Source organism: Arthrobacter sp. MMS24-S77 (assembly GCF_054888235.1).
In genome coordinates, this window is sequence record NZ_JBTZRN010000001.1 from 3,092,748 (window position 1) to 3,150,418 (window position 57,671).

The 57,671-nt window shown below is 62.2% G+C and carries 51 protein-coding genes, 1 other RNA gene, 2 pseudogenes and 1 riboswitch (2 of these 55 cut by a window edge); of the genes and pseudogenes, 29 read left to right on the forward strand and 25 right to left on the reverse strand.

The features are described 5' to 3' along the window. From ACX5I4_RS14145 to ACX5I4_RS14165, 5 genes are all read left to right on the forward strand, one after another. Positions 1-2,326: the 3' portion of a multifunctional oxoglutarate decarboxylase/oxoglutarate dehydrogenase thiamine pyrophosphate-binding subunit/dihydrolipoyllysine-residue succinyltransferase subunit gene (locus ACX5I4_RS14145; RefSeq protein ID WP_461837205.1), read on the forward strand. The gene continues 1,490 nt to the left of window position 1, outside the view; 2,326 of the gene's 3,816 nt are visible here — the last part of the coding sequence; its start codon lies off the left edge, out of view; it ends in the stop codon at positions 2,324-2,326. 134 nt (positions 2,327-2,460) lie between these two features. Further along, positions 2,461-3,060 (forward strand): GDSL-type esterase/lipase family protein, encoded by a 600-nt coding sequence (locus ACX5I4_RS14150; protein ID WP_461837206.1) that lies wholly within the window; start codon positions 2,461-2,463, stop codon positions 3,058-3,060. 110 nt (positions 3,061-3,170) lie between these two features. Next, a complete protein-coding gene (locus tag ACX5I4_RS14155; RefSeq protein WP_461837207.1) occupies positions 3,171-4,022 on the forward strand; it encodes a DUF4097 family beta strand repeat-containing protein in 852 nt (283 codons plus the stop codon). Further along, on the forward strand, positions 4,022-4,636 hold the full coding sequence (locus ACX5I4_RS14160) for a PadR family transcriptional regulator (protein WP_461837208.1): 615 nt from the start codon (positions 4,022-4,024) through the stop codon (positions 4,634-4,636). The genes ACX5I4_RS14155 and ACX5I4_RS14160 overlap by 1 nt, the downstream gene beginning before the upstream one ends. Before the next feature lie 86 nt (positions 4,637-4,722). Beyond that, on the forward strand, positions 4,723-4,797 hold the full coding sequence (locus ACX5I4_RS14165) for a 50S ribosomal protein bL37 (protein WP_369299106.1): 75 nt from the start codon (positions 4,723-4,725) through the stop codon (positions 4,795-4,797). 79 nt (positions 4,798-4,876) lie between these two features. On the opposite strand, the gene rsrA is transcribed toward ACX5I4_RS14165, so the two are convergent. Together rsrA and ACX5I4_RS14175 are read right to left on the reverse strand one after the other, a co-directional pair. Then, entirely contained in the window at positions 4,877-5,134 is a 258-nt protein-coding gene (gene rsrA / locus ACX5I4_RS14170) for a mycothiol system anti-sigma-R factor (protein WP_265977188.1), read from the reverse strand. Next, entirely contained in the window at positions 5,131-5,970 is an 840-nt protein-coding gene (locus ACX5I4_RS14175; RefSeq protein ID WP_461837209.1) for a sigma-70 family RNA polymerase sigma factor, read from the reverse strand. Before ACX5I4_RS14175 ends, rsrA begins: the two co-directional genes overlap by 4 nt. Positions 5,971-6,188: 218 nt before the next feature. On the opposite strand from ACX5I4_RS14175, the gene ACX5I4_RS14180 reads away from it, so the two are divergent. The 7 genes from ACX5I4_RS14180 (at position 6,189) to ACX5I4_RS14210 (ending at position 13,451) form a co-directional block, all read left to right on the forward strand. Further along, on the forward strand, positions 6,189-6,704 hold the full coding sequence (locus ACX5I4_RS14180) for a DoxX family protein (protein WP_461837210.1): 516 nt from the start codon (positions 6,189-6,191) through the stop codon (positions 6,702-6,704). Positions 6,705-6,710: 6 nt separating this feature from the next. Beyond that, positions 6,711-8,108, forward strand: coding sequence for a 3-phosphoshikimate 1-carboxyvinyltransferase (aroA, locus tag ACX5I4_RS14185; RefSeq protein ID WP_461837211.1), 1,398 nt, complete (start codon positions 6,711-6,713; stop codon positions 8,106-8,108). Positions 8,109-8,110: 2 nt separating this feature from the next. Beyond that, positions 8,111-9,226 carry a ribosome small subunit-dependent GTPase A gene (rsgA, locus tag ACX5I4_RS14190; protein WP_461837212.1) on the forward strand — a complete coding sequence of 372 codons (1,116 nt, stop codon included), beginning with the start codon at positions 8,111-8,113 and terminating at the stop codon, positions 9,224-9,226. Between the two features lie 93 nt (positions 9,227-9,319). Continuing rightward, positions 9,320-10,132, forward strand: coding sequence for a histidinol-phosphatase (gene hisN, locus ACX5I4_RS14195; RefSeq protein WP_461837213.1), 813 nt, complete (start codon positions 9,320-9,322; stop codon positions 10,130-10,132). 158 nt (positions 10,133-10,290) lie between these two features. Beyond that, a riboswitch (SAM riboswitch) is annotated at positions 10,291-10,403 on the forward strand. A 35-nt stretch (positions 10,404-10,438) separates the two neighbouring features. After that, complete coding sequence (locus ACX5I4_RS14200) at positions 10,439-11,881, forward strand: aminotransferase class V-fold PLP-dependent enzyme (protein ID WP_461837214.1); 1,443 nt, start codon at positions 10,439-10,441, stop codon at positions 11,879-11,881. A gap of 50 nt (positions 11,882-11,931) precedes the next feature. After that, positions 11,932-12,708, forward strand: a complete 777-nt coding sequence (locus ACX5I4_RS14205) for a class I SAM-dependent methyltransferase (RefSeq protein ID WP_461837215.1) — start codon at positions 11,932-11,934, stop codon at positions 12,706-12,708. A 29-nt stretch (positions 12,709-12,737) separates the two neighbouring features. Beyond that, on the forward strand, positions 12,738-13,451 hold the full coding sequence (locus ACX5I4_RS14210; protein WP_461837216.1) for a metal-dependent transcriptional regulator: 714 nt from the start codon (positions 12,738-12,740) through the stop codon (positions 13,449-13,451). A 43-nt stretch (positions 13,452-13,494) separates the two neighbouring features. Here the strand turns inward: ACX5I4_RS14210 and ACX5I4_RS14215 are convergent, their stop codons facing one another. Continuing rightward, positions 13,495-14,946: an MFS transporter gene (locus ACX5I4_RS14215; RefSeq protein WP_461837217.1), complete on the reverse strand. Its 1,452-nt coding sequence runs from the start codon at positions 14,944-14,946 to the stop codon at positions 13,495-13,497. A 63-nt stretch (positions 14,947-15,009) separates the two neighbouring features. On the opposite strand from ACX5I4_RS14215, the gene ACX5I4_RS14220 reads away from it, so the two are divergent. Beyond that, a complete protein-coding gene (locus ACX5I4_RS14220) occupies positions 15,010-15,384 on the forward strand; it encodes a hypothetical protein (RefSeq protein WP_461837218.1) in 375 nt (124 codons plus the stop codon). Positions 15,385-15,506: 122 nt separating this feature from the next. Next, positions 15,507-15,647 carry a hypothetical protein gene (locus ACX5I4_RS14225; RefSeq protein WP_172465476.1) on the forward strand — a complete coding sequence of 47 codons (141 nt, stop codon included), beginning with the start codon at positions 15,507-15,509 and terminating at the stop codon, positions 15,645-15,647. Between the two features lie 80 nt (positions 15,648-15,727). On the opposite strand, the gene ACX5I4_RS14230 is transcribed toward ACX5I4_RS14225, so the two are convergent. After that, a complete protein-coding gene (locus ACX5I4_RS14230) occupies positions 15,728-16,726 on the reverse strand; it encodes a S1C family serine protease (protein ID WP_461837219.1) in 999 nt (332 codons plus the stop codon). Between the two features lie 125 nt (positions 16,727-16,851). After that, a complete protein-coding gene (locus tag ACX5I4_RS14235; protein WP_461837220.1) occupies positions 16,852-17,322 on the reverse strand; it encodes a MarR family winged helix-turn-helix transcriptional regulator in 471 nt (156 codons plus the stop codon). 123 nt (positions 17,323-17,445) lie between these two features. Between ACX5I4_RS14235 and ACX5I4_RS14240 the strand changes: the two genes are divergently transcribed. Genes ACX5I4_RS14240 through menE form a run of 6 tightly spaced genes read left to right on the forward strand, consistent with a single transcriptional unit; the run spans position 17,446 to position 24,018 of the window. Next, positions 17,446-18,390: an SDR family NAD(P)-dependent oxidoreductase gene (locus ACX5I4_RS14240; RefSeq protein ID WP_461837221.1), complete on the forward strand. Its 945-nt coding sequence runs from the start codon at positions 17,446-17,448 to the stop codon at positions 18,388-18,390. 1 nt (position 18,391) lies between these two features. After that, entirely contained in the window at positions 18,392-19,297 is a 906-nt protein-coding gene (locus ACX5I4_RS14245) for an amidohydrolase family protein (RefSeq protein WP_461837222.1), read from the forward strand. Between the two features lies 1 nt (position 19,298). Beyond that, positions 19,299-20,522 (forward strand): acyl-CoA dehydrogenase family protein, encoded by a 1,224-nt coding sequence (locus ACX5I4_RS14250; RefSeq protein ID WP_461837223.1) that lies wholly within the window; start codon positions 19,299-19,301, stop codon positions 20,520-20,522. 42 nt (positions 20,523-20,564) lie between these two features. Further along, positions 20,565-21,020: a MaoC family dehydratase gene (locus ACX5I4_RS14255; RefSeq protein ID WP_461837224.1), complete on the forward strand. Its 456-nt coding sequence runs from the start codon at positions 20,565-20,567 to the stop codon at positions 21,018-21,020. A gap of 42 nt (positions 21,021-21,062) precedes the next feature. After that, positions 21,063-22,409, forward strand: coding sequence for an MFS transporter (locus tag ACX5I4_RS14260; RefSeq protein ID WP_461838737.1), 1,347 nt, complete (start codon positions 21,063-21,065; stop codon positions 22,407-22,409). A gap of 40 nt (positions 22,410-22,449) precedes the next feature. Continuing rightward, complete coding sequence (gene menE, locus ACX5I4_RS14265) at positions 22,450-24,018, forward strand: o-succinylbenzoate--CoA ligase (protein ID WP_461837225.1); 1,569 nt, start codon at positions 22,450-22,452, stop codon at positions 24,016-24,018. 417 nt (positions 24,019-24,435) lie between these two features. On the opposite strand, the gene ACX5I4_RS14270 is transcribed toward menE, so the two are convergent. The 14 genes and pseudogenes from ACX5I4_RS14270 to ACX5I4_RS14335 form a co-directional block, all read right to left on the reverse strand. Next, the gene (locus tag ACX5I4_RS14270) at positions 24,436-24,672 is read right to left on the reverse strand and encodes a hypothetical protein (protein ID WP_461838795.1); all 237 of its coding nucleotides are present in this window, start codon (positions 24,670-24,672) and stop codon (positions 24,436-24,438) included. 141 nt (positions 24,673-24,813) lie between these two features. Beyond that, positions 24,814-25,182, reverse strand: a transfer-messenger RNA (tmRNA) gene (ssrA, locus tag ACX5I4_RS14275). A gap of 149 nt (positions 25,183-25,331) precedes the next feature. Continuing rightward, complete coding sequence (smpB, locus tag ACX5I4_RS14280) at positions 25,332-25,802, reverse strand: SsrA-binding protein SmpB (RefSeq protein WP_028264808.1); 471 nt, start codon at positions 25,800-25,802, stop codon at positions 25,332-25,334. Between the two features lie 64 nt (positions 25,803-25,866). Further along, positions 25,867-27,254: pseudogene (locus ACX5I4_RS14285) on the reverse strand (peptidoglycan DD-metalloendopeptidase family protein). Between the two features lie 38 nt (positions 27,255-27,292). After that, on the reverse strand, positions 27,293-28,207 hold the full coding sequence (gene ftsX / locus ACX5I4_RS14290; RefSeq protein WP_461837226.1) for a permease-like cell division protein FtsX: 915 nt from the start codon (positions 28,205-28,207) through the stop codon (positions 27,293-27,295). Continuing rightward, positions 28,204-28,968 carry a cell division ATP-binding protein FtsE gene (ftsE, locus tag ACX5I4_RS14295; RefSeq protein ID WP_461837227.1) on the reverse strand — a complete coding sequence of 255 codons (765 nt, stop codon included), beginning with the start codon at positions 28,966-28,968 and terminating at the stop codon, positions 28,204-28,206. The genes ftsX and ftsE overlap by 4 nt, the downstream gene beginning before the upstream one ends. Positions 28,969-29,131: 163 nt before the next feature. After that, on the reverse strand, positions 29,132-30,247 hold the full coding sequence (gene prfB, locus ACX5I4_RS14300) for a peptide chain release factor 2 (protein ID WP_461837228.1): 1,116 nt from the start codon (positions 30,245-30,247) through the stop codon (positions 29,132-29,134). Positions 30,248-30,313: 66 nt separating this feature from the next. Then, positions 30,314-30,727, reverse strand: coding sequence for a pilus assembly protein TadG-related protein (locus tag ACX5I4_RS14305; protein ID WP_461837229.1), 414 nt, complete (start codon positions 30,725-30,727; stop codon positions 30,314-30,316). Between the two features lie 62 nt (positions 30,728-30,789). Next, complete coding sequence (locus ACX5I4_RS14310; RefSeq protein WP_461837230.1) at positions 30,790-31,182, reverse strand: hypothetical protein; 393 nt, start codon at positions 31,180-31,182, stop codon at positions 30,790-30,792. Between the two features lie 166 nt (positions 31,183-31,348). After that, complete coding sequence (locus ACX5I4_RS14315; RefSeq protein WP_461837231.1) at positions 31,349-31,774, reverse strand: TadE family protein; 426 nt, start codon at positions 31,772-31,774, stop codon at positions 31,349-31,351. 3 nt (positions 31,775-31,777) lie between these two features. Continuing rightward, on the reverse strand, positions 31,778-32,041 hold the full coding sequence (locus ACX5I4_RS14320) for a hypothetical protein (protein ID WP_461837232.1): 264 nt from the start codon (positions 32,039-32,041) through the stop codon (positions 31,778-31,780). A 114-nt stretch (positions 32,042-32,155) separates the two neighbouring features. Beyond that, on the reverse strand, positions 32,156-33,094 hold the full coding sequence (locus ACX5I4_RS14325; protein ID WP_461837233.1) for a type II secretion system F family protein: 939 nt from the start codon (positions 33,092-33,094) through the stop codon (positions 32,156-32,158). Continuing rightward, positions 33,091-33,945, reverse strand: coding sequence for a type II secretion system F family protein (locus tag ACX5I4_RS14330; protein ID WP_461837234.1), 855 nt, complete (start codon positions 33,943-33,945; stop codon positions 33,091-33,093). The genes ACX5I4_RS14325 and ACX5I4_RS14330 overlap by 4 nt, the downstream gene beginning before the upstream one ends. Then, positions 33,945-35,168: a CpaF family protein gene (locus ACX5I4_RS14335; protein WP_461837235.1), complete on the reverse strand. Its 1,224-nt coding sequence runs from the start codon at positions 35,166-35,168 to the stop codon at positions 33,945-33,947. The genes ACX5I4_RS14330 and ACX5I4_RS14335 overlap by 1 nt, the downstream gene beginning before the upstream one ends. A gap of 344 nt (positions 35,169-35,512) precedes the next feature. Here ACX5I4_RS14335 and ACX5I4_RS14340 point away from each other — a divergent pair, with 344 nt between their 5' ends. Then, complete coding sequence (locus ACX5I4_RS14340) at positions 35,513-37,417, forward strand: S-layer homology domain-containing protein (RefSeq protein ID WP_461837236.1); 1,905 nt, start codon at positions 35,513-35,515, stop codon at positions 37,415-37,417. Positions 37,418-37,450: 33 nt separating this feature from the next. Here ACX5I4_RS14340 and galE read toward each other — a convergent pair whose 3' ends face one another. After that, entirely contained in the window at positions 37,451-38,494 is a 1,044-nt protein-coding gene (gene galE / locus ACX5I4_RS14345) for a UDP-glucose 4-epimerase GalE (RefSeq protein WP_461837237.1), read from the reverse strand. Positions 38,495-38,671: 177 nt separating this feature from the next. On the opposite strand from galE, the gene ACX5I4_RS14350 reads away from it, so the two are divergent. Next, entirely contained in the window at positions 38,672-40,753 is a 2,082-nt protein-coding gene (locus ACX5I4_RS14350; RefSeq protein ID WP_461837238.1) for an acyltransferase family protein, read from the forward strand. Positions 40,754-40,965: 212 nt separating this feature from the next. After that, entirely contained in the window at positions 40,966-43,266 is a 2,301-nt protein-coding gene (locus ACX5I4_RS14355) for a GH25 family lysozyme (RefSeq protein WP_461837239.1), read from the forward strand. Between the two features lie 135 nt (positions 43,267-43,401). On the opposite strand, the gene ACX5I4_RS14360 is transcribed toward ACX5I4_RS14355, so the two are convergent. Beyond that, positions 43,402-43,776, reverse strand: a complete 375-nt coding sequence (locus tag ACX5I4_RS14360; RefSeq protein WP_461837240.1) for a DUF2304 family protein — start codon at positions 43,774-43,776, stop codon at positions 43,402-43,404. Positions 43,777-43,792: 16 nt separating this feature from the next. Then, entirely contained in the window at positions 43,793-44,476 is a 684-nt protein-coding gene (locus tag ACX5I4_RS14365) for a glycosyltransferase family 2 protein (protein WP_461837241.1), read from the reverse strand. 128 nt (positions 44,477-44,604) lie between these two features. On the opposite strand from ACX5I4_RS14365, the gene ACX5I4_RS14370 reads away from it, so the two are divergent. The 6 genes and pseudogenes from ACX5I4_RS14370 (at position 44,605) to ACX5I4_RS14395 (ending at position 54,329) form a co-directional block, all read left to right on the forward strand. Continuing rightward, entirely contained in the window at positions 44,605-45,759 is a 1,155-nt protein-coding gene (locus ACX5I4_RS14370; protein WP_461837242.1) for a glycosyltransferase family 4 protein, read from the forward strand. Between the two features lie 2 nt (positions 45,760-45,761). Then, positions 45,762-46,946: a hypothetical protein gene (locus ACX5I4_RS14375; protein ID WP_461837243.1), complete on the forward strand. Its 1,185-nt coding sequence runs from the start codon at positions 45,762-45,764 to the stop codon at positions 46,944-46,946. Between the two features lie 56 nt (positions 46,947-47,002). Further along, positions 47,003-48,184 (forward strand): non-hydrolyzing UDP-N-acetylglucosamine 2-epimerase, encoded by a 1,182-nt coding sequence (gene wecB / locus ACX5I4_RS14380; RefSeq protein WP_461837244.1) that lies wholly within the window; start codon positions 47,003-47,005, stop codon positions 48,182-48,184. Beyond that, positions 48,181-49,296: a glycosyltransferase gene (locus ACX5I4_RS14385; RefSeq protein WP_461837245.1), complete on the forward strand. Its 1,116-nt coding sequence runs from the start codon at positions 48,181-48,183 to the stop codon at positions 49,294-49,296. The genes wecB and ACX5I4_RS14385 overlap by 4 nt, the downstream gene beginning before the upstream one ends. Positions 49,297-49,343: 47 nt before the next feature. After that, positions 49,344-51,349: pseudogene (locus tag ACX5I4_RS14390) on the forward strand (DUF6541 family protein). Positions 51,350-51,809: 460 nt separating this feature from the next. Next, a complete protein-coding gene (locus tag ACX5I4_RS14395; RefSeq protein WP_461837246.1) occupies positions 51,810-54,329 on the forward strand; it encodes a S8 family serine peptidase in 2,520 nt (839 codons plus the stop codon). Positions 54,330-54,395: 66 nt separating this feature from the next. On the opposite strand, the gene ACX5I4_RS14400 is transcribed toward ACX5I4_RS14395, so the two are convergent. The 3 genes in view from ACX5I4_RS14400 to ACX5I4_RS14410 are tightly spaced (at most 4 nt apart) and all read right to left on the reverse strand, a layout consistent with a single transcriptional unit that may run on beyond the window. Continuing rightward, positions 54,396-56,579, reverse strand: coding sequence for an acyltransferase family protein (locus ACX5I4_RS14400; protein WP_461837247.1), 2,184 nt, complete (start codon positions 56,577-56,579; stop codon positions 54,396-54,398). Positions 56,580-56,583: 4 nt separating this feature from the next. Continuing rightward, positions 56,584-57,321: an ABC transporter ATP-binding protein gene (locus tag ACX5I4_RS14405; RefSeq protein ID WP_461837248.1), complete on the reverse strand. Its 738-nt coding sequence runs from the start codon at positions 57,319-57,321 to the stop codon at positions 56,584-56,586. A gap of 2 nt (positions 57,322-57,323) precedes the next feature. Beyond that, a protein-coding gene (locus ACX5I4_RS14410; protein WP_461837249.1) for an ABC transporter permease crosses the window boundary here: on the reverse strand, positions 57,324-57,671 show its end. It continues 546 nt past the right edge of the window; only the last 348 of its 894 coding nucleotides appear in the window; its start codon lies beyond the right edge, outside the window; its stop codon occupies positions 57,324-57,326.

A 57,671-nucleotide genomic window follows, 5' to 3' on the forward strand; every position in this document is an offset into this window, starting at 1 on the left:
CATCGAATACATGCACATCCAGGAGCCTGCGGAACGCAAGTGGTTCCAGGACCAGCTGGAGCACCCGTACTCGAAGCCGAGCCGCGAAGAGCAGCTGCGCATCGTCTCCAAGCTCAATGCGGCCGAGGCCTTCGAAACCTTCCTGCAGACCAAGTTCGTCGGCCAGAAGCGCTTCTCCCTTGAAGGTGGCGAATCCTTGATTCCGCTGCTGGACACGATCATTTCCGACGCTGCCGACGACGGCCTCGACGAGGTTGCGATCGGCATGGCCCACCGTGGCCGCCTCAACGTGCTTACCAACATCGCAGGCAAGACCTACGCGCAGGTGTTCCGGGAATTCGAAGGCACCCAGGACCCCCGTTCGGTGCAGGGCTCAGGCGACGTCAAGTACCACCTTGGCACCGAGGGCACGTTCACCTCGGACAACGGCAATGAGACCAAGGTCTACCTCGCCGCCAACCCATCCCACCTTGAAGCGGTCGACTCCGTGCTTGAAGGCATCGTCCGTGCCAAGCAGGACCGGCTGGACCAGGGCGAGGCATTCCCCGTGCTGCCCATCATGGTTCACGGCGATGCCGCGTTCGCCGGCCAGGGCGTTGTGGCGGAAACACTCAACCTGTCCCAGTTGCGCGGCTACCGTACCGGTGGAACCATCCACATCATCGTGAACAACCAGGTCGGCTTCACCACCGCACCGTCGTCATCGCGTTCCTCGACGTACTCCACCGACGTGGCCAAGATGATCCAGGCCCCGGTTTTCCATGTGAACGGTGACGACCCCGAGGCCGTGGTGCGCATCGCGCAGTTGGCCTACGAGTTCCGGCAGCGTTTCCACAAGGACGTCATTGTGGACATGGTGTGCTACCGCCGCCGTGGACACAACGAGGGCGACGACCCCTCGATGACGCAGCCGCTCATGTACAACCTGATCGAAGCCAAGCGTTCCGTCCGCAAGCTCTACACCGAGTCCCTCATTGGCCGCGGCGACATCACCGAGGACGAAGCCGAGCAGTTGCTGCGCGACTACCAGGAACGCCTGGAACGCGTCTTCGCTGAGACCCACGCTGCACAGACTTCGCCGATCCCGATCATTACGGCTGATTCCGCCGCGGTCTCCGACATCGAGCGTCCGATCGCCCAGCAGGCGGACTTCGGAACCAACGCTCCGGCTACCACCGCCATTTCGGCCGAGATGCTCCAGCGGATCGGCCAGGCGCACTTGGACGTTCCGGAAGACTTCACGGTCCACTCCAAGCTCAAACAGCTCCTGGAGAAGCGCGAGCAGATGTCCCGCGAAGGCGGCATCGACTGGGGCTTCGGTGAGATCGCAGCATTTGGTTCGCTCGTCATGGAGGGCGTCCCCGTCCGCCTGGCCGGCCAGGACTCCCGCCGCGGCACGTTCGTGCAGCGCCACGCCGTCTTCCACGACCGTGCCAACGGCAGCGAATGGATGCCGCTGGGCAACCTCAGCGACAAGCAGGCCAAGCTGTGGATCTACGACTCCCTGCTGTCCGAATACGCAGCCATGGGCTTCGAATACGGCTACTCCGTGGAACGCCCGGATGCCTTGGTCTTGTGGGAAGCCCAGTTCGGTGACTTCGTCAACGGTGCACAGACCATCATCGACGAATTCATCTCCTCAGCCGAGCAGAAGTGGGGCCAGCGTTCCTCGCTCGTGCTCATGCTGCCGCACGGCTACGAAGGCCAGGGACCGGACCACTCGTCCGCCCGCATCGAGCGATTCCTGCAGCTGTGCGCCGAGGACAACATGATCGTGGCCAACCCCACCACGGCTGCCTCGCACTTCCACTTGCTGCGGCGCCAGGCCTACAGCCGGCCACGAAAGCCGCTCATCATCTTCACGCCTAAGCAGCTGTTGCGCCTCAAGGCTGCCGCCTCTGCGGTGGAGGACTTCACTACGGGCGGCTTCAAGCCGGTCATCGGCGAGCACGAGCCCCTCCAAGCACAGAACGTGGACCGCGTGATCCTCGTTTCCGGCCGCCTCTACTACGATCTTCTGTCGAACCGCCAGAAAATCGGCGACACCTCGACCGCGATCATCCGCTTGGAGCAGCTCTACCCGTTGCCCCAGGCCCAGATCGAGGCCGAACTGGCCAAGTACCCGAACGCCGACATCGTCTGGGCGCAGGACGAACCCGCCAACCAGGGCCCGTGGCCGTTTATCGGCTTGAACCTGCCGCAGGCACTGGATCGCAAGGTCCGCCTCGTTTCGCGTCCGGCGTCCGCCTCCACGGCTGCCGGTTCCATGAAGCGCCACAGCGCCGAGCAGGCCACCTTGCTCAAGCAGGCATTCGAACGCAAGTAAGATGGCGACTGCCCGGCTGGAGGTTCAATACCCGCTTCCAGCCGGGCAGTTCTGTTAATGGAACAAGTGCCCGGCAATCCTGCCGCCCGGCCGGGCACAGTGCAAGGACCGCAACGTTTGGTGAAGAGGTAACTGTGGAAGACAGGAAGCTGCGTATCGCAGCTGTTGGTGATGAACTGCTTGCCGGGCTCGGTGACCCCAGGGCTTTGGGTTGGCTTGGAAGGGTCCTTGCACGCACTCCCCAGGACGCCGTATTGGTGGAGAGTTACTCCCTCCCCTGCCCTATGGAGGGCACGGAAGGCCTTGCGGGGCGCTGGCTGGACGAGGCCGGGCGACGTTTCAGCAATGTCCACGAAAACCGCCTCGTCATCGGCTTGTCCGGACGCGACATCGAGTTCGGTCTCTCTACTGCCCGGAGCCGCCTCAATCTGGCCAATATTCTGGATGGCGCCTCCCAAAGCAACATCGAGGTATTCGTCGTCGGTCCGCCTCCCACGCTGGACCCTGCCAAGAATCGCCGGATCGCGGAGCTCAACGCCGCTTTTGCCGACGTCACCACCCGCCGCAACCACCAGTATGTAGACACTTTCTCGCCGTTGCTCAACCACGAACAGTGGCGCACCGACCTCGCCGCGAATGGCGGCACACCGGGTCAGGCGGGCTACGGGCTCATGGCGTGGCTCGTGTTGCACCGCGGCTGGTTCCAGTGGCTCAGGATTGCCCAGCCGGAATAGAAGGGCGCCTCCTCCATCTCAGGGCCCATTGCCAAGCCGCGAGTCGCGATATATCGTAAGTTTATAGACACGATATATCGCAACAAGCGCATCGTAACAATGGAGGGGTCATGACAGAGGAAAACTGGACCGTTACCGGCCCGCAGACCATAGACGTCGACGGCGTCCGCTCACTCAAGCTGGGGATCGTCAAGGGCCGCTTCGACGTCGTCACCCACGATGAGCCGATCGCGAGGATCGAAGTCTCTGAAATCGACGGCGATCCCCTGAGCGTCGCGCTCATTGATGGCCGGCTCGAGGTCCGCCACCAGTTGCACGGCCCGCAGGGCTGGTTCCGCAACCTCATGGGGACTGTCAACAACACCAGTACCAACACCGTCGTCATCGGCATCGCTTTGCCTGCCGGCGTCGACGTCGAGGCAGGAACCGTGAGTGGTGACGGCATGGTGTCGGGCGTCAACGGCCATATCCGCCTTAACACCGTGTCCGGTTCCGTCCTTGCGGACGGAACGCACGGGGATCTGCACGTCAATACCGTCAGCGGCGAGGTCATCGCCCGGAACCACGACGGCGTCATGACCGCCAAGAGCGTGTCCGGCGAGGTCACGGCTTCGGGCCGCTTCAAGAACATCCGTGCCAACACGGTCAGCGGCGACCTCAGCTTCGACCTCCACGGCTACACCCAGGATTTCGGAGCCAATTCCGTTTCAGGCGACCTCACTATCCGCCTGCCCCACGACGTTGGGGTGGACATTGTTGCCAAATCGGCCAGCGGCACCGTGATGATCGATGACCACCACTACTCCCAGCCGGGCAGCAAAGTCGTCCAGACTATTGTGGGCCCGGACCAGCAACTCATGGTGGTGCGCACCAATTCGATCTCGGGCAAGACCTTCATCATCCATGGCAGCGCGCCAACTCCCGGAGCAGCGCACTCGGTCCCAGGGGAAGAGGGATACTGATGCCGCCTGTCTTTGCCCATGGAGCCCTGAGGCTCTATCTACTTGCACTCCTGGAAGCTGGCCCCAAGCACGGCTACGAGCTCATCAAGGCCCTCGGCGAACGCTTCGGCGGGACCTACTCCCCCAGTGCCGGAACCATCTATCCGCGCCTTGGCAAACTTGAGGAGGAAGGACTCGTAGCCACGAGCAGCGATGGGCGTCGTACCAATTACTCCATTACCGCCGCCGGACTGGCGGAACTCAACAGTCGCCGCCAGGAACTGGCCGACGTCGAGGACAATATCTCCGCCTCCGTACGACGACTGGCCGATAGCCTCCGCGAGGACATCCGCAGCAACATGCGCGGCCTGCGGGCCGATCTGGCGGCGACCGCAGAGGCTGCACGCGCGAACGCCAAGAGCGCGGAATTCCAGTCGTGGGCCGGAAACTACTCTCCGGAGGGTCACCGCATCCTCAAGGAAGCCGAACTCCTGGTCCAGTCTTTCCGTGACGACATCCGCATTGAGTTGCGCCAGCATGCCGGCTCCAAGGCCCTGAATCCGATCGCCCTTGAAACTGTGCGCACCGTCCTGGACCAGGCAAGGATCTCCATCCGGAATTCCCTGCAAGGCTGAAGCCCGCGCGGTTCGCGGGGCGGCCCCCGGATGTGGGAGACTGGAGGGCAGCTTTATTGAGTATCAAGAATCTAAGGAGGCCAGCTATGAGCAAGCGTGCACGTAAGCGTCGTGACCGTAAGCGCGGCGGCGCAAACCACGGCAAGCGTCCCAACACCTAAGCCAGCGGCTTAGCGTAAGACTTAATGCGGAGGGCCCCGGAAACCATCAGGTTTCCGGGGCCCTTGCCGTTCCAGCCTCTTAGACGTCCACCGACTTCATCGAGTGGATCCTGTCCAGGATCGAGTTCTTGAGGTTCTCAGGGGCCGCCTCCGTGCAGGAGCGCTTGACCACGGTGCGGATGACGCACTCAAGGTCGTATTGCTCGGTGCACTCAGGGCAGTCCTCCAGATGCACTTTGATCTCTGCGATGTCTTCGCGGGTCAACGCACCGTCGAGGTACTCGTAGATCCGTTGCATCCGAGCATCGTCGCAGTCGCCCAATCCTTGGCAGCTCATTTCCTTTTCTCCTGTTTTTTGCTTGCGGCCGCGCCCACGGCCAGGGCCTTTTCTTCTGCGCCGGCGCTGATTCCCCGTTCTGCGGCGTAGTCCGCCAGCAGATCGCGCAACATTTTCCTGCCGCGATGAAGCCGGGACATGACTGTCCCGATCGGGGTATTCATGATGTCTGATATTTCCTTGTATGCGAAGCCTTCGACGTCAGCGAAGTACACCGCGAGCCGGAATTCCTCCGGAATGGACTGCAAGGCGCTCTTCACGTCCGAGTCCGGCAAATGATCCAACGCCTCCGCTTCCGCGGAGCGCAGCCCGGTGGACGTATGGGATTCCGCCCGCGCCAGCTGCCAGTCTTCGATCGTGTCCGAATTCGACTGCAGCGGTTCGCGCTGCCTCTTCCGGTAAAGGTTGATGTACGTGTTGGTCAGGATGCGGTACAGCCAGGCCTTGAGGTTGGTACCCGGCTTGTACTGGTGGAAGGCCGAGAAGGCCTTGGTATAGGCCTCCTGGACCAGGTCCTCGGCGTCGGACGGATTTCTGGCCATGCGCATGGCAGCTGAATAGAGCTGGTCGACATACTGCATGGCGTCGCGTTCGAAGCGCGCCCTCCGTTGTTCAGGAGTCTCGGACGCAAAGTCCACTGCGATCTCGACGTCGGCCTCGACAGCCGCGTCGTCGTCGGACGTTGCGTCCGCGACTTCCGTGGCTGCTTTGTACATGGCCGCTGCGGCCGGATCCATGGTGCTCATCGCATCCAAGTCTACTGTCACCCTCCGGGAGTCCACTGGCAGCTCCCGCCCGAGCGCCAAGTGCTCCTCGCGGTCCTTCACCAAGGCCAAAAAACCATCTCCGCTCAACGACGTGACACAGGCGCGGCACAACACACGCGCCAAAACCCAAGGTCCAGCCCATACCGCACCTTCTTTTCACAACGGCAGGCTCCGGGCAAATATTCCGCAAAGATGCAAGACTAGATCCGACTGCACCCCGTGAACACCGCACCACTCGAACGCAGCACCACCTGACAATTGTGGCAAGCCATCCAGGAGGCAAAAACATGTCCCTCGTCCGTTTTCTCGCCAGGCCAATGTTGGCTTCCAGCTTTGTTGTCGCAGGGCTGGACAAGCTCAAGAACGCGGATGACACTGCCAAGCAGCTTTCCCCGCTGCTCCGCCGCGCTTCGGAGTCGCTGCCCTTCCCCGCGGACGAGAAAATGCTGGCGCGCGTCATCGGCGGCACGCAGGTGGGCGCGGGCGCCTTGCTCGCCCTCGGCAAGTGTTCCCGGTTCTCGGCTACGCTGCTTGCGGGTATTTCGGTGCTGAACACTTTTGTTGAGTGGCGTTCCGCCGACATCAGTACGAAGGAAGGCCGGCTCGCCCGCCGCGCCCAGTTGCTCAAGAACATTTCCCTGACCGGCGGCGTGCTGCTCGCTGCCGTGGACACGGCCGGCCGGCCAAGCCTCGCATGGCGCGCAGAACACCTCGCCATGGACGCCAAGAAGGCCACGGGCAAGCAGCTCAAGAAGACAGACCGAGCCGTTCGCAAGGCCGTAGACAACGCAGTTGGAGCATAAGGAAGCATGACAGGAACCCCCGCCACGCAGACAGACGAATCAGGCAGCACTACCGCCCCTGCACTCCCCTTGTGGCCGGCGCCTTTCGCCAGCCATCCCGTGGATGCCACGGTCACGGTTCCCGGTTCCAAGTCGCTGACCAACCGCTATCTTGTCCTGGCGGCATTGGCTGACGGCCCGTCCCGGTTGCGGGCTCCCCTGCACTCGCGGGACTCCGCCTTGATGGTCGAAGCCCTGCGCCAGCTTGGTGCCACCGTTACGGAAGTTCCCGGCGACGGACAGTACGGCCCGGACCTTGAAGTCACCCCGATGGACGCCGCTGCAGCTGCTCCTGAATCCGCCATCGACTGCGGCCTTGCCGGCACGGTCATGCGCTTTGTGCCGCCCCTTGCTGCCCTCCGCAACGGCACTTCGGTGTTCGACGGCGATCCGCACGCGCGCCAACGGCCTATGGGCACCATCATCGAAGCCCTCCGGACACTCGGAGTAGACGTCAGCGCCGTGGACGGGCAAGCCGCCGCTTCCTTGCCTTTCAAAGTTTCCGGCACCGGTTCAGTACGCGGTGGCCACCTCGTCATTGATGCGAGCGCCTCTTCGCAGTTCGTCTCCGCCTTGCTGCTGGTCGGTGCGCGCTTCGAAGAAGGCCTGCACCTGGAACATGTGGGCAAGCCCGTCCCGAGCCTCGACCACATCAATATGACAGTTTCGGTCCTGCGCGGCGTGGGAGTCCAGGTGGACGACTCCGTGCCGAACCACTGGCGTGTGGCCCCCGGCACCATCCAGGCCTTCGACGAGCGGATCGAGCAGGATCTCTCCAACGCCGGACCGTTCCTTGCTGCGGCGCTGGCCACCAAGGGAACCGTCCGGATCCCCAACTGGCCTGCAAACACCACGCAGGTCGGGGACCTCTGGCGGGACATTCTTGCCACCATGGGTGCCGCGGTCACGCTGGACAACGGCACACTGACGGTCACGGGCGGCTCCGAAATCCTGGGGGCTGACTTCGACGAGACCAGCGAACTCGCCCCCACCGTGGCGGCATTGTGCGCCTTGGCCTCGGGGCCTTCCCGGTTGAGCGGTATCGCGCATTTGCGCGGTCACGAAACGGACAGGCTTGCCGCGTTGGTCGCCGAAATCAACCGGCTTGGCGGCGACGCCGAGGAAACCAGCGACGGCCTGGTGATCCGCCCCGCAACGCTGCATGCCGGCGTCGTGCATAGCTACGCCGATCACCGCATGGCTACCGCGGGCGCCATCCTTGGGCTCGCCGTCGAGGGCATCCAGGTTGAAGACATCGCCACCACGTCCAAGACCATGCCCGAATTTCCGCAAATCTGGGCCTCAATGCTGCTCAGCGGCGGCCCGGCGGCCGCGGACGCCGGCTCAACGGAGACAAGCAACTGACGATGGCCCGCGACGCAAGCTCCTGGGATGAGTCCGATGTCCGCATCCGCCCCAACAAGAAGGGCACACGCCCCCGCACGAAGGACCGCCCCAGCCACGACGACGCCGTGATCGGGCGCATCATCACAGTCGACCGCGGCCGCTACACCGCGATAGTGGGCGAAGGCTCAGGCAACGAGCGCATCGTCATCGCGGCCCGGGCCCGGGAACTCCGGCGCTCTCCAGTGGTACCCGGAGACTTCGTGGCCCTCGTGGGCGATGTGTCCGGAGCCCCGGACACGCTCGCCCGCCTCGTGCGGGTCGAGGAGCGCAGGACCCTCCTGCGACGAAGTGCCGATGACACGGATCCCATCGAACGTGCCGTCGTGGCCAATGCCGACCAGCTGGTGGTGGTGGTTGCGGCCGCCAACCCGGAGCCGCGGACCGGATTCATTGACCGCGCCTTGGTAGCGGCGTACGACGCCGGAATCGAGCCACTGCTGCTCGTCACCAAAGCGGATGTCAAGGATCCGACGGAGCTCCTCGCCAACTACGTGAGCCTTGGCTTCCCCATCATCATCAGCCGGACGGCCGACGCAGGCGCCTCCGGCATCGACGCCCGCTCTGACGACGGCTTGTCCGCCCGGCTTGATGGCGACGCCGTCGGCCAATTGCGGGACTACCTCGACGGCAAGGTCACCGTTCTCTTGGGCCACTCGGGCGTCGGGAAGTCCACCATGGTGAATGCCCTTACCGGCGCCGAGCGCGCCACCGGTGGGGTCAACGCGGTCACGGGCCGGGGCCGTCATACCTCGTCCTCAGCCCTTGCCTTGAAGCTCAGCGACGCCCCCGGCGGCAGCTGGATCATCGATACGCCCGGCATCCGTTCCTTCGGCCTCGCCCATGTGAACCCGGATCGCATCCTGCACGCCTTCCCGGATCTGGAACCCGGAACGGAAACCTGCGAGCGGGGTTGCAAGCACGATGCCAGTGCGGTCCGTTGCGGCCTGGATTCCTGGGTCGCTGATGGCCACGCCGGCGAGGCCGGACCCGCCCGCCTGGCGTCGTTGCGCCGGCTCCTTGGCGCAGACCCGCGCATGGAAGCCCAAGAGGCCAAGGAATTGGGTACGGTCAATTAGCAGCAGGGTCAATGAGCAACAGGGTCACCTGACCGCGTGCCTCTTGCCGCCTACCTCCCCGGTTCACCGGGGAATAGACGGTAGTTTGGAACCATGACCCAACCCGATTCGAGCTACAACGACGACCTGCGGCTGGCCCACGTCCTGGCCGACTCCGTCGATTCCCTGACAATGGAGCGGTTCAAGGCACTGGACCTCCAGGTGGAAACCAAACCCGACCTGAGCCCAGTGACCGATGCCGACAAGGCTGCCGAGGAAGCAATTCGCGGGCAGCTCTCCCGTTCCCGCCCCCGCGACGCCGTACTCGGGGAAGAATTCGGCAGCACCGGCCACGGCTCAAGGCGTTGGATCATCGATCCCATCGACGGCACCAAGAACTTCGTGCGTGGCGTACCTGTCTGGGCAACGCTCATCGCCCTCGTGGACGAAGGCGAAGTTGTAGTGGGGCTTGTGAGCGCTCCGGCTCTCGGCAAGCGCTGGTGGGCTGCCAAGGGTTCGGGCGCCTACATGGGCCGGTCACTTGCCGCTGCCACCCGGTTGAAGGTCTCCAACGTGTCGCGGCTTGAAGATGCCTCGCTTTCCTACTCCGAGCTTTCCGAGTGGAAGCAGCACGGTTCGCTCGACAGCTTCCTGGGCCTGGAGAACGATGTCTGGCGTAGCCGCGCCTACGGAGATTTCTGGTCCTACTGCCTTGTGGCGGAGGGTGCGGTGGACATCGCCGCCGAGCCGGAACTCCAGCTTTACGACATGGCGGCCCTGGTGCCGATCGTGACCGAGGCCGGAGGGCGCTTCACGTCCTTGGAGGGTGCAGACGGTCCCTTCGGGGGCAATGCCGTGGCTACCAACTCGATCCTGCACTCCGAGGTCCTCAAGCGACTCAACCCGGAGCTCGACGACCTGCTCTGAGCCTTTTTTCACTGAATAATCGACGGCGGCCGCCCCTCTTTCGGGGCGTCCGCCACTTTTTCTTCGGCAGAAGGCACATTTTTCCGGCTGTGTAACAATCCGCTTAACAATCGTGGTCACATTGGAACGAGCCTTGCCGGTGTCCTAGTCTCTTTACAGGTCACGAGTGCCAGCGCGAAACCCCGGTTTGCTGGCCGGCAACCCTCCATCGCGGCGGGGTGCCCCGGGTGACGACCCGGCCGGTCCGGAACGGATACGGCAAGCGCGGACCCCCTGCACGCAGGGGTCCCTCTTGAGTGAGGTCCCATGAGCACAGCTACGTTTACTTCTCCCGCCATCTCCGAGCACAACGAAGACGCCCGGCACCACGGCACAGCAAGGCAGCATGGCGTATCCCCGTCTCCGGCAAGCCGTCCGTTGGCCGCGGTTACTGGCGCGGAGCTCCAAGCGCCGCTGATCCAGGGCGGCCACGTCCGCTACGCCAACCTTGACTACGGCGCGTCAGCCCCCGCTTTGACCGTGGTTTCGGCATATCTCAACGAGATCCTCCCGTACTACGCGAGTGTCCATCGCGGCGCAGGCTATGCCTCCCAGATCAGCACCTCGGTCTATGAAAACGCCCGCAATATCGTCCGCGACTTCGTTGGCGGCCGGGCAGACGATTCCGTCATTTTCACTCGCAACACCACCGATTCGCTCAACCTCCTGGCCGGCTGCCTGCCTGCCGAGGACGGACGCCACGTTGGCGAAGTCCTCTATCTGGACATCGAACACCACGCCAATCTCCTGCCGTGGCAAGGCGTCCCGCACCGCAGCATTGTGGCAGCGGGAACTTTGACCGAGACTGTAGCGAATGTCCGCGCGGCGCTCTCCCACGGTGGCGTCAGCCTCCTGGCAGTCACGGGCGCCTCGAACGTGACGGGCGAGATCCTGCCCATCAAGGAACTCGCCGCTTTGGCCCACGAATTCGGAGCGCGGATTGTGGTGGACGCGGCCCAGCTCGCTCCGCACCGCCGCATCGACATTGCCGCCGCGGATGTTGACTACTTGGTCTTCTCGGGGCACAAGCTCTATGCGCCGTTCGGCGCCGGCGTCCTGGTGGGCCGTCCCGACTGGCTCGACGCCGGCACACCCCACCTTGCAGGCGGCGGGGCTGTCCGCGAGGCACGCCTTGACTCCGTTAGCTGGGCCACGGGACCGGCCAGGCACGAAGGGGGCTCGCCGAACGTGCTCGGAGCTGCCACCCTCGCACGTGCTACCCAGGTCATCGCCAGCCTCGACCACGAGGAATGGCATGCCCACGAAGCAGCCATCCGCACACATTTGGTTGATGGCCTCAACGAGATCGACGGCGTGACCGTCCACCAGATCTTTAGCGACACCGATCCCCAGGACACCATCGGCGTCGTGAATTTCTCGCTCCAGGGCTACGACGCAGGCCTCGTGGCGGCCTATCTCGCGGCCGAGCACGGCATCGGCCTGCGGGATGGGCGCTTTTGCGCCCACCCGCTGCTCAAGCGCTTGGGCCTCCCGTCCGGATCCCTGCGGGCCAGTTTCGGCGTGGGATCGCGGCTGGAGGACGCCACCCGGCTCATCGCGGGCATCCAGGCGCTCAAGAGCAATGGCCTCGGCTGGGACTACGTCGTGGATGCCGGCCGTTGGGTGCCAGCGAACGACCACCGCAGCTACCCGGAGTGGGCTCCCAACACCCCCGGGACCGCGGGCGCAGCTCCCTGCAGCACCGACTGATTGCGGTAGATTCGTAGGGTATTTTTCCTGTCCTACGAAGGAGTTCCTGCGTGGCCCCGCGACCCAAAGGCACGTCAGCCGGCCCCAAGCTCTACGAGGAACGGCGCCTCGAGCTGGGTCAAAGTTTCCAGGACGGCGGGGAGCACTATGACCGTGTCCGGCCCGGCTACCCTGCGGATTCAGCCGATTGGCTCCTGCCGGAAGGGGCGCGGGACGCGGCGGACCTGGGAGCGGGGACCGGAAAGTTCACGGCGCTCCTGGTCGAGCGCGGACTGACCGTCTCCGCGGTGGACCCTTCCGCGGACATGCTCACGCAACTGCGTAAGACGTTCCCGCAGGTGGTTGCCCTGGAGGGAACGGCCGAGGCAACTGGACTGGCGGACTCAGCATTCGACGTCGTCAGCGTTGCCCAAGCCTGGCACTGGTGCGATCCCCTCGCCGCCAGCACCGAGATCGCCCGGATCCTGCGCCCCCAGGGGGTTATCGGTTTGATCTGGAACCAGTTGGACACCTCCGTGCCTTGGGTCCACCGCTTGTCCCGCATCATGCATGCCGGCGATGTCCACAAACCGGACTTCCGGCCTGTGGTGGGACCCGAGTTTACCGGCCTCGAAAGTCACCTGACGCATTGGGAGGATCCCGTGACTCCAGGTGACATCCTCGAACTGGTGAAGTCCCGCAGCTACTATCTGAGGGCGAGTGACGCCACCCGTGCCAAGGTCATGGGGAATCTCCGCTGGTATCTCTTCGAACACCTGGGTCACACGGAGGGTGACGTCGTCCCGTTGCCGTACCTCACGCAGAGCTGGCGGGCGCGGAAGCTCTGAACCACCCGGTTCACGATAGGCTTGTAACCGTGAAGACCAGTGCGCCCTCCTCCTCGATCGAGGACTACGTCAAGGTCATCTACTCCTTCACGGAGTGGCAGGACAAACCCATCACGTCCTCGCAGCTGGCGCAGCGGCTGGGCGTCGCCAATTCCTCCGTCTCGGAAATGGTCCGCAAGCTCAAGGACCAGGGGCTCGTTGACCACCAGCCCTACAGCGCGATTACTTTGACTCCGCAAGGAATGCAGCTTGCCCTGGGCATGGTCCGCCGGCATCGCCTGATCGAGACGTACCTCGTGAGGGAACTGGGCTACAGCTGGGACGAAGTCCATGACGAGGCCGAGATGCTCGAGCACGCCGTCTCGGACACTTTCATCGATCGCATGGCAGCCAAGTTGGGCAATCCCGGACGCGATCCCCACGGTGACCCCATCCCCGCCGCGGACGGTTCGGTGACCCTCCCGCACGCGCACCGGATGATCGAGCTAGACGACGGCCACTCCGGGAAAATCACACGGATCAGTGACGAGAACCCGGAGTTGCTGCGCTACCTGTCTGCCGAGGAAATCGACCTTGATGCCAATATCCAGGTGATTGGCCGCAGGCCATTCGGTGGCGCGCTGGTGGTCCGGATCGGAAGGGGCCCGGGCAGCCGAGACTACGACCTCGCCGACGAAGTCACCTCGGCGCTGTGGGTAGCCACCGACACTGCGCACGAAGGTTGCGTCCTCGCGGAACGCTGACGAAGCTGCGTCTTGGAAAGCACTGCGTCTTGGAAAGCACTGCTCAGGCGCGCTGAGCTGCCGTCCCGCCGTCGTCGGGGGCTGGACCTTCCGGAGATTCCGTCACGGCAGGGGTCAAGACCGGGTTCCGGATCCCGACGGCGGATGCCGCCGCCCCGATGAAGAACAGAACCGCGGTGACCACCACCGCGTTGATGAGACCTTGGCGGCTGAAGACCGGGCCGATGATGAGCCCGGCGAATGCGATGCAGATCAATCCTGCAATACGTGCTACCGCGTTGTTCACGGCGGAGCCGATCCCTGCCTCTTCGGTGGGGACGGCGCCCAGGATGGCCGCAGTGAGGGGCGCCACCAAGGTGCTGAGACCGATCCCGAAGACGATCTGCCCGGGTAGCACTTGCGTCCAGTAGTTCAAGGGCTCCTGGACGGTCATCGTCATGAGAAAACCGATTCCACAGATGAACGGTCCCGCCGTCATGAACCATCGCGGACCGTACTTGCCGGCCAGGCCGCCGAAGAATGAGGCCGTGAGCATCAGGATCACGGTCGCGGGAAGCAGGGCGATGCCCGCCGTCGTGGCTTTCATTCCTCCGACTTGCTGCAAATAGATGCCTACGGCGAAGAAGCCTAGTGACAAGGCGCCATAAATGGCCAGCGTGGCCAGGTTTCCCCAACCGAAGTTGCGGATGCCGAAGAGCCGGAGGGGTAGCATTGGCTCCGGGGTCCTGGATTCGTGGATCAGGAACAGGGTCATGCCAACGCCCCCGACGGCCAGGGGCATCCAGACCAGCATGTTCCCCCAGCCCATCCGCCCCTGTTCGATGAAGGCGTAGACCGGGCCACCCAGTCCCACCATGGCAAGGAAAGCGCCGAGGTAGTCGATCTTCTTGTTCCTGTCCGTGGCGGCATCGGACTTCCGCAGCCCAGCCAGAATCGGCCAGACGGCGACGGCGGGAATCACGTTGATAAAGAAGATGACGCGCCAGGACAACAGATCCACCGAGGCGCCGCCGATGAGCGGAGCCACGATAGCTGCCGCGCTGGTCCAGCCGGACCATTGGCCGATCGCCTTGGATTGCGCCGGACCCGAGAAGGACGTGACAATCATCGCGAGCGAACTCGGGACCAGGAGTGCCCCCGCGATTCCCTGCAGGGCCCGTGACACCACCAGCACCTCCCCGTTCCAGGCGAGGCCGCAGATGACGGAAGTGATGGTGAAACCGGCGAGTCCCCATTCCAGGATCCGCGCACGGCCGAAATGGTCGGACAAAGACCCGGCAACCAGGATCAGGGCGCCCAAGGTCAAAAGGTAGGCATCCACCACCCATTGCTGGATGACAAGTCCACCGCCCAGTTCGCGGCCAATCGCCGGGAGCGCGAGGTTCACTACGAAGCCATCCAAAATGGCGATGAAGGAAGCCACAATAGCCACAACAAGGACCCGCTTTTGCAGCGGAGTGCTTGGCAGCAGGGCCGCTGCGTCGGTCATGAGCACAGCCTACGCCTGCTTGTCCACTGACGCCGGGATTCCTCCGCGCTTGGAGTCCCGTATCGTTGAATGGTGATTAGCAGACGTGACGCCGCACTGGCCCTTGATATTTCGATGGAAATGGCCCAACGCCACGGCATCCCGTCCAGGCTTTCGCAAGCCGAGCTGACCGAGCTGCAGGACAATCCACCGCAGTGGCTCGTCCAATCCCGCGCCAACCGTACCGGCAAGCGTCCCGTCTGGGTTCACCTGAGCTGTGTGGTGTGCGGTTATACCGAGGCGGCCCGTCCCAAGAAGTGGTGGCCCGAGTTCACCTACGTTTTCTGCGGGCACCACCGCAACAGCGAGGTTCCCGGAATCCTGCCCGGCGAGGTCCGCAGCGAGTACGAGGGAATCGGCTCGCGGTTCGTGGGCATTGTGGACGTTCCGGCGTCCGAAGCCTAGCTGTTCGTGCGTTGAGCGGCCGGTTGCTTTCGGCCGAAACAGGCGTAGCTTACAGAGAGAGGGCCTTTTCAGGACCCTCTTTGCAGGATCTTCAGGGAAGATCCGTAGTTAGGGAGCATGAAATGCCTGACAAAGCGCCTCACCAGCACGAGACGAAGAAGAGTATCAAGTCCATCAAGGAGAAACGGGCAGTGAAGCGTGCCAAGCACGAATCCGACGCCGCCGTGGATCCAGTGGCCCATTTGAGGATGAGGAAGAAATAGCAAAAAGCCGGAGCCATCGGGCCCCGGCTTTTTGGCGAGCCGACTTTTTAGCGAGCTGGTTCCATCATGGCCCCGGCTCCTCATGAATCCGCATCAGTCATTTCGCTGGGGACGGCCACAATTGCGTGGACTTTGCCGTCGCGAAGGACCGTCAGCAGGAACGGCTCCCCTATGGCCTGCGAAAACAAGAGCTTCTGAAGGCTTTCCGCACTGGATACGGCCCGCGACTGTGCACTGAGGACAAGATCGCCCGCAAGCAGTCCTGCGCGCTCGGCCGGAGATCCAGCGATCACTTCCACCACCCGGAGAGCTTCTTTCTGGCCTGTCCGGATCACCGCACTCGCTTCCAACGGAATGGGGGTGCTCACCAGGCCAAGGTACGCCCGCCGGACCCGTCCGTCCCTGAGCAGGGCGGCGATGATCCGTTGGGTGGTGGTGTTGATAGGCACCGCAAGCCCGAGGCCCAAACCGGCCACAGCGGTGTTGATTCCAACTATCCGCCCTTTGGTGTCGGCAAGGGCTCCCCCGGAATTGCCCGGGTTCAGCGCTGCGTCGGTCTGGATGACGTCTTCGATGACCCTGCTGTGCCGGCCGGACCTGACGGGGATGGAACGCCCGAGCCCACTGACGACGCCCGCGGTCACTGATCCTGCCAGCCCTAGCGGGTTACCCACAGCAATCACCAACTGACCTACATGCAGCGACTCCGCGTTGCCCAATGTGGCGGGCGGCGGGGTGTGGTGCCCCCGGACAATGGCGAGATCGGACAAGGGATCCGCCCCGACGAGTTCGACGTCGGTATGGGTTCCGTCGGCGAATATTGCCCGCCCGGAGCGAAGACCCGAGACTACATGGGCATTGGTCAGCATGTATCCGTCCCCCGTGAACACCACGGCGGATCCGCTTCCAATCCTGACCTGGCCGTTCCTGCGCGCACTGCTCATCTCCAAGGCGGCAACATGGGGCGTAACGGTTTCCGCCACGCGCATGACAGTCTGCGAGTAGGCGTCCAGAGCCTCGTCGTCCGACGGGGCGTCCGGGATATCCTCTGGAAGAGCTTCTTCCGGCAATGTACTCATCGTGCACCTCCTGTAACCGGTGGTGTCTATATCAACGAATACACTGCTGCGGTTAGTCCGTTCCGGCCTACGCCGTGGGTGAACGCAAGTTAGCGCTCGCCCCCGCAAGGCCTAACCGACAAGGCCTAACCCCACAGCGCCTTGCGCAGCAACGCCTTGAGCTGGGCGGCTTCCTCGTCCGCAAGTGCCGCCAGCACCTCGGACTCCGCGCGGCGGGCGGCAACGGCTGCTTGGGCAAGCAGCTGACTCCCCTTCGCCGTAGCCGTCACCGTCTTGGCCCGACGGTCCTGCTTGCCGGGTGCCCTGGCCACGAGTTTCCGCTTTTCGAGCTCGTCCACCAAGGAAACGATTTGGCTCGGGTCAAGGCTCAGGAAGTCCGCCAGCTCCCGCTGGGTGGGCTCCAGCCCGCTGTTGGCCAGGATCAGCACCGAGTACGAGCGCTCCTTGAGGTCGAACTCAGCAAGGGCCCGGTTGTTCACCACCGACCCGCCTGCATGAAGCTTGGCCAGCAGGAAACCCACATCCTGGCTGATCGGAGCGGCGACCAGCCGGTCCTTCGTGGCAGCCTGCTGCTCGTCCTGGGTCTCGACCGTCATGGCAATCTCCAATAATCTTCAAAATAAATCGTTGACAAGTTCAACTATACGTATTCTCATGGATACAGAACAGCATCCCACGCCGAAGGCTTGGATGCACGGGGATCGAGCAAAGGAGCAGCGATGAGCCTGTCAGGAAAAGTAGCGATTGTCACCGGAAGCGGCCGTGGCCTTGGCCTGGCCTACGCCAGGGAACTCGCCCGCCAGGGTGCCGCAGTGGTCATCAACGACGTCGACGCCGAGGTAGCTGGCGAAGCGGTCCGCACTATCGAGGCCGATGGCGGCCGGGCAGTCGCCGTCGTCGCCCCCGTAGGCAGCACGGAAGCGGCGAAACAGCTGGTGCAAACGGCCGTCAGGGAGTTCGGCCGCCTCGACATCCTGGTCACCAACGCCGGCATCCTGCGCGACAAGAGCTTGCTGAAGATGACGGACGAAGACTTCGACTTGGTCATCAACGTCCACCTCCGCGGCACCTTCACCTGCGCCCGCGAGGCATTCGGCTACTTCAAGGAGAACGGCATCGCTGGCCGCATCATCGCCATCGGTTCGCCGACAGGGCAACGCGGCAACTTCGGCCAGAGCAACTACGCCGCCGCGAAGGCGGGAATCGTGGGCATGGTCCGGACGTGGGCGCTGGAAATGAAGAAGGCCGGCGTCACCGCCAACGCGGTGATCCCGGTGGCCGCCACGGCGATGACCAAGACCATCCCCTACTTCCACAGAGCCGTAGAGGCGGACGAGCGCGGCGAGGCCATGCCCCCTTTCTTCCGCCACGAGCTTGGCTTTGGAACGGCCGACGACGTCTCCGGACTGGTTGCCTTCCTCGCCTCCGATGAGGCGGCCGGCATTACGGGCCAGGCCATCGGCGCCGGCGGCGACCGCCTCCAGCTGTGGACCCACCCCGAAGCCGCAGCGACCGAGTACCGCGAGGGCGGCTGGGGTTACCAGGACCTCGTAGAGAACTTCGGCCCGCTGTTCGGGGACAAGCTACAGAGCGTCGGCGAGGAATTCCTGCCGCTGCCCGAGGACCTGCGGCCCGAAGCGGCCGCTCCAGTGCAGGTCCGCTGACATGGCCGCCTACTCCGCACCACAGCGCTACGAGCTCGGCATCAACGCCGCGAAGCTCGACGCGATCGACATGCACGTCCATCTCGAAGTGGACGGCCACGGCCACGAATCCCTGCCACCGGCCCTGACGGAGGCCTCTGCCAAGTACTTCAAGGCCGAGGACCGCACGCCCTCGCTGGACCGGATCGCCGAGGTCTACCGCGAACTGAACATGGCCGCCGTCGTCTTCACCGTAGACGCACGCACGCAGCTCAAGCATGAACCCAACAGCATTCCGGAACTGATCGCGGGAGCCGCCAGGAACAACGACGTGCTGATCCCGTTCGGCAGCGTCGATCCGCGCACGGGCACAGAGGCCATCCAGGGGGCCAAGCACCAGGCGATCGACCTGGGCGCACGCGGGTTCAAGTTCCACCCCAGCTTGCAGGGTTTCGACCCTTCCAACGAACAGTTCTACCCGCTCTGGGAAACGCTGCAGGAACTTGGCCTGCCGGCCATCTTCCACACCGGCCAAAACGGCATGGGCGCCGGCCTGCCTGGCGGCTACGGCATCAAGCTGGCCTACTCCAACCCGCTCCTTCTCGACGCGGTGGCCGCTGACTTCCCCGAGCTGCAGATCATCATGGCCCACCCCTCGGTGCCCTGGCAGGACGCGGCGAACTCCATCGCCACCCACAAATCCAACGTGTTCATCGATCTGTCCGGCTGGTCCCCCAAATACTTCCCGGAGTCGCTCGTGAGGATGTCCAACTCGGCGCTGCAAGACAAAGTCTTGTTCGGCACGGACTTCCCGCTGATCACCCCGCAGAAATGGCTGCGGGCCTTCGCTGACCTCCCGCTCAAGGACGAGGTCCGGCCCAAGATCCTCAAGCACAACGCCGTACGCCTGCTCGGATTGGACGCCTGACATGGGCGCCGTCACAGCTGAGCAGAGCAGACTCTACAACGTCTGCGACTATTACGACGCCGAATCGCTCCTCACTGAGGACGAGCGGCGGGTCCTGGGCCGGCTGCGGGACTTCCTGGATCATGACGCGAAGCCTCTGTTGGCCGACCATTGGGAGCGCGGCGAGTTCCCCGCCCAGTTGGCCCAGCCGCTCATCGATCTGGACCTGATGGAACCGGCCGAACTGACAGGCACCGGGGCAGAGAGCAGTCCTGCCCGCGGCATCTACCAAGGCTTCAGGATCTTCGAACTCGCACGCACAGACGCTTCGCTGGCCACGTGGTACACGGCCCAGGCCGGCCTCTTCCGCACCGCTATCCGGGTAGGCGCCTCGGCGGAGCAGCAGGCCGGGTGGATGCCGAAAGTCATCGATTTCTCGCTCAAGGGCGTCTTCTCCCTGACCGAGCCGGAATCCGGCTCGGACATTGCCGGCGGGCTCTCCACCACCGCGCGCCGCGATCTCGACGGCGACGGCGACGCCTGGGTGCTCGACGGTGCCAAGCGCTGGATCGGGGGCGCTTCGACGGCGGATGTCCTGGCAGTGTTCGCCCGGGACGTCGCGGACGGACAGGTCAAGGCGTTCCTCGTGGACCGCGAAGCCGCCGGTGTGACCTTGGAGAAGATCCACCGGAAGACCTCCCTGCGGATGATGCAAAACGCCCACATCACGCTCGACGGCGTCCGGGTCCCCGAATCCATGCGCCTCCACAACGTGAACTCCTTCAAAGACATAGCGGCGATGCTCCGGGCCATGCGATCGGACGTCGCCTGGATCGCCACCGGCATCCAGGCCGGCGCCTTCGAAGCAGCCCTCCGCTACGTCCGCGAGCGCCAACAGTTCGGCCGCCCGCTGGGTTCCTTCCAGCTGGTCCAGGAAAAGCTGGCCCGCATGCTTGGCAATCTCACGGCAAGCATGTCCCTCGTGGTCAGGCTGACCGAACAGCAGGCACACGGTGTCTACCGTGACCAGGACTCCGCGCTCGCCAAGATGCAAAGCTGCCTTGCCATGCGGGAAACAGTCGCGCTGGCGCGCGAACTGGCAGGCGGCAACGGAATCACGCTCGAGAGCGATGTTGCCCGGTTCCACGCCGACGCCGAAGCCGTCTACTCCTACGAAGGAACACACGAAATCAATGCCCTGATCGTCGGGCGCGCACTCACGGGCGAGAGCGCCTTCACCCGCTAACCCCATACTCTCTTCACCCACAACAACCACCAGGAGGCAACAATGCCCAATCTCGTCGTCGACTTCGACAAATTACTCACCCTCGCCGGAACGGATCTCGGCGTCACTGAATACCGGGAAATCACCCAGGAACAAATAAACAAGTTCGCGGACGCAACCGGTGACGACCAATGGATCCACGTCGATCCGGAACGGGCGAAGGACGGACCTTTCGGCGCTCCGATCGCCCATGGTTTCCTCACGCTCTCGCTCATCATCCCGTTCTGGGGCGAGTTGTTCGACGTCGAAGGCGTCAGCACCAAAGTGAACTACGGCCTGGACAAAGTCCGCTTCACCTCTCCGGTCAAAGTGGGCGCGCGCATCCGCATGCAAGCCACCATCGCCGAAGTCACCGAGGTCAAGGGCGGCGCCCAGATCAAGGTTGCGAACACCATCGAAATCGAAGGCCAGCAACGCCCCGCGGTCGTGGCGGAATTCCTCGCTCGTTTCTACAACTAGACCACTTCAAACACCCCCACCCCTCTGCTTTAAGGAACAATGATGTCCCAAATATCGCAGCTTCAATCCATGGGCGTAGCCGACCGACGCAAGGAAGCACGCACGGTCATTGCTTCCAGTTACTTGGGAAGCACCATCGAGTACTACGACTTCCTGCTCTATGCCACAGCCGCGGCGGTGGTCTTCCCCAAGGTCTTCTTCTCAGGAATGGACGACTGGGTGGGCGTCGTGGCTGCCTACGGCACTTTCGCCGCAGGATACGTGGCCCGCCCGTTGGGCGGCGTTATTTTCGGGCACTTCGGCGACAAGCTGGGACGCAAGGGAATGCTCATCGTCTCCATGTTGGTCATGGGCCTGGCATCGGCGCTGATCGGCCTGGTCCCGGGCGCCTCGGTGGCCGGCCCGTGGGGCGCCGTGATGCTTGTTGTGCTTCGGGTTTTCCAAGGAATCGCTGTGGGCGGCGAGTGGGGCGGAGCCGCCTTGATGGCGTTGGAGCACTCCGAATCGGGGAAACGCGGCTTTGCGGCCTCGTTCGTCAATGCCGGAGCGCCGTCCGGCGCCGTGCTGGGCACCCTCATTATGGGCATCTTCTCGGCCCTGCCGAACTCCCAGTTCCTTGCCTGGGGTTGGCGCGTACCGTTCCTGCTCTCCTTTGTCCTTCTGGCAGTGGGCATGTTCGTCCGGTTGAAGGTTTCGGAGAGCCCGATCTTCAAAGCGGCGATTGAACAGGAAAGGGCAGCCCGGAACGCTGACAATGGCGCCGCGAAGCCCGCCGTCCCGCTCCTCCAGGTGCTGCGCCGGCCCAAGACGTTGATCTTCACCATGCTCGCCGGGGCCGCCGGCTTTGCCCTCCAGGTGGTCCTGGCCACATTTGCCGTGACGTTCGCTGTCTCCAAGGGTGCCGACCGGCAGGGCGTGCTGTACGCCTTCGCAGGTGCCTCCCTCATCTCCATCGTCTTCGTGATCCTTGGCGGCCGGCTCTCCGACAAGCTAGGACGGCGGCCCGTGATGATCGGTGGACTCGTGCTCTTCATCGCTAATCTAGTCCCGATGTTCCAGCTTTTGTCCTCGAACAACATCCTGCTGATCTTCATCGCTTTCACTGTTGGCCTGATGATCCATTCAACGCTCTTCGGGCCGCTGGCCGCATTCGTGTCCGAGCAGTTCGGCACCACGTCCCGCTACACGGGCGCCTCGCTCGGCTACCAACTCGCGACCCTCCTCGGTGCAGGCTTCACGCCGGGGATCGTGGCGCAGATCTTCAAGGACTCCGGCCAGAACACGGGCTCGGTGGTCTTCTACCTGGCCGCAATGTCGGTCGTCTCCATCATCTTCATCCTGTTGACGCGGGAACCGAAGAACAACGATTTGCAGACCGTCCGGCCTTGAGGCCGGGAAAGGTCTAGCTTGGGAATAAGAAAGGACCGTCATGGAGAATTTTGGGATCGGTTCGTGGCTGCAGCGTCGCCGCCCGAAGTCCGGAAGCAAGATTGCGCTGATCGCCGGAGACCGCCAGCTCAGCTATGAGGAATTTGCGGAACGATCGGACAGGCTCGCCAACGCACTGAAATCCCGGGGTGTTTCCAAGGGCGACAGGGTGGCCTACCTCGGTGAAAACCATCCTGCCTTCCTCGAAACGCTTTTTGCCTGCGGGCAACTCGGGGCGATCTTCGTGCCCCTCAACACGCGATTGGCGCCGCCGGAGATCACGTTCCAGCTTCAGGACTGCGGCGCCGTTGCGCTGATCCACTCCGCGAGCCTCAGCGGCCTCGCGGCCAGCGGCGCGGAAGGAACCCACGTGAGCCGGCGCATCGCCGTCGTCGACTCCTTAGCGGGCGACAGCACCGGTCCTTTCGGTGACGGCGGGCGTGAAAGCCCGACGGCGGCGGAGGACTATGAGGATATCGTCGCCTCGGGAGCGCCCCAGCATCTGGACGAAGAAGTAGGGCTCGATGACGGGGCAATGATCCTTTATACGTCCGGCACGACAGGTCGACCGAAGGGTGCGCTCCTGACCCACGGCAACATCACCTGGAATTGCATCAACGTAATTGTCGACTTCGATTTCTCTTCCAGCGATGTAGCGCTCATGATCTCGCCGATGTTCCACGTGGCCTCGCTCGACATGGGAGTGCTGCCGACTCTGCTCAAGGGCGGGACTGTTGTCCTCGAATCGAGGTTCGATCCCCAGCGCACCCTGGAGCTCATCGAGCGGCACCGTGCCACCACCATCAGCGGGGTGCCCACCACCTACCAGATGCTCTGCGAGCACCCGGCCTGGCCGACGTCGGACCTTAGCTCCCTCAACAAGCTGACCTGCGGCGGATCGGCTGTACCGATGCGCGTCCTGGAAGCGTACGAGGCGCGCGGGCTACGCTTCTCCAATGGCTATGGAATGACGGAGACGGCGCCGGGCGCCACTACGCTGCCCGCAGCCAGATCCCGGGACAAGGCCGGCTCTTCCGGGCTCCCGCACTTCTTCAGTGACGTCCGGATCTCCGACGTCGCGGGAGGGCTTGCCGAGCAGGGCAAGGTCGGGGAAATCCAGATCAAAGGCCCCAACGTCATCCACCAATATTGGGGCCGTCCCGATGCCACCGCCGAGTCATATGAAGACGGCGGCTGGTTCAAGTCCGGAGACATGGGCTACAAGGACGCGGACGGATTCGTCTTCGTCTCGGACAGGCTCAAGGACATGATCATCTCGGGAGGCGAGAACATCTACCCTGCCGAGGTGGAACAGGCGATCAGTGAACTCGACTCGGTGGGCAGCGTCGCAGTCATCGGAGTACCCGATGAGAAGTGGGGAGAGGTGCCACGCGCCGTGGTGGTACTCCGCGATGGAGCCTCCTTGACCGAGGATCAGCTCAAGGAACACCTGGCGGGCAAACTGGCCCGCTACAAGATCCCGAAAACTGTCGTATTCGTGGACGACATGCCGCGAACGGCCAGCGGAAAGATCCGCAAAAGCGAGCTCCGCCGGAGCACAGTATCCTGACCTTCCGCCGTCGTGACCTTCCCTGAACTGAACCGACTTCCCGGCTGTCGGGCCGCACGTCTGGTTAACAACCCCACCCAGGGCATCGAGGCCGTTGTCACGTAGGAAATCCCAAAAACAAGTAGTCACCACTCGCGACAGGGGCAATCTGCGCTCCTATTGTGGCCCCTAGCGTCCATCCCGAGACGGATGGACCTGATTTCCGCGACGGAGCCCCGCCTGCGGATGGGCCCAGAGCGTGAGGCGGCATCCCGCAACGATCAGGAATTGGGGCAAATCATGATGACGTTGAGGCTGATTCGGACCCGGCTTGCTAGCGCCCTCAGCTGCCTACATAGGCCCAAGGGCTGATTCCGTACTGGGTCCGTCTCCCGGACTAGGCCTCCGGAGCATGGGCCCTAAATAACAGTGGCGGACTCAGCCGATGTGCTGGGATTGGGGGCGAACTTGGACGGGCAACAATGGATCTGGGTCGCGCTGGTGCTTGTTGGAGCAGCGGTGGTAGCAGCTGTGATGGTCTTTGGACGCCAGCGACGGACGTTGCTTGATCGCAACCGCGCTGCCCGGCATCGCGAACAGGACACTGGAAATCCGCCGGACAGTGAGGACGGCACCGGCGGCGACGGCACGGGCGGTGAGCCGGGACCTCAGCATCCGGAACCCTGAGACCGCCGGAAACAGCGGCGAGCCCACAATTGATTACCAACCCGGACAAAGAAAAACACCCCGGTCCGAAGACCGGGGTGTAACCGATGACCCGACTCATCCGTCAAGGATGTCTCGACTCATCACAAAAAGTGGAGATGGGGGGAATTGAACCCCCGTCCGATGTCGTGTTGTCAGGGCTTCTCCGGGCGCAGTTCGCGTCGGATTTTCTCGGCCCCAGCTATCCTGCGAACAAGTAGCTGATCCGGGCCCAGCCATCTAAGAGTCCCGCTTGCCTCGATGACGAAGGCAAACAGCAGTGGCTATCTAAATGACGCCAGGATCCGGGGCAATAGCAACCTCGGGCTGACGGACTGTCTTACTGCTTAGGCAGCAAGAGCGAAGTCAGTGCGCTTAGAATTGGCACTTATTGGTTTGCAGACAGCGTTTACGAGATAATTCTGCATCCTCGGCCCGCTTCACCTGTCGCGACTAACATCGTCGAAACCGATCATCCCCGTATTTTGTTATCAATCCCTGCAGGACCGCGGCAGCTCAGGAGCAACCGCGCAATAATCCTGCCCGGGTTAATCATCATAACGCACGGCGGCACCGGAACATTCCGGGACACGCCTTAGCCGTTGCCCACCGGCAGAACCCCCACCGAACTAGCGGCGGTTCCGCTCGCGGAGTTCGCGCAGTGATTCGCGCTTGTCTTGCTGCTCACGCAGGGTCTGGCGCTTGTCGTAATCCTTCTTGCCTCGAGCCAGGGCAATCTCGACCTTGGCGCGTCCGTCGAGGAAGTACAGCTGGAGCGGCACTACCGTCAGGCCGGTCTCGCGGATCTTGCCGGAAATCTTGTTGAGTTCCTCGCGATGAAGCAGCAGCTTACGACGACGGCGGGCGGCATGGTTGGTCCAGCTCCCCTGGTTGTACTCAGGGATGTGGATGCCTTCCATCCACAACTCGTCATTGTAGAAGGTACAGAAGCCATCGACCATGGAGGCATGACCCTCACGCAGGGACTTTACTTCAGTTCCCATGAGGGCAATGCCAGCCTCATAAGTATCCAATATGTGGTAGTCATGCCGGGCCTTGCGATTGGTGGCCACTACCTTACGGCCACTTTCCTTGGGCACGGTAGAACTCCTTGGTTGTCGAAGAATCACACTAGTCTACGCCAGCGGAACCCTGCCGTGTGGGCTATAGAAGGTTCATGGGATCTGTCGCCTGACCGTTCACCCAAGTTTCAAAATGCACGTGGCAACCAGTCGAGTTACCCGTTGTGCCCGAGTAGGCGATGAGCTGGCCTTGGCTCACCTGCTGCCCGGAAGAAACCACCACGCTGGTGTTGTGATAGTAAATGGTGGTCAGGGAGTCGCCGTTGATGACCCCGTGCGAAATCTTGACCCGGTTGCCACCGCCGTCGTTGCCCCAGCCGGCCGAAAACACCGTGCCGGCCGCGGCCGCATAAACCGGGGTGCCGCAAGGCGCACCGAAGTCGATACCAGTGTGCATGTAGCCGCCCTGGCCATAGAAATCAATGGTTCCAGGCGGCGTCGCACGCCATCCGAATCCCGAAGTGATGGGGATGTTCCCGGGCACCGGGTGGATCAGGCCAAAGCCGGAGCGAGGATTGCTCACTGGTGGGACGTACGGCTGCGGGGCCTGGCCTTGAGCCTTGGCGGCAGCAGCCGCGGCGGCTGCGAGCCGCTGTTGCTCGGCCAGCCACGCTTCACGCAGTTTACGGTCCCGCTCGGAAATCTCAGCCGCGACGGCGTCCTGCATCGCTTTCACTTGCTGCAGCTGAGCCTGAATCCCGGGCTTCGCCGCTTGAAGTTGGCTATTTAGGCGGGTGGTGTCGGAAATGAGCTTGTCCACCTCGGCCTTTTTGGCCGCGGCGTCGTCACGGGCTGCCTTTTCACGCTCCAGTGCGGCATCAGCCTTCGCCTTGAGATCCCTGATTTCCTGCTCCACGGCGGCAAGCCGGGCCTGCGAGTTCACGTTGGTTGCACTCTGCTGCGTCAGCTTGGTCATCGCCGCGTTTTGGCTGCGCATCGCTTGGTTGGCGAGGTCCATCGTTTCGGTGAGGTTGCCGCCGTCGTTCGACCCGAACAGCAGAGCCACGTTTGTGGGCACGCCACCGGATTTGTATGCCTGGGCCGCGATCTGGCCGATGAGTTTCTTGGTGTCCGTGATCTTTTGCTTGTCGTTCTCCAGTTGCTCGGTGATCTTGGCCTTGCTCTGCTGCGCCAAATCCACTCGTGCTGCGAGAGCCTCAGCTTCCTTCACTGCAGAGGCAACCCTGCCCTGCGCTTCGAGAAGAGCTTGTTGCGCCCCCGGAGCCTGCCCTGGTAGATCACAAGGTCGCCAGCCGCCTTGGCGATGTTCGCATCAACAAATTCCAGGGATTGTTGTACGCGGGCCGATTCCGCGTCGAGGGCAGCCTGCTGGTCATCGAGGTTATCCGCGTGCGCCAAAGGAGTAGTGCCCAAGCTTGCTGCCATCGCAATGGCCAGCACAGAGCCCACAACCTTCGCGCGGCCGCTCCTCAAGCGTAGCTTCAGGGCAGCTTGGTACTTCCGGGGCATCGGCTGTCCTGTTCGCTGGAGGTCACTGCTTTTCATGGCTACACCTTGAGGTATCGGCGAAGGGTCAGAAGGGAAGATATCCCGGCCAGGCCGCCGCCCAAGGCTATCAGGACCGGCGCTATCACGAGTACCTGGGTCGAGGAAATAAAAGGAGTATTCAGGAACTGTTTCGACAAGTCTCCGTTGAGCCAGAATTGAGCCACCAGCCACAGGGTGCCGGAAGCCAATACGGCCCCGACGACGGCGGCAATGACGCCTTCAAGTATGAACGGCAGTTGGATGACCGTCTTCGATGCGCCGACAAGGCGCATGATGCCTGTCTCCCGCCGCCTGCTGAACGCGGACAACCGAATAGTCGTGGTGATGAGCAGGACCGCGCAGAAGATCATGATTCCTGCGACCACCATTGCCGCCACGGATGCGCCGTTCATCCACTCAAAGATCCGTTCCAAGACCTGACGCTGGTCGCTGACGGTCTCCACACCGGCCTGGGACGAGAATGTTTCGCTGATGATCTGGTACTTCTCAGGGTTCTTCATGTTGATCCGGAACGACGCAGGAAGCTGGTCCTGGGTGACCGAGTCAACAATCGGAGAGTTGGAGAACTGTTCCTTGAAGTGCTTGAACGCCTCAGCCTGGGACTCGAATTGGTAGTCGCTGATGTACTGCTTGACGGCAGGCGAATCGAGCATCTTGGCGAGGTTGTCCTGCTGCTCCTTGGTCACCGCCCCCGAAGCGCAGCCAGTCGCCGTCGAAGAGTCATTGCAGAGGAAGATGGCGACCTGGACTTTGTCGTACCAGTAGCCCTTCATCTGGTTGATCTGCATCTGCAGCATGCCGGCCGCGCCGACGAAGGTGAGGGACACAAAGGTCACCAGGACGACGGATATCACCATGGACAGGTTTCGGCGCAGGCCGCTGCCGATCTCGCCCAGGATAAATGCGAGCCTCACTGCTGAACCCCCTGCGCGCGGTCGATTTCCGCGCCGCTTGCGTCCTTCATTCGCCGGGACTCCCCCACCACGGGGATCATCGAGGTGTAGAGCGCCTTGGCTTCGTCACGAACCACGACGCCGTTCCGGAGCTCCACCACGCGCTTGCGCATCTCATTCACAATATCGTCGTCGTGGGTGGCCATGACCACCGTGGTGCCGTTCTGGTTGATCTTGTCGAGCACGCCCATGATGCCCATCGAGGTGATGGGATCCAGGTTTCCGGTGGGCTCGTCCGCCAGCAGGATGCCGGGCCGATTGACGACCGCGCGGGCAATCGCCACGCGCTGCTGTTCACCACCGGAGAGCTCGTGGGGCATGCGGCGTTCTTTGCCCTCAAGCCCCACAGTCTTCAATACTTCCGGAACCGTCTCCCGGATGATGCTCCGGCTCTTACCGATCACCTGCATGGCGAAGGCCACGTTGGCGAAGACGTTCTTCTGCGGCAACAAACGGAAGTCCTGGAAAACGACGCCGATGCCACGGCGAAGCTTTGGGACGCGCCAGCTTGAAATGTTGGCCACGTTCTGGCCGGCGACGTAGACCGAACCGGATGTTGCCCGGTCTTCCTTCAGAATGAGGCGTAGAAACGTCGACTTGCCGGAGCCCGAAGCCCCGACGAGGAAGGTGAAGTCTCCACGGTCAATCTCAAGGCTGACAGCATCCAGCGCCGGACGGGCATTGGGGTCGTAGACCTTGGTGACATTCTCAAATCGGATCATGACTCTTCAGAACCCCGCCGGACATGCCACGTTCGGCCAGTCCAACCGCCAGCGCACGGGCTTTCGATGGGGGAAGTTGAGCGCCGGCTCTTTGACTATACGCACGCTCGGCTACGGAATTGTGGGCCTGGTGCGGTGTGTCGCCCAATCGGGCGGTCGATGCCTAGTCCGCAGCGTTGCGGTTGCCGGTGCGCCAGCGGATACCGGCGTCGATGAAATCGTCGATGTCGCCGTCGAGCACCGCTGACGTGTTGCCCACTTCGTGTTCAGTGCGCAAGTCCTTGACCATCTGGTACGGATTGAGCACGTAAGAACGCATCTGGTCGCCCCACGAGGCCTTCACATCCCCGGCGAACGCCTTCTTCTCAGCGTCTTCCTGTTCTTTTTTCAACAGGAGGAGTCGCGATTGGAGAACGCGCATGGCAGCCGCGCGGTTCTGCAGTTGGGACTTCTCGTTTTGCATGGAGACCACAATCCCGCTCGGAATGTGGGTCAAACGCACGGCGGAGTCCGTAGTGTTGACCGATTGTCCGCCTGGACCGGAAGATCGGAAGACATCCACGCGGATCTCATTGTCGGGAATGTCAATCGAGTCGGTCTGCTCGATGAGCGGGATAACCTCGACGGCGGCAAAGGAAGTTTGTCGCCGGCCTTGGTTGTCGAAGGGGCTGATGCGTACGAGTCGGTGCGTGCCGGCTTCGACACTGAGCGTACCGAACGCGTATGGCGCCTTGACCTCGAAGGTAGCTGACTTGAGGCCCGCTTCTTCGGCGTACGAAGTGTCCATCACGGTAGTCGGGTAGCCATGGCGCTCTGCCCAGCGTAGGTACATGCGCATCAGCATCTCAGCGAAATCCGCAGCATCAACGCCGCCTGCGCCCGCACGGATAGTGACCACGGCTTCGCGTTCGTCGTACTCTCCCGAGAGCAGGGTGACCACTTCGAGTTCCTTGAGGGCCTTGCGGATTGAATCGAGTTCCGTAGCGGCTTCGACCATGGAGGCGTCATCGTCCTCGTCCTGGCCGAGCTCGACAAGAACTTCGAGGTCGTCGATCCGCCCCGCCAGCTTGTTCAACCGCTCGAGTTCTGACTGCCGGTGTGACAACTTGGACGTAATCACCTGCGCGGAGGAAGGATCGTCCCAGAGGTTCGGCTCACCAGCTTGCTCGCTCAGTTCTGCGATCTCCTCCTTGAGCTTCTCGACGTCGGAAACCTGTTCGATGGAGCGGTAGGTGGAGCGAAGCGCGCGGATTTCTGCGGGAAAGTCAATCTCAGCCATGGTCGTTCAAGACTACGCCATCCATTGCCTGGCGTGGCGCGGGGCCTGGACGTGTGACGGCTCGCCTTAGCGGGTCAGTCGAGACCGCGCGGTAGACCGGGCTTCGATCGGAACGCCTTCGGGGAGCAGGAAACTCACCACCGGCGGATGGGCAACCGCGCTGAGCACCACTTCAGCAGTAGTGCTGTCCGGACTTCCCGTGTCCCGTCCGACGGCAAGTTGATCGAACCGTGAATAGCCGCTGTTTTGGACCAGGTATGACTCGGTAACGCTGCGAACCCTCTCGTTGCTGAGGACGGCCGCGGGCTTTTCAGCACCGCCTACTACGTGGCCGAGCGAATAGCTGTCCGCGGCTGCTACCGAAGCTCCGTCGGCCACCGAGAGGAGCTTCTTATGTTCTATGTACACGGCCGAAACCGCGGCAACGACCGTTGCCAGCAACAGAGCGATCACCACGTAGCCGATGGTCAAGACCATCATTTGGCCGTCCTCCCGGCCCTTTGCGCGAAACCCCGGCGCGTCCGTGGTCGTCGGGACGTCCGTCATCTGAACCGTCCGACGGTTTGCGTGGCAGACGCATTCAGATGCGCGGCGTCCAGGCTCAGAGCGTCGCCGAAAGGCACCATCGGCAACGGCACGGTGAGCTTGACCGTTATGGTGACCGATGTCCCGGCAGCCAGACAGTCATCGCGGTCGCATGCGACGTCTACAGTGGCGCGTTCCGCGGAATGCCCGTAGTCGGCAAGAGTCAACACGGCAGCCTGTTCAGCGGCGACACGGCCTTGGGAGGCGTCTTTCCGCGTCACGTAAACTTTGGCAGCCTGGTCCGCTGCACCGACGACGGCGAATGAACCACCCTGGACCTGCCCGATGGTAACGATGAAATAGACCACAGGAACCATGAGCAGGAGGGACAAAAGAGTGAACTCGACCACTGCGCTTCCGCGCTCAGTGGCACACCGCGCAGAGGCACCCCGCCCAGGGGCACCCCGCTCAGGGGCACCCCGCTCAGGGGCACCCCGTGGGCCGTTGTTGTCTAACCCCTCCGGGAGTGGCCGGCAGAGCGCCTCGCGGAATCGAGCAAGCCCCGCACGGGCAAGATCAGTCAGAAATCGCGGCATGACCCCGCACCTCCAATGCCAGGCCTGGTCCGATAAGCCCGATGACGGGCAAGGGCGCACGGACCGTCACCTCCAAGGTGCGGATTCCTTGGAAGCTAGCCTCCGACGTCGATATGTCTCGGGCAAACTCTGCATTCAAGGCAGTGCCGATCAGTTCCGCGGCGCGCTCCCGCGCATCTGCTGGCGTCCTGTCCGCGAGAGTGCCGTAACGGGCTCCGGACGAAGCCGCATCCACGAGGGTATTGCGCACATGCACCACAAGGGTCAGTTGAATGATGGCGAGGAAGAACACCGTGAGGATCCCACCGACCAAAACAAAATCCACGACGGCGGATCCCTGCTCGTCGCAGCGACAAACACCGGCTTGGCTGCCGTACTCCGCTCCTCCACTGCTGCGGAACGGCATGGACTACTTTCCGACCTTGCTCATGGCTTGGTTGAAGAGCCCCTCAAGAGCCGGGCCGGCGAGAGCAAGCAAGCCCGCCACGAGTGCCGCGGACATCAGTGTGATCATGACCCACCCGGGCACATCGCCTCGCTCGGCATGATCGGCCTCGGGGGCCAAGTCCTTACCCGGGTTGGTCTTGAGTCCTGATCCGAATGGCAGGAGAGTCCACAGCTGCCAAAGCAAAAGTCCTGACGCAGGCAGGCCGTAGCGTCCGAATTTCTTCATTATTCCCCATTTCCGTGTGCAGGAATCCGTTGCGAATTTCCATGCAGTTTCTTGTTTTGGACATTCAGCGAATGCCCATGTGATGGATGCGAAAAGGTCGTTGTGGAACACGCACTAGAAGCCAAGATTCAGCGCGGCCAGGCCCGGATAGACGGCGAAGATTACGGTGAGGGGCAGGATCCCGAAAACGAGCGGCACCATCATCGCGATCTCCTTCCGACCTGCGGCTTCCATCAGCTCACACTTGGCCGAATCGCGGACGTCTGCAGCCTGGGCCCGCAATACATCGGCCAGGGGAGTACCGCGCTCGACGGCAACGACGATTCCGTCCACAAACCGGACCAACGGGCCAAGGTCGGTTCGTCCCGAAAACTCGTGTAGCGCTTCGATCAGGGGCGTGCCGGCCCGCGTGGCGGCCAATACCAAGGCAAACTCCTTCGCCAATTCGCCGCGAGCCGTGCGACACACGCGGTCAAGGGCACCGCTAGCGCTCTCCCCGGCGCCCACCGCGAGGGCCATCAGCTCTGCAAGGCTGGGGAATTCCGCCAGCATCCGGCTCTCCCTGCGCTTGATCTGCACCCCCAGCAAGTAGTCGCGGAAAAGGAACCCACCAAGCGCACAAGCCAGGACTGAGACGACTGCGAGCAGCGGACTGAACCGGCCCGCCGTTGCGGCCATGACCACGGCGACAACCGCCATCGCAAGGCCCGCCGCCGCCCACAGCAGCTGCTCTGCCCGAAAGTCCAATGCAGACTTTCCCGAACCGGCCTTCGCCAGCCTCTTGTTGAGTGCGGTAGTACCGAAGTTGAACCGCGCCAAGTGGTGCAGGGCGTCCCGGAACACGGGCCGCAGAATGCGTTCCAAAGGGCCGAACGGCGCGACGTCGCTGGTTGACGCCAGCAATCGGGACTCAAGGTTTTGGGACTTGAGTTGAGGTTCAATGCGTTCCGAGAAGGGAGTGGACCGCAAAAATGGCATGCGAATGAAGATGAGCCACAGCCCGGCTCCCAGGAGGAGGCCACAAAACACTGTCATGGCGGTCAGTGCAGTCATCGAAGCACTCTTTCGTCTTCGGGAAGCGCGCCGATGCGAAGCATGCTCCAGTAGCAGAGCCCTGAGACCAAGAGTCCGCCTCCCAGCACGCTGACTCCTGCCGCGGAATTGTAAGCAGCAACGGCTTCCGGCCTGCTGGCCAGCAGCATAAGGACTATCCAAGGAGCGGCAACCGCCAGGCGCGCTCCATTGATAGTCCATGACTGTCGCGCCTCAAGCTCGCTTCGGGTCCGCGCGCTCTCACGAAGGAACTCGGCGAGAGTTCCCAGAAGTCGGCCGAGGTCGGATCCGCCCACTTCCCGGGTCAGCCTGAGCGCCTCGATGATCCGGTCGGCAACAGGATCGGCCAGGCGCTCCTTTAGCTTGCTCAGCGCTGAATCGAAATGGCCGCCCGAACGGTAATCCGCGCCGAACTCCCGGAAGAGCTCCCGCAATTCCTCGGGACCTTTGTCACCGAGCTGGACTAGGGCCTCCGGTAGTGAAAGTCCCGCTCGGATTGCCGAGCGCAGGTGGTCGACCACGTCCGGCCACATCTCCCGGAGCATCGCTGTCCGTCTGCGCGCCCGCCAGCTGACAATGGCCAATGGAAGCCAGGCACCGAACAGGCCGAAGCAAGCCGCGATCGAAAGGGAGGCTGTCATGATGAAGATCACCAACACGGTGAAAAGGCCCAATCCCACACAGGACGCGATGAATCCCGTGCCGCTCACTTTTTCGATCCCGGCGGTGAGCAGCAAGGTCTCGAGGCGTCTCGGTTTTGGCTCCTTGACGGCAAGATGCTGTTGTTCCCAGGCGGACCACCAGATGAGAAATACGCCCAGCCCACATAGAAGGCCCAGCAGCGGCGCCATCAGTAGTGCTCCAGGAGAGCAGCAACGTCAAAGCCTGCCCGGGCGAATTTCTCCGCAGCGGGCATGGAATGGGATTTGGGTTGAAGCCGGCCGTCCTGCATCGCGAATACCGTGGACGACTCAATGATGCCGTTCTCCACGCGTCGGCCCAGCGAAAGGACTTCCGTGACTTGCCGGCGTCCATCCGCATGGCGGCTGCAATGGACCACGAGGTCGATGCAGGACGCCACGGTTGGAACAACGAACGCACTCGAAATGTTTTCACCGGCCAGCAGCGGCAATGTGCAAATTTTGGTCACGGCATCGTGGGCGGAGTTGGCGTGGACGGTACACATGCCAGGCAAGCCTGAATTCAAGGCAATGAGCATGTCCAGGCTTTCGGCTTCACGAACTTCGCCCACCACGAGACGGTCCGGCCGCATGCGCAGAGCCTCTTTGACGAGTCGACGCAGAGGAATTTCGCCGTGACCCTCCAGGTTCGGTTGGCGGCACTGGAGCCCGACGACGTCGCGTAGTGGGAGCTGGAGTTCAAAGATCTCTTCGACAGTGATGACCCGTTCCCGGGATCCGATATTGGCAGCCAGGCAATTGAGCATGGTCGTCTTTCCAGCTTGGGTGGCTCCCGAAACGAGGATGTTCAGTCCACTTGCCACCGCAGCTCCCAGGAATCGGGCTGATTGGGGCGTCAATGTGCCCAGCTCCACCAGGTGTTCGAGCCGGCTCGCCTTGACCACGAATTTGCGGATGTTCACAGCCCAATGCCGGCGGGTGACATCCGGAATGACAACGTGGAGCCGCGAACCATCGGGCAACGCGGCATCTACAAACGGTGAGGAGAGGTCCAGGCGGCGCCCCGAACTCTTAAGCATCCGCTCCACGAGGTCCCGCACTTGTTGCGCGCTGAAGCTGACCGAGGTGAGTTCGGATTCGCCATTCCGGGCAACGTAGACCTCGTTGGGCGCGTTGAGCCAGATCTCTTCGATGGTGGGGTCGTCCAGGAGTGGCTGGAGCGGACCGAAGCCCGCAACGGCGTCGAACACGTACTTGCGTGCCGTGTCCAGATGTCCCAGGGGAGGCAGGGGGCCGAGAAGGGCCCGCTCGTCGTAGTCATTCACGGCAGCCTCGACGAGCCGATGTACTTCGACAGCTTGGCTCAGAGGGTCTAGCCCATGCCGTCGAATCAGCTCGCGGACTTCATCCTCGACGATGCGTAAAGCATCCATCCATTTCCCCCAATGCAAGATGCGCCCCTGGCGCTGCGGAACGACCAACAAGATTCAAACTAGGGGAGGTTACAGGACGGAACCAAGTCAATTTGACGCGATTGTGGACAACTGTTCACACACTGGTCACACTGGCAACATGTGGAACTTTGGTCACTCATTTCCCCAAATTCCGGGTGTCACCGTCGCACTCTTTCCTCCATCGGTTCCGGAGATTGCAGTCATGTGAAATGCTGATGATCGCTGGCCTTTTTTGGCTGTTCCGGCGCCGGGCATCCGCTCGACTGCAGCCTCAGCTAACTGGATTTGGAACGTCTTGCAAGTAACGGCGCAAGGAGGATCCCGTGCCGAGAACACCGCGAGATTGCCTGCGTCGCCGCCGGACTAGCGGCCCTCGCCTGTTCAGCGGCCTTGCGGTGCTGATGCTACTGGTCGGCAGTGTCCCGCCTGCGCAAGCCGATGCCGGGTCACCGGATGACCTTCCCAGGACACCGCCGGCACCGGCATCCACCCAGCAGCCCGGGCAGGTTGCCCCGGCCATAGCGACGTTGAGGGGTCACCGGCATTCGAGGGTATGCAGGGACGCACCCCTTGGCTACGCATCGTGCCATGCGGAGATCGATGATGAGGTCGCCGGTCCCCTGGCCGCCGGGCAGCTTCTCCCTGCCGGCTACGGGCCCGCAGACCTGCAGTCCGCTTACAAGCTGCCCGCACTCACCGCCGGGATCGGCCGAACGGTGGCAGTAGTCGATCCCTTCGACGCCCCGACTGTCGAAGCGGATCTAGCGGTCTACCGGGCGAGATACGGGCAGGTCCCGTGTCTCTCGGTCTCAGGCTGCTTCCGGAAAGTGGATCAGGATGGCGGGTCCTCCCGGCCACCCTTCAACGCCGCGTGGGCGCAGGAAACATCCCTCGACGTGCAAATGGTGTCTGCTGCCTGCCCGAACTGCAACATCCTGCTCGTAGAGGCCAATTCCAATTCCCTTATCGACCTGGGCAAGGCAGTGAATACCGCGGTCAAGCTAGGTGCCAGTGCCGTGTCGATGAGCTTCGGCGGACCAGAATTCTCCGGGGTCAGCGGATTCGACGCTGCGTACTTCAATCACCCTGGGACGCCGCTCGTGGCCAGTTCCGGCGACCACGGCTACGCGAACGCGACAACTGCGCCCACCGTGAACTATCCCGCGTCCTCCCCCAACGTCGTCGCAGCCGGCGGCACCACCTTGACCGCCGACACGACCAAAGTCCGGGGCTGGACCGAACGCGCCTGGGGGTCCGCTGGATCCGGCGCACAAGGGCCTGGCAGCGGCTGCTCCGCCTACGAGCCCAAGCCTGTTTGGCAGCACGACACCGGCTGCCCCAACCGCACCGTCGCCGACCTGGCATCGGTTGCCGACCCGGCGACCGGCGTCGCCGTCTATGACAGCACCCCCAGCAACGGGATGAGCGGATGGATGGTCTTCGGCGGAACCAGCGCGGCCGCGCCCGTCATTGCCGCCGCATACGCACTCGCCGGCCCTCCGCCTGCAGGGGTCTCCCCTGCCCGGCTTCCCTACAGTTCACCCTGGGCGCTCAATGACGTTGCCAACGGCGCCAACGGCTTGTGCACCTCGTCCTACCTTTGCACCGCCGGTTATGGATACGACGGGCCCACCGGGCTCGGCAGCGCGCAGGGAGTGACCGCATTCGCCACTTCGACCCCGCCTTCGTTCACCGACATCCCTGCCAGCTACCCCTTCTACACAGAAATCACGTGGCTGGCCTACAACGGAATCACCACGGGCAATCCCGACGGCACATACCGCCCCGTCCAACCCGTCACCCGCGAGGCTATGGCCGCGTTCCTCTACCGTCTGAGGGGAAGCCCCGTCTATATCCCTCCAGTCATCTCTCCGTTCAGGGATATCGGGCTCCTTTCACCGTTCTACAAAGAAATCACCTGGCTGGCCTCCACCGGCATCACCACCGGATACCCCGACGGCACCTACCGCCCCCTGAACCCTGTCAACCGCGACGCCATGGCTGCATTCCTCTATCGGCTTGCGGGTAAACCTGCATACACGCCACCCGCTGTCTCACCGTTCACGGACCTCACTCCGGCCAGCCCGTTCTACCTCGAAATCACTTGGCTGGCGTCCACCGGCATCACCACCGGATACCCCGACGGCACCTTCCGCCCTACGAACTCCGTCAACCGCGACGCAATGGCTGCCTTCATGTACCGGTACAACGCCGAACTCGGACGGTAGCTAGCAAAACCTTGGCGTGCAAGGCCGGCCATATCAGTCGGCGTAGACACCGGCGGATTCTTCCGCCGCGGAATATCCATACGGGTTGCGGCTCTGCCAGCGCCAGTGGTCCTCACACATCTGTGCAAGGCTCCGGCGCGCGGACCAACCCAGATCAGCCAGGGCGGCGGACGGATCGGCGTAGCTGACGGCGGCGTCTCCGGGTCGCCTTGGCGCAATTTCATAGGGAACGTCGTGGCCTGCCGCCTGGCTGAATGCCCTGATGACTTCCAGCACCGATGATCCCCGGCCGGTTCCAAGGTTCCAGCGGAATACGCCAGTCCGATTGCTGAGATGACCCAAGGCAGCGAGGTGACCCGCGGCCAGGTCCATCACATGGATGTAGTCGCGTACGCCGGTACCGTCCGTCGTCGGGTAGTCGTTGCCGAAAACCATCACCTTTTCGCGGCGTCCGACGGCGACCTGCGCAACGAAGGGCAACAGGTTGTTCGGGACGCCGCTCGGATCCTCGCCGATAAGGCCGGACTCATGAGCGCCGACCGGATTGAAGTACCGGAGCAGGGCGATGCTCCAACTCTCGTCAGCGGCACCTAGATCCGAAAGAATGTCCTCGATTTGTTCCTTGGTGCGGCCGTAAGGGTTGGTTGCGTCCAGCGGCGACTTCTCGATAAGGGGAACTTCCTCCGAGGCGCCGTAGACCGTAGCTGAAGAACTGAAGACCAGACGACGGACGCCAGCCGCGTCCATGCTGTGCAGCAAGTTGAGTGTGCCTACCACGTTGTTCTGGTAATACCAGAGTGGTTTCTCGACAGACTCGCCAACTGCCTTCAGGCCCGCGAAATGGATAACGGCCTCGAAGCCTCCCTCGGCGAAGATGGCGTCGACGGCGGCAACATCGAGCAGGTCGGCCTTGCGGAAGTCCACGCTCTTTCCCGTGAGCTGTTCCACCCTGCGCAGGGACTCGGGGTTCGAGTTCATCAAGTTGTCGAGGACCACGACCTCGTGCCCCTCTTCGAGGAGACAAAGCGCAGTGTGCGATCCGATGTATCCGGCACCGCCGGTAACCAATACCTTCATGTGCTCAAGTGTAGGACGGGATGTGGACCCATCCTCATTCCACGACAATTGCTGCCTGAGGACAATGATTGTGCCACACTACCGCCCAACAACTACCATGGAAGGCGACGTTCGTCGTCCACATGCCGGGAACCTGAAGGATTCGGCTCCGAACTACCCCGAAGCAGAAAGTACCTCATGCCGCCCATCACGGCCGAACAAACGCTCGAACGCCCACTGGGTCTAAGTGCGCCGAAGACGTCGCTGCGAAACGACATCCAGGGCCTGCGAGCCATCGCCGTCGTGTCAGTGCTTCTCTATCACATGGGCGTACCCTTCATTCCGGGCGGTTTTGTCGGGGTAGACGTCTTCTTCGTCATCTCTGGTTTCCTCATTTCCGGCCTGATCATTCGCGAGCTGCAACGGACCGGGACCTTTTCCTTTTCCGGCTTCTACGCCCGGCGGCTCAAGCGCCTCGCTCCCGTGTACCTGCTGGTCCTCCTGGCCTCTGGGACCGCCGTCATGACCCTGCTGACACCTCTGCAAGCGGGCCGCTATCTCAAGGATCTGATCGCCGCCGCGCTCTACGCGGCCAACTTCAATTTCGCAAGCCAAACCTCAGGCTATTTTGCCGATCCGGAACCGTCGCCTTTCATCCATTTCTGGTCGTTGGCGGTGGAGGAACAGTTCTACTTTGTCTGGCCGATCATGCTGTTTGTCGTGCTGGTCAAGGCCCGGCGTTCCAAGCACCTGCTTTGGTATCTCTTGGGCGGCGTGTTTGCCGTCTCCCTGGCGCTCAGCATCGTGCTCTCGCACCTGTATCCCACAAGCTCGTACTACCTTCTCCATACGCGGGCCTGGGAGCTCGCAGCAGGGGCGCTGACGTATCTCGTTTCCGCAAAGCTCACGGCACTGAGCGGCAAGCTGCGGATTTTGCTCATGGGAACAGGACTCGCCTTGATTGTCCTGTCCTCACTTCTCATTACGAAGACCCTCGAATTTCCGGGCTGGGTTGCCCTGTTCCCGGTGCTCGGCACTGTGGCAATCATTCTCTCGGGGAGCGGTGGCCTTATGGCGCCCGGCGCCGACCGATTGCTGGGCAACAAGCCCATGTTGTTCCTTGGGAATATCTCCTACTCGCTGTATCTATGGCACTGGCCGCTCCTGGTCGTCCCGCAATTGCTGGCGGCCGAACCGCTTCGCCTGCGCGAAAAAGCAGTCCTGGCCGCGATCGCCGTCGTCCTTGCAGCACTCACCTACCGATTCGTCGAAAAGCCTTTCCAGGCACTAAGTATTGCGTCGCGAAAGAAGCGGACGTACATAGTCGCGCTAGGCACGACGGCGGTTCTCGTCACTGCATTCGGCGGATGGGGACTCGTGCAGCAGCAGTCGCTACAGTCCGCGCAGGCTTCGAGCAAGCTGACCATCGGTGCTGACAGGCCCGGAACCGGATTGTCCGGTTTTGCCGACTCCGTGGTCGACTCCAGCGGCAGTTGGATCGCGCAGACCCAGCTCATCCCGTCCTTGGACACGGTCGACAAGGACCTGACCGATATTTTCACCAATGGTTGCAACAACAACGGAGCAGATTTCAAGGCCTCAGGCTGCGAATTCGGAAAGCTTGACTCATCGCGGACTGTGGTCCTTTTCGGCGACTCCCACGCAGGCCATTGGTTCCCAGCCCTGAAGAAGGCTGCCGAAGTGGAGGGCTTCCGGCTCATTACGATCACAAAATCGGCCTGCCCCTCGGTACAGCTTCCGATCACTGGACATCCCGATATCAACGGCCCATTCAACTGCCAGGAGTTCCAGCGCGCAGGCCTGGAACGTATCCGTGAGCTGAAACCGGACCGCGTAGTGATCTCGAACTCCGAACGCAGCTACCAGGGCTTCCCTGGCGTCGGGCCGGATTACGACAAACAATGGGGGGCTGGACTCGCGTCCCTGCTGAACGGCTTGCCGACTGGCACCAAACCGGTGATTGTGGGTGACAACCCCGGCTGGCCGCAGAATCCCAACTCTTGCGTCTCAAAGCATCTGAACGATCCGGATACTTGCGCAGTGAAGCGCGCCGACTCCTACAACCCGGCGCTGCAGACAATTGAACGGGACGCCGTCACCGCCCATGGCGGGACCTTCGTGGATACCGTGAGCCTGCTCTGCGACAAAGACGTTTGTCCCGCCGTCTACCGCAATGTGCTGATGTCTCGGGACGGCAACCACATCACGACTCCGGTTGCCCGGGCCCTGGCCGCCCAGATCGCGGCAGCGCTGCGCTAATCTGACGCTGCTTGATCTCGCCATCTCCAGTAACATAGGAAACAATGGCAACAGTAGTAACAACCGTCCCCGGTGTCATGTTGTTTCCGCCATGCGGAGGGTGCGGCTGTTCGATCCGGCCCTGATGCGCCCGCCGTTCAACGTGCTGGATGCAGTGGGACGGTAGGCCTACCCTTCTCCAGGAGAACAATATGAGTCGAGTTCGGACCCCGATGTCCACTCAGAACGGCCGCGCCCGCTGGCGCTGGGGAGTGGCGGTCGGCGCTTCTGCCTTCCTGGTGCTTACGTCCTTGGTTCAGGCGTCCGCGGCCGAGATCGCTTCCGTTCCTTCAGCGCCAACGGCAGTGCATTCCGTGGTGAACAGCGACTTTCTTTCGAGAATCGGCCCAAATGGGGCCAGCATGGGTGACGGCGTACGCAAGTACAAGCAAACCGCGAGCCCCGGGGCGGCCTCTTTGGGCTCCGCCGCCGCAATGTCTACATGGATGCCTAGCGGAGTGCAAGGCTTGGACGTCAGCTACTACCAAGCTGGAGTGAACTGGGGCGCGGAAGTCGCGAAAGGCGCAAAGTTCGCCTATGTGAAAGCGAGCGAGGGAAACTATTACCTCAACCCCGCGTTTTCCCAGCAGTTCAACAAATCCTACGACGCCGGCTTGGTCCGAGGTTCCTACCACTTCGCGATCCCCCATCCTGATGCCGGGACCGCAGCCGATCAGGCGCGGTACTTCGTCGCCAACGGAGGGGTGTGGTCCAGCGACGGCAAGACACTCCCTCCCCTGCTGGACATCGAATACAACCCCTACGTGGGTTCATACTTCGGGAACACCTGCTATGACCGCACCCCGGACCAAATCGTCGCCTGGGTCAGGGAATTCTCCGATACCGTGTACTCCCTGACCAAGCGACTTCCCGCGATTTACACGACCACTGACTGGTGGAGTACTTGCGCTGGAAACAACGGAGGATTCTCCGGGAACCCACTGCATATCGCGTCATACTTCCCAGACCCCGCCAGCAGCCCTGGCACACTTCCCAACGGCTGGCTGGGCTACGACATCTGGCAATACAGCAGCACAGGACCCTTCGCCGGTGACTCCGATGTCTGGCGCGGCACGCTTGGCCAGCTGCAGGCCTTCGCAACCGGCGTTACCGTCAACACCAACGGAGGCATCGGCCAGAGCTGGCTAGCTGCTGGTGGAGCCAACGGTTCCTGGGGCTCCCCCACCAGCTTCGAGAGCTGCGATTCCTCGCTGTGTCTCCAGGTTTTCGAACGACGGATGGTGTATTGGACCGCACAGCGCGGCGTACTTTCAGTCGCCACGTCCGGCGGAATAGGATCCCTCTGGCGCAGTTCCGGAGCAGCTGCAGGGCCCTTCGGACTACCAATAGGCAACGAAGCCTGCAATGGCTCCTATTGCGTTCAAAACTTCGAAAACGGCGACCTCTACTGGTCGGCCACCACCGGGGTCCAAACGATCTACTCCGGGCCGGACAACTCTACGATCGGCGCCTACTGGAAGAGCCTGGGCGGCCCGAGCAGCAAATACGGCCTTCCGACTACTGGCGAGTCATGCGCCGCCAGCTACTGCGTTCAGTACTTTGAGCGCGGATCGATCTACTGGACCGCCGCCACCGGCATCCAACCTGTCTACACGGCGGGAGACAACTCGACCGTCGGTGGCGCATGGATCAAGCTGGGTGGCCTGAACAGCAAGTTCGGCTTCCCGACGTCGAGCGAGCGATGCTATTCGAACTATTGCGTGCAGATGTTCCAAAGAGGCCAAATCCTCTGGAGTGCCGTCGGGGGCGTCCAGCCGGTCTTCACCAATGGCGACAATTCCACGATCGGCGGGCTCTGGGTCAAATCCGGTGCGACCACAAGCCGGTATGGATTCCCGATCGGGCCCGAAACCTGTTCCAGTGCCTCGTGCCAGCAGCGTTTCCAATTCGGCACCATAGTCTGGAGCGCCGTCGGCGGAATTCAACCCCTCTATTACAGCAACGACAACTCCACAGTCGCTGCGTACTACACCCTGAATCTCGGCGGAACCGCCGGCAAATACGGCTTCCCTATCAGTGCGGAGACCTGCCAATCCGGTGCGTGCGTGCAGAAGTTCCAGTTCGGCAATGTCTACTGGAGCGCCGCGGGCGGGATACAACCGGTGTGGACCAATGGCTCACCGCAAACGATCGGAGGCTACTACGAATCGTTGGGCGGGCCAACCAGTGCTCTGTCATATCCGGCCGGCGCGGAACAGTGCAAGAGCACTATCTGCTACCAGCGCTTCCTCTCGGGGTTCGTGACGTGGTCGGCTTCAACCGGGCTTCAGATCGTCAATACCACGAAAGAAATCGGCCAGGCCTGGCTCAGCCGGGGTGGCGTCGACGGGGCCTTGGGAATCCCGCGCAGCAGTGAACAGTGTTCCAGCAGCACAAGCTGCTCACAGAGCTTCATGAATGGCACAATCCGTTGGACCGCTGCAGGGGGAATCACCATCGTCATGAACCCCTAGCCGTGTACGGCGGCGGGACCCGGCCTCAGTGAAAGCCTTCGACAAACAAGGGAGGCTGGCCCCGGAACCAGAGATGGTCCAGGGCCAGCCTTTTTTGTTGGCGTTTTGTGCGAAAGCGGAACGCGTCAGGGCATTTCAGTTTTCGTGACGCTGGCTCACTTGCTCGGCTGCGACCTCGGGACGGGGAACCTCGTCGATCGCGATCCGGCGGGCGAGGCGCGTCATGGATGTCTCCATGTGACGGAATCGCTGATACGTCGTGGACATGAAGACCAACACCGAGACGATGGTTCCGTAGAGGACGAGGTCGGTCCCGCGCCCCACGCCGAAGAACGTAGCGACGGTGGAGAGCATGCCTGGGAAGAAAATCGAGAGAACCGCGACCACCGCGAACACGATCAGGAGCATCCGGCGGATAGCGAGGTGACGGGCATTGGATCCCCCGCGCATCAATGCCACAGAGACAAAGATGACGGCAAGGACAAGCGCAATCTGGACGATAATCAACATGTCGGAGGAGACCTTACTATTTGAAGAACAGTTCGAAAACGATGTTGACAGCGTTCAGAAGAGACTGGCCTTTGGCTTTGGAATAGTCGGTATAGATGATCTCAACGGGATGCTCCACATACCGTGGCTGCATCTTCGCCAGCTGATGTACGAGTTCCGAGGCATGGGCCATCCGGTTCTGCGTGAGATGAATCCGCCGAGCCACTGCGGGGCTGATCGCCCGGAGTCCGTTGTGCGCGTCCGTCAGATCCATGCCCGTGGCCAGTCGTGACTGGATAGCGGCGGTCTTCAGCACAACACGCTTAGCGGGTGACAGCTTGGTCCGTTTGTCCAGGAACCTTGAGCCCAGGACGATCTCCGCTTCGCCGCTACGGATCCGCTCAACCATCGCTTTGGCGTCTTCAATCCGGTGCTGCCCGTCGGCGTCGAACGTCACAATGCAATCGAGCTCGGGGTCTTGAAGAGCGTATTCGAATCCAGTCTGCAGGGCTGCGCCCTGGCCCAGATTGATCGGATGCTGAACGACTATCGCGCCAGCCGCGCGCGCAACGTCTTGGGAGCCATCGGAGCTGCCGTCGTCAACACAGACAACATGGGGAAACTCCTTCCGGAGATCCGCCACGACCCCGCCGACGACGGTAGCCTCGTTGTACATCGGGATAACGAACCATGTGCGACTCACAAGAGTCCAGTATTCCATATGCCCGACCGGCGCCCCCGCCCCCGGGCCGCAAGATGCTGCCGGTATAGTGGTCAGACCCGGCGCATCGGGCTGTCGCAAGTGCTGGCGACGGCGGTGTGGGCCCCGAGAGAAAGCTGCCAGTTACTTTGACCGCCCCTGTTCTTCCGGTTCCGGAACCTGCCCACCACATTGCGTTCGTCGTGAACAACTTCCTGCCTAAGATCGGGGGCGTGGAGTTCCACGTAGCCGCGCTCGCCAAGGAACTCGCCAACTTGGGGGTCCGCGTCACTATTTTTAGCCTCGACAACGACACGCCGTCGGACCTGGCCTCCAATCCGAAAATTGTCAGATTCAAATGCTCCCCGGCTGTCGGCGGGGTCCTGGCGTGGCCGTGGCCCGGGACTGCAAGGAAAATCCGGAAAATGCTCGCAGAAGAGTCGGTCACGGCGATCTCCTCGCATACTCGTTTTTTTCCTATGTCCTTGATCGGCGTCCGACTGGCCCGGCAGCTGTCCGTTCCGGGCATCCACACGGAACATGGCTCTGCAGAGGTCAAGGGGGTCTCGCCCCTTGTGGCCCTGGCCAGCAGGCTGATCGACAAAACCATGGGCAGGCTCGTGCTGCGTGGGGCCACCACGGTCCTATGTATTTCGGAGGGAGCACAGGACTTCGTCCGCGAGCTCGCCGGCGTTAACGGCCAGGTCTTTCACAACGCCATCGACACGGCCGCCTTCGCATGTAGGTCCGACGACGGGACTGAAATCGCCGCTCGGAGGACAAAGCTGGTTTATGTGGGGCGGGTCGTCCCCGGCAAGGGCTGGGATCTCGCCCTCGCAACTGCCGAGCATCTTGCAGCTGACTACCCGGAAATGGAACTACATGTGGTCGGCGATGGCACCGAGCGCACAGCATTGGAAGCTCGAGCCGCAGCCTCTCCGATGGCAGACCGCGTCATCGTCCATGGCCAACAGCCGCAGGCCCGGATAGCGGAGTTGCTGCAGGGCGGCGTCTTCCTCAACCCCACAACGCTCTCCGAGGGTTTCCAAACCACCCTGCTCGAAGCCGTTGCGGCCGGCGCCGCCGTCGTCAGCACACCGGTCGGTGCTGCCCAGTACCTCCTTGCGGCCGGAGCGGACGTACGGCTTGCCGAGGCCGGGGATTCCGGTGCTTGGGTCGAGAACGTCCGTGACGCACTCGACTCCCCTGCGTCCCGGCCGGCGCCTGAGCTCGTGGCATCCTTCGACTGGAAACAGCGGGCGGCTGAGTATTTGGCGGTTGTTGACAGCGTGCGGAAGCCTTGAGGATGGCGCGGCTACACTTCCTCAGTTCCTCCCTGCTGGGTGCGGTGGGCAGCGCCATGGTGCCCATCTCGGCACTATTGCTGTTCTCAACAGCGGAGTACGGCGCGTTTTCCGTCCCGTATCTGATCTTTGCCCTGGGCTGGTCGATGACGCTTTCTGCAATCTGCGACACTTGGGCGCGAGGCCGGACGCAGAACCCGATCCACAATGAATGGCTCGGTTACTCGGGCGCTCTCTTCACGGGTGCCGCCCTCGCCGGGGTTCTCACCTTTGCTGTCGCTGCGGTAGTCCTTGGCAACTGGACCAACGCCATTGCCTCCGCGCTCGGCGTGGCAGCCAACATCTACCGCTTGGGCGCCCGGTTCTTCCATTCGGCGAGCCGGGGCCCCCAGGCCGTTCTGATATCCGACGTCGTCGGCGTCGCCGTGTTCATCCTGACAGTGGCGGCTGCCCTGTTCTTCCGCACCGGGGCTCTGGGCGGGGTGCTAGGGGCGTGGGCACTGGCAAGCATTGCTTCCTCCATGCTTTTCCCCCCGTCGCGCTTCCGCCGCGGATCGGGCCTCATCGCCTGGATCCAGCAGCGGCGAAAACGGATTGTTCCCCTGCTGGGCGAGTCCCTGCTGATGGACGCGGGATCGATCGGCGCACCTCTCGCGATGGCGCCCTTCCTTGGCACAAGCAATTTCGGCGCATACCGGAGTATCTCAAGTGTTGCCATGCCCATCCAGCTGACGCTCGATCCCATCCGACCGAACATTTCCCAAATGCCACCACGGCTGCTACTGGGCCGAAAGGTATTTTTTGGAGTCCTCGGCATGGCGGGATTGATGGCGCTCGGCTGTTTCGTGGTTCTCGGCTTCATCCTTCCCCAGCTTCATTTCGTTGCCGGCGCCCTGGCGACCCTCGCCAAGTACGCAGCAGCCTGCACCATCTACGTCGCGGTCGGGTTCTTCGGGCACTTCTACTACGTCGTCTCCCGCGGCATCCTGGCCCATGACAATCTCGTCAAGGGTCGGGCGGTCCAGACCGTCATGCACATCCTGTTCCCGTTCACAGGCCTGTTCCTCAATGGGCTTGATGGGGCTGTTTGGGGCTTCGTCGCAGCGAATGCAGCCGCCGCGCTGGTCTGGCCGGCATTCCTTGTCCGCCAGCACGGCCGGATACTAGTTCAGGCCAGCAAGTCCTAACTGGCAGCTTTGGTAAAGTGGCCAGAGTTTCACTGTGATCACCAAAGGGAGTTTTGATGCGTACGCTCATGCCGATTTACGGCACCCGCCCGGAAGCCATCAAGATGGCTCCGATCGTCTCAGCACTCCACGAGTCCCCGGACTTTGAGTGCGTTGTAACGGTGACCGGGCAGCACAGGCAGATGCTGGACCAGGTTAACGAGTTGTTCGAAATCGTTCCCGACTATGACCTGAACATCATCCAGCCCCGGCAGTCGCTGACCGGCATCATGACCCGGACCATGCAGGGACTCGACAAACTCTTCAATGAGCGGAAGCCTGACGCCGTGATCGTCCAGGGTGACACCACGACGTCGACTGCCGCCGCCATCGCGGCGTTTTACCACGGCATTCCGGTAATCCATGTGGAGGCTGGACTGCGCAGCGGAAACCTCCATTCGCCGTTCCCGGAAGAGGCGAACCGGAAGATCACCTCGCAAATCACTGCCCTCCACTTGGCCCCGACCTCGGAGAGCAAGAGCAACCTCCTGGCGGAAGGCATCCCGGAAAAGGACATCGTCGTAACCGGCAACACGGTCATTGATGCCCTGCTGGCCACCGTCGGCAAACAGGTTCCCTTTTCCGACCCTGTGCTGCAGGCGCTTGCGGACACCGGGCGCCGGATCCTGCTGGTCACCACACACCGCCGTGAGAACCAAGGCGAGGCCATGCGCGCGGTCGGACGCGCCCTTGCCCGGATCGCCGAGGCCGAGCCGGACCTCACAATTGTCCTTCCCGCCCATAAGAATCCGGTGGTGCGGGAAGCTGTCCTTCCATTCATCGAAACGTGCCCAAACGTCATCGTGACTGAGCCACTTGCCTACGGCGAGTTCACTCGCATGCTTTCCCTTGCCGACGTCGTGCTCACGGATTCCGGTGGAGTCCAGGAGGAGGCTCCCAGCCTCGCTAAACCGGTCCTCGTTATGCGCGAGAACACCGAACGACCCGAAGCCGTGGACGCGGGGACAGTGCGGCTGATCGGTACTGACGAGAACCGGATTGTCTCAGAGGTCACCGCGCTCCTGCACGACGAGGCGCACTACACTTCGATGGCGCAGGCCGTAAACCCCTACGGTGACGGCAACGCCAGTGCCCGCACCCTGGCCGCCGTCCGTGCCTTGTTCGGAACCGGGGAACGGTTGCCGGACTTCGATCCGTCGTTCCCGCATCGAGCATCCGAGGCCGGCGCACACGCATGACCATCGCCTTTCTACGTGCAACGCATGTTGCCCCTGACCCAAGGGTCGAAAAGGAAGTCAACAGCGTTCTGACGGAACACCCTGACATCCTGATCCTGGGCTGGGACCGCGACGGCGATCTTGCCCGGGACGAAGTTCTGACCTTTCCCAACGGCCACGCACGGATCATCCGCTCGGGGATCAAGTCGAGCTACGGCGCGAGCCTGGGAACGCTGCTGGGCATGGCATTGTTCCAACTATTTCTACTACGGCAGTTGTGGAAGCACCGCAAGGACCTCACCGCAATCCATGCAAGCGACCTCGGCACCGCATTGAGCGGCCTGATCATGGCCAGGATCCTGCGTGTGCCATTGGTCTACGACATTTACGACTACTTTGTTGATTCATTTTCGGTGCCCCGTGCGGTGGCTCCGCTGATCGAACGAATCGATACGTTTGTCATCAACCGGGCCGACGTTGTGATCATTGTCGGCGAAAACCGCGAGTCGCAACTGGCCAAGGCCCGGCCGAAGCGGCTGGTGGTCATCCACAACTCGCCGCCCAACACGGACGTGCAGGCAATAAGGGACGCGGATTCCCGCAAACGGTTCGTCTATGTCGGAATCCTCAGCGAAGGCCGCCTCATCTCCGAGCTGTTGGAGCTATTCTCCCGGCGACCAGATTGGCACTTGGACATCGGCGGTTTTGGTGCTCTCGAAGGGAAAGCTCGCCAATTCGCCGCCGACCATGACTCCATCACTTTCCACGGCCGGCTGCCGTATGCGGAAACGCTAAAGCTGGAAGCAGCGGCAGACTGTCTGCTCGCCGTTTACGATCCTGCTGTTCCCAACCACAAATTCTCCTCGCCAAATAAGTTCTACGAGGCCCTGATGCTCGGTTTGCCGATTATTGTCGCCAAAGACACAGGTGTGGACGAGTTAGTCAGCAACCATAAAGTGGGCGCGGTCTGTGACTACTCAGCGGCTTCTTTCGAAGCGACCGCGGGCCGCCTGTTCGCCGATGCCGATGAGCTTGCGGAAATTCAATTACGCGCTCGTACGCTTTTCAAGTCCACTTTCAGCTGGGACATCATGGAGGAACGCCTCCTCTCGATCTACCGCTCAATTCTCTAGACTGCGCCGGAAAGTAGTTTGATGTTGCCTTGCAATGGGGTATGCCCATGATTTACGCCAGCCTGGCCCCCTTGGTAGCCGCCGCAATCCTGATTTTGCTGGTCCCAGGTCTCCTCCTTGCATGGGCAACAGGTGTTCGCGGTTGGGCGTTGGCCGGCTCGGCCGGACCTGCAAGTGTGACCGTCATATCCGTTTCCGCGATACTCGCCGGTTTCGCCGGCCTTCCCTGGAACATTCTGGTGGTTCTCGCTGTATCCGTCCTCCTTGCAGCGGCGATCTTCGCGGTGCGCCGGCTGTGGCCCTCGTCGATCCGCAGGCGAGGGACACGTTCCGGGAGGACCTCCCGAAACTGGAATGGCATCTTCATCAGCTGGCTTGCCGTGGCGGCAGTGTTTGCGGTGCTCTTCTGGCGGCTTGGCCAGGTCTTCGGCGGACCCGAGAACATCTCGCAGACCTTTGACAATATCTTCCATCTCAACGCTGTCCGCTACATCGTGGACACAGGGAACGCGTCCTCACTGCGGGTTAGCGGATTTACCGCTTCCAACGGGATCGGCGGCTTTTACCCTGCCGCGTGGCATGATGTCGTATCCCTGACCCAACAGCTGACGGGCAGCACGATTCCGGCGGCAGTCAATGCCACCAACATTGCCATTGGGGCGCTAATCTGGCCCTTGTCGTGCGTTCTCCTCGCGACCTCCCTCTTCGGCCGGCGCCGGGCGGTGGTTGTCAGCAGCTGCGCCCTTGCAGCAGGATTCAGCGCTTTCCCCTTTCTGATGGTCGATTTCGGCGTCCTCTATCCGAACTTGCTTTCAATCGCGCTGCTTCCCGCGTGCATCGCGCTCCTTGCCCTGGCCCTTCGGGTAGCTCGTGGCTTGGCACTTCCGCCCGGCTCTGCCTGGATCCTGCTGCTGGGAGCCCTGCCGGGACTTGCCCTGGCGCACCCAAGCACCCTCTTGGCGCTGTTCGCATGGACGTATCCGGCAATCTTGGCAGCCGCCGTCGCGGCTTTCCGGCTCTGGCGACCTCGCTTCGGGGCCCGGCCCACGGCAGCAACGCTCCTGATCGCATTGATCGTCTACACCGGTGTGCTCGCAATCGGCTGGAAGGTGCTTCGGCCTGATGAGGCCCAGTCCACTTGGCAACCCGTTCAGACTCTCAGCCAGGCCTTCGGACAGGCTCTGACTAGCTCCCCCAAGGCCGACCGATTCCGTGGCTCATCTTCGCGTTGACCCTGCTCGGGATCTGGGCACTGTTACGGCAACGCCGTCACCTCTGGCTGTTGGCAATGTTCGTTGTTTCCGGACTGATGTTCATCATCGTTTCGGGCTACCCCTTCGGGAGCTTCCGGACCTGGTTCGGAGGCGTCTGGTACAACGATCCGTTCCGCCTGGCGGCACTATTGCCTGTAGCAACCCTGCCGGTCGCAGTTTTCGGTGCTGCCTGGCTGGCCGATCTCCTGCGAGGATTCCTCCACGACCGCCTAAGCGCGCGCAAGTCGCCGGTGTTGAGGGAATGGGTCACCGGATCCCGGGCTAAGACAGCGTCCGTCATTCTTTCCGTGCTCGCGTTGTGCGGACTCTTCGTGCTTTCCCAGGGCGGGGCCGTGTCCGCAGCCGTTCGCTCCGCGGCGAGCAACTACGCGGTCACGCCGGATTCACCTTTGATCTCCCTTGACGAGATGACGTTGCTGCGGAGGGCTGGCTCCGAGATTCCTGCAGACAACGTCGTCGTCTCGAGTCCGTGGACGGGTGCTTCCATGGTCTATGCAATCTCGGACCGCAAATCCCTGACGCCTCACGTTTTCGGAGAGTATGACGCCTCGACGATGGAAATCCTGCGTCAGCTCAATCATGCGGGTGAAACGCCGGAAGTTTGCGACGCTGTCCGCAAGCTCAAGGCATACTACGTTTTGGATTTCGGCACCCGCGAAGTCCATGGGGGCCACCACGAATTTCCCGGCGTCCTGAACCTTGAGACAAGTCCTGGCTTCAGGCTCATCGATTCCGAAGGGCCTGCGAAGCTTTACAAGGTCTCGGCCTGCGGCGACTAACGACTCGCAAGCGTTTGTCCAACACCGCCACCTCACGGCGGGTCAGTGGTCAGGCACACTGTGAGTGCCGTGGAATCGCTCTTCCATCCGCATTCGTCGTGTATCTTCGTCTGTGAAGGCTGAGGCTCCTGTGCTTTGTGGTGCAGTATTCATTTCAGTCTGACGACGCGGAATGCAATACGGGGCAAGGCCCCGCAAATCCAATTGGAAGATGCTCATGCCATTTAGCCCCTCCTCGGCTAGGAATGTCTTTGTTGCCGTTGTTTTTTGCTCGTTGACATTCGCGGGTTCGGGCATCGCGGGCGCGACCCCGGTTGAACCGTCTGGGACCGCCGCGGCGCCCTCGGCCACTCCAGCTCCGCCGGCTGCCCCGTCCCCGTCGGCTTCCGCAGCCACTGCTTACCCTTCGGGGCCGGCTAGCCCTACAGCCACCGGCGTTCCTTCCGCAACGGCTGGCAGTGTGGCGCCAGTTGCACCGTCACCAACGCCGCCGACGCCGGATGCCTCCTCTGATGAAAAAGTCCGGTACATCGTCCGGTACACACAGGAAACCGACATCGGCACAAAGGCGAGCAACTTGGAGTCCAAGGGCGTGGCCGTCGACAAGACTTTCACCCATGCACTCAAAGGCGCTGCTGTTACAACCACTCCGGCAGAGGCCGCAAAGCTATCGCTGTCCCCCGACGTCGTTTCACTTCAGGTCGACCAGCGCATCACCATCGCCCAAGACTCTTCGCCGTGGGGGCTCGACCGGACGGATCAGCGTGATCTACCGCTGAATACGTACTACCAACCGTTAGGAAGCGGCGCAGGCGTCACAGCCTATGTCTTGGATACCGGAATACGTTCATCACACAGCGAGTTCATTGGACGGGTTAACACAGGCTGGAGCAATGTCGACGATGGCCTGGGAACCGGAGACTGCAGCGGACATGGAACCCACGTTTCCGGTATTCTTGCGGCCAGCACATACGGCGTCGCAAAGTCCGCCACCATCGTTCCCGTGCGGGTCCTGGACTGCAGCGGTTCAGGATATACCTCAGGGGTGATCGCAGGCATTGACTGGATTACGGCCGACCATCAGGCCGGAACTCCTGCCGTGTTGAACATGAGCATGGCGGGTTTCACAGACATGGCCCTCGATGCCGCGGTTCAAGGCGCCATCGACCACGGGATCACCGTAGTGGCGGCGGCAGGCAACTACGGCGTCGATGCCTGTTCCGGTTCGCCAGCAAGGGTCCCGGATGTCCTGACTGTGGCCGCAACCGATTCCAGCGACACCCAGACGCCTTGGTCGAACTTCGGCAGCTGCGTCGACCTTTATGCCCCTGGCAAAGACATTACTTCGGCCGGGATCGCTTCGGACACAGCCTCGAAGATCATGTCCGGCACCTCCATGGCAAGCCCCCACGTTGCTGGTGCCGCTGCTGTGCTGCTATCCCTGAATCCCCAGATGACACCGGCCCAGGTCAGCGCAGCCATCCTTTCAAACGCGACGAGCGGTGTAGTGAAATCAGTCTCGGCCGGAACACCCAATAAGCTTCTCTACCTCCCTACTCCCCTTGCCCTGAAGGGTTCACAACTCAACGGAGCATTCGGGGCAGCGATGTCTGGCGAAACCTATGGCCTCAAGGACGGAGGCGGCTACCTTAGCTTCGAGCGCGGCGCCGTGCACTGGTCGCCGGCAAGCGGAGCACACTCTACCAACGGCCCCATTCGGACCCTCTGGGCAACACAGAACTTCGAGGACGGGAGCCTCGGCTACCCCACCACGGATGTCCTGAGCTACCCCAACGGCGGGCTCGCCCAGGTTTTCAAGGGTGCTTCCGTCTACTGGACGGCGGGCAGCGGGGCGCACGCAACCTCAGGCCCGCTCCGCGCCGCCTGGGGCACACTCGGATTCGAACGCGGTAAGCTCGGCTACCCCACCACTGACGAGCTCGACTACCCCAACGGTGGCCGTGCCCAGGGCTTCCAAGGCGGCGCCATCTACTGGACAGCTGCCACCGGAGCCCACGCCACCGCGGGTCCTATCCGGTCCGCCTGGGCGTCACTGGGCTTCGAGGGCGGCACACTCGGCTACCCGACTACCGATGAATTGAGCTACCCCAACGGTGGCCGCGCCCAGGGCTTCCAAGGCGGCTCTATCTACTGGACCGTTAACACGGGTGCACACGCCAGCATAGGACCAATCCGCGAAGCCTGGGCCGCTATGGGCTTTGAAAGTGGAAAGCTCGGATACCCCACCACCGACGTCCTCAGCTACTCGAACGGCGGCCTCGCCCAGGGTTACCAGGGCGGCTCTATTTATTGGACAGGGGACACCGGTGCCCACGCCACGGCGGGCCCCATCCGAGGCGCATGGGCCGCGCAAGGTTTCGAAAAGGGAAGGCTTGGCTATCCCACGAGCGACGAAACTCCGGGGATAAACGGTGGTGTCGTCCAGAATTTCCAAGGCGGGTCAATCTACTGGACCGCCGTCACGGGAGCACACGCCAGCGCCAACCCCATCAGAGGCGCTTGGGCTGCTGTGGGCTACGAAAACGGCAAGCTCGGCTACCCGACGACGGACGAGATGAGCTATCCGTACGGCGGCATCGCGCAGGCGTATCAGGGTGGATCCATTTATTGGACCTCGGCGACAGGAGCCCACTCCAGCGCCGGTCCAATCCGATCCGCCTGGGGCAGGGCGGGGTTCGAAAGCGGTCGGCTCGGCTACCCCGTGACGGATGAGATGAGCTACCCCAACGGCGGAGTTGCCCAAGCCTACCAGGGCGGCTCCATCTACTGGACGCCCGACGCTGGCGCCCACGCCACGGCAGGTCCAATCCGCACCGCTTGGGCCTCCCAAGGTTACGAAACCGGCAAGCTCGGCTACCCCACCACTGATGAACACTCGACTCCCGATGGTGGCATCGCCCAAGGATTCCAGGGTGGCACCATCTACTGGAGCAACTCCGGCGGAGCCGTCATCAAGTAGCATGCCCACCGCCGCCACGCAGTAGGGGACCGCGCCAATAGAGAAGCGGGCCGTACGGTACAGAAATTATCGCGACGCCGGGGCGCCCAGCTCTGCGCCGAGGCGTGGGGCAAGCTGTGACGACAGCTGTCGATTCAGGTGATCAAGGTCGTAGTAGACCGAGACCCCACCGACTGCGCCGTAGCAGTATGAGTCGTCGCAGAAGTAGCGGGACATGTCCAGCAGCCGAACTTTGTTGTCATTGGCTGCCTTGACTGCCGCGACGATGGGATCTTCCGGAAGTGCCTGGTTCCGAGGAGCGCGGCATCTGAGCGGGCTGTCGGCGCTGAGGGCAACGCAATTAGCGTCGCGGACCTTGTCGTTGAGAGGGGGATCAGCGATGGCATAGACGACCGCCCCAGTGCGTGTCCACCGGTTCCAGTAGCTGGTGAAACCTGCCTTGTACTGCTCTTGTTGGGACCGGCCGGAGCCATCGTTGATCTGTTCACCTGCTGCAAAGCTTGAGGTGAAGACTTTTGCGGGCTTGTCCCGCTCCACGGCGTCTGCGACGTTTCTGCGCCACAGGCCGCACCTCTCTACAGCGGCTGGGTCCGCAGTGGACCCGCGGTATCCGATGTACCTTACATCAGCCAGCGGGCACCCACCGCTATAGCTAATTTTCAGCCTCCAGTGATTTGTCCGGGCGAGTTCAATGATTGCCGGCTGCCATTGCTGGGCGTGCGAATCCCCCACCAGCCAGACAGACTCACCATCACGGCGCCCGGCCGAATAGTCACAGACTGCAGGGCCTCCCGGGTTGGCCTCACCGAGTGTGTCCTTCGTGGCTGGACAGTCCGCGGGCATGCCCCAGTACTCGTTGGCAGGCCCCATGTTCGCATCCTTAACGGGGCGGGCGAACGGGTCACCACATTCGGGCTTGTCGACCGCCCGGGGTCCAAAACAAGGACCCTCCGCGTCAGTCCGGGCAAGAGTCGCGGCGGCCTGAGCCTTGGGTGCTACCTGCAGGTAAAGCGTCGTCCCGCCCAACGCCAACGCGATCATGCCGGCCGCAACACTGACGAGCACGCGTCGTGACCGCGTGGCGTGTTGGGGCCGCATGGTCCATCGGTCCTCAATCCACAACTTCGTCAGCCAAGCCAGAAGCACTGCCACGAGCGCCAACGACATTTTGGCTGCAGCGCCCAGGGTTGTCCCCAGCAAGAACGGCGCCACGACGATCAGCGGCCAGTGCCACAGATACAGCGAATACGATATGTTGCCTATGAACTGCACCGGTTTTAGAGCCGTGAGCCGGTCGTGCCACAAGTTCGCACCGCTCGCGCCTGCACGAATTACCAACACCGTGCCCGCGGCCGGCACAAGAGCGGTCCAGCCTGGAAACGGGGTCGCGTGATCGTAGATCACAGCGGATAAAAGAATGAAGGCGAACCCGCTCAGCGCCATGATGTTCAGGGTGCGCCGACGGAGCGCCGCACGGGGAACGGACAACGCAAGGAGGGCACCCGCGCCGAACTCCCAAACGCGCACCGGCGTGCTGAAATACGCTTGGCTGTGTGCGACGGCCGTTAGGTAAATGCTGAACCCGAGGGAGGCGACCACAGCCACTCCAAGACCGGTCACCAGGGTACGGCGAGGGTCGCTGCGCCGTCGTACTGAGAAAACGTAGAGGCCGATCAGGGCCAGCGGCCAGGCTAGGTAAAACTGTTCCTCGACAGAGAGCGACCAATAGTGCTGCACCATCGTGGCCGACGCATTCATCGCCGAGTAATCCACCGACTTCGCCGCGAGCACCCAATTCTCGACATAGAAGGCGCTGCCCACAATTTCTTGGGCGTTAGCGGTCCAACGAGTGTAGGGCAGCCACAGCCAAGTCGCCGCGAGAGATACCGCCAACACGATCAGGGCCGCTGGCAAGAGCCTTCGCGCGCGTCTTGCGTAAAACTGGCCCAAGCGCACCCGACCACTCGTCAGGAGTTCCTTGCTCAAGTGCGAGGTGATCAGGAATCCGGAGATGACAAAGAAGACATCAACGCCGACATATCCGCCAGGCAACTGGAGAGGCCAAAGATGGTTGGCCACTACGAGGCTCACGGCAAGTGCGCGCAGTGCCTGGATGTCAGTTCGGAATCGTCGTTTGCCGGACAGACGTTTCGCGGGTGCCTCATTCACACGAAGAGGGGCTTCTTGCGCGAGGCGTCCATCGAGTCCCTTGCCACTGCCTACCGAAATATCGTCTTGTGAAAATGTCATCGGATCAGCGGGAGCTTTCGGCGCGGAGCTGAGCCACAGCATCATCAATGGCTCCGTCAAACACGACATTTCCGTGTTTGAGAACCACGCCCCGATCGCAAATACGGGAAACGAGTTCAAGGTCGTGGCTGACCACAACCAAGGTCTTCCCTGCTGCGGAAAGCTCCTTGATCTTGGCGAGGCACTTACGCTGAAACGGTTCGTCTCCGACTGCCAATATCTCGTCCACGAGGAAAACTTCGGGATCAGTATGAACTGCCACGGAGAACGCGAGGCGAAGGTACATTCCCGATGAATAGAACCGGACCTCGGTGTCGATGAAGTCGCCGATCTCGGAAAACTCGACGATGGAGTCAAATTGTTCGTCGATCTGAGACTCGGTCATCCCCAAAATTGCGCCGTTTAGGTAAACGTTGTCCCGTCCGGACAGATCGTGATGGAAGCCAGCGCCAACCTCGATAAGGCCGGCGACCCTGCCCCTCGTGCGCACAGATCCGCTATCAGGCAACATAACACCGGAGATGTGCTTGAGCAGCGTGGACTTGCCGGAGCCATTCAATCCCAATAAAGCGACGGTCTCACCTTGCTGGATTTCGAGATCGACATTGTGGAGGGCATGGAACTTTTTCGAGATGTCGCCCTTACGGCCGGTGACGAGCCAGACAATTGCTTCCTTGAGGGAACGCGTATGCCTCAGCACAAACTGCTTGTTTAGTCTCTGAACCTCGATTGCAACAGACATCCTTAGAGCTCCTGTGCGAATCGGCCCTCAAGCCGGCGGAATGCCCACTGGCCGAGAACGAGAACTGCAAGGGAAACGCCAAGTCCCACGGGGACCCAGAGGGGCAAAAGATTCGGCGGCATGGGAGCAGTTCCATCGGTGGTAGGAAGCCAAAAGGCGTAGTGAAAGGCTTCAACGCCGATAGTGATGGGATTGACTTGGTAAAGGGAATACCATCCCTCGCCAAGTTTCTCCCGCACCATGGTCCAGGAATACATGATGGGAGATGCCCAGGTCGCAACCATCAGAAGCATGTCGACGATGTTCTCGGAGTCCCGGAAATAGACATTGGCAGAGCCAAAGAGCAGCCC

Bases quoted from the DNA above. Each gene is read 5' to 3' on its own strand.
- ACX5I4_RS14230 (WP_461837219.1), bottom strand. From the start codon at position 16,726: ATGAGTACATTGCCGGAAGAAGCTCTTCCAGAGGATATCCCGGACGCC.
- ACX5I4_RS14375 (WP_461837243.1), top strand. From the start codon at position 45,762: ATGGCGCGGCTACACTTCCTCAGTTCCTCCCTGCTGGGTGCGGTGGGC.
- ACX5I4_RS14355 (WP_461837239.1), top strand. From the start codon at position 40,966: ATGTCCACTCAGAACGGCCGCGCCCGCTGGCGCTGGGGAGTGGCGGTC.
- ACX5I4_RS14245 (WP_461837222.1), top strand. From the start codon at position 18,392: ATGGCCGCCTACTCCGCACCACAGCGCTACGAGCTCGGCATCAACGCC.
- ACX5I4_RS14365 (WP_461837241.1), bottom strand. From the start codon at position 44,476: ATGGAATACTGGACTCTTGTGAGTCGCACATGGTTCGTTATCCCGATG.
- ACX5I4_RS14235 (WP_461837220.1), bottom strand. From the start codon at position 17,322: ATGACGGTCGAGACCCAGGACGAGCAGCAGGCTGCCACGAAGGACCGG.
- ACX5I4_RS14270 (WP_461838795.1), bottom strand. From the start codon at position 24,672: ATGCTGAGGTCCCGGCTCACCGCCCGTGCCGTCGCCGCCGGTGCCGTC.
- ACX5I4_RS14320 (WP_461837232.1), bottom strand. From the start codon at position 32,041: ATGAAGAAATTCGGACGCTACGGCCTGCCTGCGTCAGGACTTTTGCTT.
- galE (WP_461837237.1), bottom strand. From the start codon at position 38,494: ATGAAGGTATTGGTTACCGGCGGTGCCGGATACATCGGATCGCACACT.
- ACX5I4_RS14325 (WP_461837233.1), bottom strand. From the start codon at position 33,094: ATGACTGCACTGACCGCCATGACAGTGTTTTGTGGCCTCCTCCTGGGA.
- ACX5I4_RS14315 (WP_461837231.1), bottom strand. From the start codon at position 31,774: ATGCCGTTCCGCAGCAGTGGAGGAGCGGAGTACGGCAGCCAAGCCGGT.
- ACX5I4_RS14360 (WP_461837240.1), bottom strand. From the start codon at position 43,776: ATGTTGATTATCGTCCAGATTGCGCTTGTCCTTGCCGTCATCTTTGTC.
- ACX5I4_RS14350 (WP_461837238.1), top strand. From the start codon at position 38,672: ATGCCGCCCATCACGGCCGAACAAACGCTCGAACGCCCACTGGGTCTA.
- ACX5I4_RS14250 (WP_461837223.1), top strand. From the start codon at position 19,299: ATGGGCGCCGTCACAGCTGAGCAGAGCAGACTCTACAACGTCTGCGAC.
- ACX5I4_RS14180 (WP_461837210.1), top strand. From the start codon at position 6,189: ATGTCCCTCGTCCGTTTTCTCGCCAGGCCAATGTTGGCTTCCAGCTTT.
- ACX5I4_RS14160 (WP_461837208.1), top strand. From the start codon at position 4,022: ATGCCGCCTGTCTTTGCCCATGGAGCCCTGAGGCTCTATCTACTTGCA.
- wecB (WP_461837244.1), top strand. From the start codon at position 47,003: ATGCGTACGCTCATGCCGATTTACGGCACCCGCCCGGAAGCCATCAAG.
- ACX5I4_RS14330 (WP_461837234.1), bottom strand. From the start codon at position 33,945: ATGGCGCCGCTGCTGGGCCTTCTATGTGGGCTGGGCGTATTTCTCATC.
- ACX5I4_RS14240 (WP_461837221.1), top strand. From the start codon at position 17,446: ATGAGCCTGTCAGGAAAAGTAGCGATTGTCACCGGAAGCGGCCGTGGC.
- rsgA (WP_461837212.1), top strand. From the start codon at position 8,111: ATGGCCCGCGACGCAAGCTCCTGGGATGAGTCCGATGTCCGCATCCGC.
- hisN (WP_461837213.1), top strand. From the start codon at position 9,320: ATGACCCAACCCGATTCGAGCTACAACGACGACCTGCGGCTGGCCCAC.
- ACX5I4_RS14220 (WP_461837218.1), top strand. From the start codon at position 15,010: ATGGTGATTAGCAGACGTGACGCCGCACTGGCCCTTGATATTTCGATG.
- ACX5I4_RS14335 (WP_461837235.1), bottom strand. From the start codon at position 35,168: ATGGATGCTTTACGCATCGTCGAGGATGAAGTCCGCGAGCTGATTCGA.
- menE (WP_461837225.1), top strand. From the start codon at position 22,450: ATGGAGAATTTTGGGATCGGTTCGTGGCTGCAGCGTCGCCGCCCGAAG.
- ACX5I4_RS14155 (WP_461837207.1), top strand. From the start codon at position 3,171: ATGACAGAGGAAAACTGGACCGTTACCGGCCCGCAGACCATAGACGTC.
- ACX5I4_RS14225 (WP_172465476.1), top strand. From the start codon at position 15,507: ATGCCTGACAAAGCGCCTCACCAGCACGAGACGAAGAAGAGTATCAAG.
- prfB (WP_461837228.1), bottom strand. From the start codon at position 30,247: ATGGCTGAGATTGACTTTCCCGCAGAAATCCGCGCGCTTCGCTCCACC.
- ACX5I4_RS14305 (WP_461837229.1), bottom strand. From the start codon at position 30,727: ATGATGGTCTTGACCATCGGCTACGTGGTGATCGCTCTGTTGCTGGCA.
- ACX5I4_RS14385 (WP_461837245.1), top strand. From the start codon at position 48,181: ATGACCATCGCCTTTCTACGTGCAACGCATGTTGCCCCTGACCCAAGG.
- ftsE (WP_461837227.1), bottom strand. From the start codon at position 28,968: ATGATCCGATTTGAGAATGTCACCAAGGTCTACGACCCCAATGCCCGT.
- ACX5I4_RS14260 (WP_461838737.1), top strand. From the start codon at position 21,063: ATGTCCCAAATATCGCAGCTTCAATCCATGGGCGTAGCCGACCGACGC.
- ACX5I4_RS14400 (WP_461837247.1), bottom strand. From the start codon at position 56,579: ATGACATTTTCACAAGACGATATTTCGGTAGGCAGTGGCAAGGGACTC.
- aroA (WP_461837211.1), top strand. From the start codon at position 6,711: ATGACAGGAACCCCCGCCACGCAGACAGACGAATCAGGCAGCACTACC.
- ACX5I4_RS14255 (WP_461837224.1), top strand. From the start codon at position 20,565: ATGCCCAATCTCGTCGTCGACTTCGACAAATTACTCACCCTCGCCGGA.
- rsrA (WP_265977188.1), bottom strand. From the start codon at position 5,134: ATGAGCTGCCAAGGATTGGGCGACTGCGACGATGCTCGGATGCAACGG.
- ACX5I4_RS14200 (WP_461837214.1), top strand. From the start codon at position 10,439: ATGAGCACAGCTACGTTTACTTCTCCCGCCATCTCCGAGCACAACGAA.
- ACX5I4_RS14405 (WP_461837248.1), bottom strand. From the start codon at position 57,321: ATGTCTGTTGCAATCGAGGTTCAGAGACTAAACAAGCAGTTTGTGCTG.